Raw genomic sequence first — 56,673 nt, 5'->3', positions numbered from 1 at the left:
GTTAAGGGCGCCACGCGCTTCGGCATGGGCGATTTCCAGCGCTATCTGCGCCGCCAGGGTAACCAGAAAGGCTTCTTCGTCTTCGCTGAACCTGCGTTTGCGCTTCTGCTGGACCGTCATCACCCCCAGAACTTTGCGTTGGTGGATAATGGGCGTGCCCATAAAGGCGTGGTATTTCTCTTCCTTGACCTCAGGATAATGCTTAAACCTGGGGTGGCTCTGGGCATCCTCAATATTGATGGGTTCTTCACGCTGACCGATCAGGCCGATGAGCCCTTCTGAAAAGCCGATCGAAACGCGCCCGATGGCGTCCTTGGACAAGCCCTCGGTAGCCATCAGGGTAAAATGCTGCTGATCATAGCTGGCCAGATAAATGGAACAGCAATCCACCCGCATGGCCTCTTTTAGACGAAGGGCCAGACAGGTGAGCGCCTCATCCAGTACAGGGATCTGGTTGACTTCCTGAACGATGCGCTTGAGTTGCCTCAGCATGGGTCAGCTCCTGCGTCTGCGTCTGGGTTTGCCTGCAGCCGGGGCCGGCTTATTCTGGGTCGGCATGGCAATAGGCACAAACTCTTTCATCACCCGACGATAGACATCGCGCTTGAAAGACACCACATTACGGATAGGATACCAGTAGCTGACCCAGCGCCAATCATCAAACTCGGGATGGCCAGAATGCAACAGGTTGACGTCCTCTTCCTTGCAGGTCAGCCTCAGCAAAAACCATTTCTGCTTCTGGCCGATGCAGACGGGATCACTGCCTTGTCTGATCAAACGCTTGGGGAGTTTATATCTGACCCAGTTCTTGGTTACTCCGAGTATTTCCACATCTTGCGGGTTCAGCCCCACTTCCTCGTGGAGTTCCCGATACATTGCCTGCTCTGCAGTTTCACCTTGATCAATTCCGCCTTGTGGAAACTGCCATGAATGCTGGCCATAGCGTCTTGCCCAAAATACTTGCCCTATCCTGTTGCAAATCACTATGCCGACATTCGCGCGGAATCCTTCGGCATCAATCACTTAGACTCCCGGGCATTAGTTCTTTTCTAATCACGCATTCTTCCATAAACTAGGGAGCTTTCAAAGCACCCGGCGATATTTATCTGACATTGCAGAACCCGGCACCGACGGGAGCAAGCCGGGTTGGTCTACTTCTAACCTGGACGGCCGCCAATGAGAAGCACCCACTGGAATCTTGTTTTTGCCGGCAGCAGCCTGTTCTACCTGTTCAGCCTGAGTTTCCGTCCTTATCCGCTGGACTATCTGTTCAAGGCCCTGCCCATTGTGTGGCTGATGATACTGGTCCTGAGAAATGCCAGCAGCAACAAGTATCTGTTGCTGCTGGCGCTGGCATTCTCGGCTACCGGTGACGTGTTACTGGCCCTTCCCCTGCGGCACAGCTTCGAACTGGGCCTGGGGGCATTTCTGCTGGCACAGGCTACTTACAGCATTAATTTCTGGCGTTTCCGCCAATGGCAGTCCTGGAAGATATGGCCGCTGCTGACAGTGGCCGGCTTCGCCGTTTTCATGTTGTGGCAGTTGCTGCCCAGTCTGGATACCATGCGCGTGCCCGTACTGACCTACCTGCTGGTCATCTGTGTTATGGCAGCCACCGCAGTGCTGGCAGACCGGCGGGGGCACTGGCTGATAGCAGGTGCAGCCTGCTTTTTGCTTTCTGACGCGCTGCTGGCCTGGAACCTGTTTCTTTCCCCTTTGTCCCATGCTCCCTATACGGTAATGATTACCTACTATGCAGCACAATTCTGTCTGGTCAATGGCGCACTCATAGCCGCTCCGCTGGCCAGTGATGAAGAGCCCCTGACGGCCGATGCAACCCGCTAGACACCCGCCCCGGAGCCTGCAGGAGCTGCTTGATCGGGCAGGGAAGCTGGCCGGATTCACCCTGGGAGAGTTGGCCGCACTGGCCGGTATCGAAACCCCGTCGAACCTGCGCCGTCATAAAGGTTGGACCGGCCAGTTGCTGGAGCTTTGGCTGGGGGCGGAGGCCGGCTCCAAACCCCAGCAGGATTTCCCCTCCCTGGGCGTCGAACTCAAGACCCTGCCTATCGACAGCCAGGGCAAGCCGCTTGAAACCACTTATGTCTGCTATGCTCCTTTGATTGGCGTTGCAGGCCTGACCTGGCAAACCTCCAATGTAAGAAACAAACTGTCCTGTGTGTGCTGGGTGCCCATAGAAGCCAGCCGGCACATCCCCCCCGCCGAGCGAAGGGTGGCCAGCGCTTTTGTCTGGCAGCCCAGCGCTGCCCAGGAGCAAGCCATGCGCCAGGACTGGGAGGAAATCATGGAGAAGATCGCCCTGGGAGAAGTGGATAGCGTCACGGCCCGGCATGGAGAAGTGTTGCAGCTCAGGCCCAAAGCTGCCGACGGCAGTGCCCTGACCCAGGCCGTGGGGCCAAACGGCGGTTTCATTCAGACCCGACCCAGGGGCTTCTACCTGAAAAAAGCCTTCACCCATGCCATTCTCAGTGACGTTTTTGAGGGGCCATAATCAATTTTGTCCTGTCAGCATCTGCTAGGGCGTAGGCCTGCAGAAGCGCCGCTATTTTCTGCCGGTTTTGTTGCAGATACAGGTTAAAGGCAGCCAGCTCCTGCGGATGCCGGACGGTGGAAAGCCGGTAGCCGATGCTTGCCTGGGATGGAGTAGTCTTTGAGTAGACCAGAGATTGCGTGTCATATCCCAACTCCCTGGCCTGGTGGCGCACTGCCATCAAATCCAGATCCAAACCGTCCAGTTCCTTGGCGTACAGCAGTCGAATCAGTACGCTCAGTGAGTTGTCCTGTTCGAAGGCGATGGTGCCGGCATCAATCGCTTCCTGCCAGTACCAACTGGGCGTAAATCCGTACAGCGTGCCGACCCGCTTAAAATCTTCCAACAGTTTGTTTTCGTTGCCAGCCAATACCACCGCCGATAACGGCAGGGTGACGATATCGTCGCTGTACAGCACGTTACCCTGTTTGGAAACCCACCAACTGGGATGGTCCGGCAGGCGAAAGTCCACTTTCTCATCATCCAGCCAGTTCTGAAAGCGCTTGATGGGAACCGACACATACTCGAATTGAATGCCTCTGGAAGCGGCGAAATCATCGAGAATTCTGATCAGAAGCCCCTTGTCCTCCATCTCGGGGGAAAAATCGAAGAAGGGATAAAATCTCAGGGCCTCGACCCCTACTATAAACGTCTTTTTGACCGGTACCTCCTCAGCCTGAAGCAAAGGAGGGCAGATCAGCAGACACATCAGCAAGCAGCGGATTACAGACATTTGCATGGCAGCCAGGCGACAGTTCATCTGCTTTGAGCCTAGCCGTAAGCTGGCAGAATACCAATCTCAATCCAATGTCCTCCGGTAACGCAATATAGCCAGCAATCCTACAGCCAGGATAAACAGCACCAGGGCTAGAAACTCCAAATGCAAATGGCTGAAGGTATTGCCCTTGAGCATGATGCCCCTGACCAGGCGCAGAAAATGAGTCAGGGGTAGCAGTTCACCAAGCTGTTGTGCCCAGATCGGCATGCCCCGGAAAGGAAACATAAAACCGGACAGCAATATGGAGGGCAGGAAAAAGAAAAAGGTCATCTGCATGGCCTGCATCTGGCTGGCTGCAATGGTGGAAAAGGTAAAACCCAGACACAGGTTGGCGATGATAAAAACCATCACCGCGCTCATCAACAGCGCCAGGGAGCCGAAAAAAGGCACCTGGAATAAGTATCTGGCGGCCAGCAGGATAACGGCAGTCTGCACCAGGCCCACCAGAATATAAGGAGTGATCTTACCGATCATCATTTCATGTGGACGGGTCGGCATGGCGAGCAGGTTCTCCAGATTGCCCCGCTCACTCTCCCTGGTCATTGCCATGGAAGTGATCATCACGCAGGTCATGGTCAGGATAACCCCCAGTAAGCCTGGCACAATATTGTACTGGGTAATGCCCTGGGGGTTGTATTTCCGTTGGATGATCAGCTCCACCGGCATTTCACTGCTCTTTGGACGGCTCAGCGGACCTTTCAGCTCGGTGCGAAGGGCGCTGCTGATGATCCCTTCGGCCCTGGCAATGGCATTGGAGGCCGCTGCCGGATCGGTAGCATCCGCCTCTATCAGCCACTGCGGGCGCTCGTTGCGAACCAGTTTGGCGGTGAAACCTGCCGGCACATAGATAAAAAAGGCCACTTTGCCCTCTGCCAGCAATTTGCTGCCGTGGGCGGGACTGTCGGCCCGATGGCTGAACTCATAATAACCCGACTGTTCGAAGGCACTGACAATGCGCCTGACCACAGCGGAGTCGTCCTCCACATACAAGGCTGTGGGCAGATGGCGCGGATCCATATTGATGGCATAGCCAAACAACACCAATTGCACGATCGGCAGCGCCAGCATCATAGCGAAGGTCATACGGTCCCTGCGCATCTGCACCAATTCCTTGACCAGAATGGCATAAACTCTCAGCAGACTGGCCCCAATGCCGTTCATCCATGCTCCCGCTTGTCCACACCGGCCTGTTTCATCAGGTCGATAAAGGTGTCCTCCAGGCTGGGTGCAATCTCCTGCCAGTCGGCCTCATCCATAAACGGCCCGAGCTGGCATTTCAGCTTGTCCCTGTCCCTGCCGCTCACATGCAATGCCGTTCCGAAATAGGCCACATGTTCTATGCCGTCCCGGCCCTTCAGGGCGTCAGCCAGCCGCCGGACATTCTCGCCTTTGCCCTGGAAGGTGATCAGGCCACACTGGGCAATGACGTCATCCACAGTTCCCCTGGCCAGTACCTTGCCATGGGCCAGATAAACGATTTGATCACAACGCTCAGCCTCATCCATATAATGGGTGGATACCAGTACGGTAACGCCCTCATTGGTCAGGCGGTGGATCTCGTCCCAGAAATCCCGGCGGGCTTGTGGATCCACTCCCGCAGTGGGTTCATCCAGCAACAGAAGCTGCGGCTTGTGCATGGTGACTGCCGCCAGTGCCAGACGCTGTTTCCATCCTCCGGACAGTTTGCCGCAAAGTTGATCCTGACGGTCGCCTAACCCCAGTTCGTCGAGAGTTTTCTGCACTACCTTTTGACGCGCGCTCAGGTTGTAAAGTCTGGCCACAAATTGCAGGTTCTCCCGCACCGACAAATCCTGCCAGAAGGAAAAGTGCTGCGTCATATAACCTGATAGCTCTTTGATCTTCCTGGCTTCTTTACGTATGTCATAACCCAGGCACGTGCCCTCACCCGCCGAAGCCTCCAGCAGACCGCAGATCATACGAATGGTGGTGGTCTTGCCCGAGCCGTTGGGGCCCAGAAAGCCCCACACCTCTCCCTTGGGCATGCTGATATCCACATTGCTGACCACCTGGCGACCGGAAAAGGACTTGCAAAGGCCTTTGACGTCAATGGCACATTCAGTCACCAATCTGCACCTCGACAGGAATACCCGGCCTGACCGTGTCCCCGGACTCAAATGCGGCTTCAACCAGAAACACCAGTTTGTCGCGACTGTCCTTGGCATACAGGATGGGCGGGGTGAACTCGGCGTGAGGGGACAGATAGCGGATGCGGGCTCTCAGGGGTTGTGTTCCTTCCGGCAACCAGACCTCCACTTCCTGACCCAGTCGCAACCTGGCATGCACCTCTGCCGGTACATAAAATCTGGCCTTGAACTCCTGGCTCAGCAGTATGGACATGACCGGCGTGGCCGGACTGACAAATTCTCCCACCCGGAAGAACAGCTCCTCCACCAGCCCTCCCTGACCGGCCTGAATACTGCGTTGCTGCAATTGCCAGCGTGCAATGCCAACCTGCTCGCTGGCGGCTGCCAGCTCTTCAGTGGCGGCGTTGATCTGATCCGGCCTGGCACCGAGCCTGGCCAGTGCCAGTTGTCTGCTCAGTGCATCCAGCCGCGCCAGCGCCGCCTGATGAGCCGCTTCTGCGTTATCCAGTGCCGACTGAGAGGCAAGCTGCAGACTGGCCGTTTGACGGACCCGCGCCAGCTCTAGCCGGGTTATCTCTACCGTACTGGCGGCTTCGGTCATCTGCGCCTGGATCCGGGCCAACTCTTCCTCCCTGGCACCTTTTTGCAGATCCTCAAGTTTGGCCAGGGCCTGTTCGCGTCGGTGCTGGGCCTGTCTAAGTTCAGCTCGTTCCCGCTCCTGCTCCAGTACAAACAGCAACTCGCCTGCCGACACCTTCTGTCCTTCCCGAACAGGTTGTTCCAGCAGCCATCCGGCCTGTGGTGCCGCTACCAGCAGCTCTTCTGCCTCCACATAGCCTGTATACCTGGGCGGGGACTCAGCCTGCTGGCAGCCAGCCAGCAGCAACAGCCACAAGAACGCCGTTCTGTTCATGGCGCCTCCGGTCTCAATGCCTTCATCAGCATCTGTTGGTGGCATTGGAACAAGGCTTGTAAATCCAGTGCTTCATCATCGTGCGGTTCGAATACAACCGTCCAGATGGCGCTGAAAATCACCGGCGCTATCATTAACCTCGCCACATTCTCGGCATCCTCGGTGTGGATCTCCCCGGCTTCACATCCCTTTCTCACCATAATGGTCAGCGCCCGGTGGCCCCTCTCTATCACCTGCTGACGATATTCCCTGACCACCGCAGGAAACGCAAAGGCATCACCAATCAATACCTTGGCCACCTTGGGCACACTGGATTGGCGAACCAGAAGGGGCAACTGCTGGCTGAGCATATTCAAGGTGGAAAAAAAGCCGCTGGACTGCACCATCATGCTTTCCATCATTTCCACCCTGGGAATGGCGACCGCCTTGATAATATCCAGAAACAGGGCTTCCTTGGAGGCGAAGTACAGATACAGGGTGCCCTTGGACACCCCCGCCCGCCGGGCAATATTGTCCATCTTGGCTGAACTGAATCCCCGCTCGAAAAACTCATCGAGACCCGCATGAATAATTTGTTCGCGACGCAGATCCTTGGCCGCTTCGCTATTGGCTCGTTTCATTGGCTTCTAAATAACTGACTGTTCAGTCATTAAGAATAGCAATCTGAGTCCGACAGTACCAGTTTAATTCAGGCGGCCTATGGCAGGGCGATGTCGGCGATTAACGGCAGGTGATCCGACGCCACCCGGGTCAGATGATTACGGGGCACTTGGACCTTGAGGGTGGAAAGGGAATCATCCATCAGGATATGGTCCAGACAGGCCAGCGGCCACCTGCCCGGAAAAGTTTGCAGAAGCCGGTGTCCGGGCAGGGATAGCTGGGCATCATACAATGTTTCCCTGAGCCTGCGATGGATAAGGGAGGAAGGCCAGGCATTGAGATCCCCACAGAACAACAGCGGTCCCTGGCAGTCAGCATGCCCCAGCCATTGCTGCCCCAAAAGACACTCAATCTGGGCCCGTCTCTCGCGGGGCAGCAGGCCAAGGTGCGTATTGATAATCTGCAACTTGCTACCTTCCACCGACAGCGTTGCCCAAATCGCCCCTCTGGGCTCCAAATTTGGCTTGTCGGCCAGCCCCGGCAACAGATCCTTTTTCACCAGTTCCATGGGGAAAGGCGAAAGTATGGCGCTGCCATACTGTTCTTCCTCTAGGTGCAGGGTCGGATGGAAATGAAAAGCCATGTCCAGGTATTCGGCTATAAGATGGGCCTGATCCTTGCCGCCACTGCGCTGTCGCCTCACATCCAGTTCCTGCAGGGCGACAATATCGGGTTTATAGCGGGCGATCACCCTGGCAATCCGCTCGATACTTACCTGGCCATCCATCCCCCGGCATCCATGCACATTGTAAGTCATCAGCCTGATCCTGCGGGTTGACCGGGCTGCCTTATGACGCCTGACTGTCCTTCCGGCGTGCCCCCTGTCGAACAGTGAAAGGGCCGCCTGGCGCAAATCGGCTGCACGCAGATTACGACCGCCCGTATCCGGCATGTGGCTGTCTTCAGGAAGGAGTACAAAAGCCTGGGTCTCTGATGCTGTCAGTCCGGCATGGGAGCCATTCTCATCGGCAAATGTCAGGGGCTCGTGTCCCTGGCACCAGCCAAGCAGTGTCAGGCAACCCGCATCCTTGTGCCGACAAAGCCTGGGAAAGTCTTCCTGCAATTGTTCCTTAAACGGATGGTCCTCGCCCACCAGCTCCGATATCTGTTGAGGAATACGCAGACTGCCCTGGCGGGTCCAGGCGATCAACTGTTGCTGGTGGCGAACGATGACGGCCGGAACGCCCTTTTCCACCAGGCCTTTTGCGATGGCAGTCGCCTGCTGGTCGGACAATTCCACCGGCGGATAGATAAAACCCACAGGCCCCAGACAGGCCAGATCGAAGCGTTGTCCCTCATCTTCACCAAGGACCTCCAGCGGTGCCATCACCAGTTTCTTCAACCCGCGTCCCCCCAACAGCCCTGCCCTGGCCCGTTGTACGCTGCTTTTATCCTGAGGCTGACGTGAGGAGCTGGTGATCCCCTGCGCCTCAAGCTCTGCGGCGACCGCCTCGGTCAGGCTCAGGGTAAATTTGTCGTCATAGGCGCGGGTGGCCACCTGACCATGATCCGAATGGATCCAAACCTCATAGTCTCGCAGATGGGCCCGATGTGCAGCCCGCCAGATGCGGGCAATGGCATCATCAATACCCTTGAGCGTCCAATGGGCAAAAGCGGACCCCGGCCCCCGCCGATGGGACTGTTCGTCATAACCGATAAAATTGACGTGCAGAATGGGCAGCCCGCGACTGATGTCCATCTTGGCACCGATGACGCAAAGCTCTCGCAGCAAAATACAAATGCTGACCCGCATGGGGATAAACTTCAGTTCCTGGATAAAGTCGAAGCCTGCCAGGGTACCCTTAACAAGATCAAAGACTGCCAGCGCCAGCTCCAGCAATAACAGCAAACCCACCCGGACGAAACTGTAAATGTTAGTCAGAAAGAGTACCAACAACACCAGTGGATTGGCTGACCTCAGGGCCGGTCCCCAGCCCAGTGCCGCCGGGCAGAAATGGGCTTCTTCGGCGCCGCCGGTGAAGATATCGCAATAGGCACTGCCGCCTTTCAGCAAGGGTTGGGCCTGTTCCCTGAGGCGCTGCTCGACGTTACTGGCTGCCTCGGGCTGATACATGCGCACCACTTCACCCGAGTCGGAGCGCTGATAGCTGAAGGCCGGCACGGCAGTTTTGACCCCGTAAAAAAGCTCTGCCTGAAAGGCGGGGGTAGAGCTGGGCAGCCCTGAATACAAAGTATCAAGATGATAATGCTCTTTGTGCATCAGCCGCCGCAAAAAAGGCAGTTCCCCTCGCGCCATGGCCTTGTCCAGCTCCGCTCTGGCCAGGCCATCTATTTGAATAATCACCAGCCCCGGGCGGGTTGGGCTGCCTTTGTCGTCGGCCAGGCCCATCAGCCTGGCAAGCCAGCGGCTGCTGTCCAACCAGCGGCGAAATCTTCGCCAGCGACTCTCGATTCGGGACAACATCTGCTAGCTCTCCTGCTTGCCAAGCGCTGAGTCGGCAGCGGCAGCCAGGCCACTTAATATGTCCCATTCAGCCTTAATACGTTTTAGGGTAAGCTCCCATTGCTCTTCCATACCCCGGTGTGACGGCCTGGGGCTGAGTTCGATCAACCGCCGGTAGTGTTGCAGGGCCTGCCGGGCGGTATTCTCGATGGACAAGGCATTGGCCGTTTGCCTTGCCTTCTCGCGCATGGCCTGCCAGCTCTTGGCCGGCAGAGAAAAAAGTTGTTGCAAAGCCAGGCCAAAAGCATGGAGGTCCTGGCTGGCCAGCATGCGGCCATTCTGTCCGTCTCTCAATACTTCCCGCACTCCTGACGCATCCAGGGCGAGCACCGGCAGACCCGCTGCCATGGCTTCTGTGAGCACCATACCCTGTGTCTCACTCAGGGAGGTGAAGGTAAACAGATCCATGGCGTGCAGGCCGTCAACCAGATCCCGGCCTTTCTGCACCCCGGCCAGGCAGAGCTTGTCTTGCAGTCCCTGGTCAGTAAAAATCTGCCGGATCGCTCCCTCGCTGGGGCCCCCTCCCACCACCAGAAAGTAGATGTTGCGGCTATCCTTGGCGATAAATTCAGCCACCGCGCTGGCCAGGAAACCCAGGTTCTTCTCTGGTGCCAGACGCCCCATATGGCCTATCACCAGAGCGTCAGCCGGCAAGCCGTGACGTTGTCGGAAACCTTCACCATCCCCAGTGGAAAAGTAGGGGAAATCCACCCCGGTGGGTATCACCTCAAGGGGCTGCGTGACGCCTCGCTTGAGCAGGAGCTGCCGCACCGACTCGCTGGGTGCCAGAACCTGGTCGCACAAATTGGCATAGCGGGTGCTGAGCTCAATAACAAACTTGCGCAGGGCCGGAGAATCGCCCGGCACGTAATGGGTGTATTCCTCATACAGGGTATGATGGGTAAAGACCAACGGCAGGCCCCGTCCACGGGCAATACGAATGGCTGTCATGCCGAGCAAAAAAGGATGCTGGGAATGAACCAGATCCGGCTCGAAGTCATCCAGGGTGCGGGTCAGAAATGCCGGGATTGGCAGGGCCACGGAAAAATCACTGGCGTTGAAATTCTGCACGGCCGGCACCCTGACCACGCCGTCTTCCCTTTCCGGCATCCCTGCAAAGGTCGGTGCCACAATCAATACCCTGTGGCCCTGCTGCCGATAGGCCCCGGCAAAAGCCTGCACGGAGCGGGCCACGCCTCCTACATGGGGCAGATACGTATTGGTCAGCAGCAGTATATTCATCCACTCTCCCGCTCAAGTTCCAGGCATTCGGTTCCTGGTTTCGCCCGGCTGATCACAAAGCCGGGTAGTCGCACCTCAACCGGGGGTTCCTTGTGATGCCAGTTGGCCTGCCAACTGACTTCCACCCGATCACTGCCCCGGGGGATGATTTCCACCTTGATACTGCCGTGTTTCGTATGAACAGGGCCGAGTGAAATGGGTTCCTGATGCCCGAGCCAACGCTCCGGAATACCGCTGCACAGTACCAGTCCCTCACCTTCCTCCCGCACAAAACACTGGTGCTGCATCAGGACCCACTCGGCGGCCGCCCAGACATGATGGCCGTCGCCCATACAGCCGCCACCGGTTTGCGGATGCACGGCCTCCGGCCATTGGCCTGTGGGTGTGGCCAGATTGGCCACCGCATCCATAAGCGTCTGGAAACGTTTATCACCGGCCCTGAGCATCACCTGTGCCGCATGCAGGGTCAGATAGGCATTGAGTCCCGAATGAATCATGTCCTGGAAAAACAACGTCTGTACAAAACATTTATCGAGCAGGAACGCCACGGTGTCCAGCAGCCGCGGGTCATCTTTTTCATACAGCTCAAGGGGATAACCGCAGGCCAGCGAACCTATGGCACCGGCATCCAGCCGCCTGTAGGGAGAGGCCGGCATGGCAGGCCTGTTTAGGCGTTTTTGGCAGTGTTCAAGGCTGCGCGATACCGCCTGCTCAAACTCTTGAGCGGCCAGTCGATACTTCTCTGCGAGCTGTGGCTGTTCGTCGGCCAGCAACCCGGCCGCAGCGTTCAGGCCGGCGATGCCCCAAAAATCATCCCAGTAGTAATAGTCGTTGGGGCCCAGATGCTCGGCGCTGAATCCCGGCGGAAGCAGACCCGCATGGGGCTTCCCGCCTTTGTCCGGCAGTCGCTTGTGAATAATCCAGTCCGCTCCTTCGCGGATGGCTTTACGCCATTGGGACTTGACCGGTTTGCCCGTCAGTTGGCTGTAACGCTGCAGTATCCAGAGCACTTCGCCATTGGCATCCCACTCCCCTTCCTGGGAACGAAAATAACCGCTGCGGGTCTGGCGTTCGGGAAACTTGTCCAGGGTGCGCTCCACCCGCCGGGCCAGGCCGGCGCTTAGCATGGCATGCAGAATGAAAGCCGCGTCCCTGAACCAGAATCTTTTATAGGTGTAGGGACCCGGATACACATCTCCCGGCGAATGCAGCAATAAAGACGTCAACGCACCCTCATACAACTGACAGTATTTTTCTTCAGGACATTGCAGGCGACTTTGTTCCTGGCGCAGTGTCTGCCACTGGTTGTTAGGCGTCAGACTGTACCGGTGACGGGACAAGGGGATGCTGGCGCGTATTTTCCGGGTCTGACCGGCCTTGACGTCGAACAGGGCTGCTGCGGTGGCCATGCCCACATCACACTGAACCGACTGTTGTTCAGCCTTGTCATCCAGATGCAGGGCCACATCGCCGCCGTGATACTCAGAAGCCACATGACGCTCAGCCGGCTCACTGAAATCGACACGTTTGTCTTCGTCCACTGTCCAGCCATCCCGTTGCCGGTTCAGATCTATCTGATGGATAAAGCTCACACCTTCGGGGTTTTGGGGTCGCAGCGACAGGACCAGCTTCGCGTTCTGGGTGGCATCGGCGGTCAGCTCAAGTATGCAGACCGGGATCCCCTCCTGCCATTCCACCCAGGCCACCTGGGTCAGGCGCAGTCCCTCTTTCTCAGTGGTGGTAGCCACCCGGACATCTTCTTCCAATTGCCATTGCTGGAATGCGCTCTTGCACTGACTGGGATACAAGGGATCACCCTTATCAGGCTTGATCCAGCCGTCCAGCGACCAGCCGTCCAAAAAAGGGGTCAGCAACCCCCTTGGATCGACAATCGGCAATTCCTCACAGTCGGGCAGACCCACGGCAGTCCAGTTACGATGGGTCAGGTTGACATGGGTGATGGAGAAAGCCCGGGGAATAAAGGCCTGATCGGCGGGGTCGAACTGGCGCTGCACCCAGTAAGGCCATACCCAGTCCAGATTATGCTGTATCACCCGGCTGTTAATCAGCCCCCGGGCATGGAAGACCACCCCCGCGCGCAGCAGCTCCACCGGTTCTCCCACTTCAGAAGGCTGAGCGAAGCGGTGCAACCTGGAAAGCAGAGCAACGGGGTCGAGAAAGCCGTGGCTTCTCGCCACATAGGTCAGCACGAATCGCCAGGGTAACCATTTTGTCCAGAACATGGCTCAAGTCTCCCGTGTTTTTGTGGCATACCTGGCCAGTGCCCGGCGTGCCAGACGGTTGATGTAATACAGGCCAAACAGGGTGACCAGAAAGCCCAGTCCGTAAAGTCCCCATTGCCAGGGCTGCCAGTCGGCGCTTCGCTGCCCCAGGGTGGCCAGGTTGGCAGCCAGGGACCCCAGATAGGCGTTGTGCAGGGAGAAGGGGATAAAGCCAACAAAGGATCCCACTATGAAGCCCGTAAAAGAAACCGGCACCGCACCAAAGGCATAATTGGAGATTTTGCCGGGGAAGAAGGGGATCAGGCGGGTCAGCAGGACGATTTTCCAGCCATGGGGAACCAGTGCCTCAATGACCAGATTCAGCTTGGCGTGAGAAAGCAGCTTTTCCCGGATGGTCGTACCCAGCAGATGCCTGGACAGCAGAAAGGCAATACCTGCGCCCAGGGTGGACCCGATCACCACATAGAGGGTGCCTTCGAGTGCCCCAAACACAAAGCCGGCGCCGGTGGTCAGCAGCACACCCGGCACCAAAAAAACCACTACCAAAGCCATCAACAACACGAACAACAACGGCGCCCAGATACCCTGTTCATCGAACCAGACCAGCAGTTCCAGCAATTGCTTGTGCAGATCAAAATACAACATCAATCCCACCAGCAAAGTAACAAGCAGGATGGCAGCCACCACTATCCTGGTCAGGTTCAGCTTACTGAACCCGGACAATCCCTTGGTGCCCTGCCTGGTCTGCGATTCTACCGAGCCGCTTTTGTCCTGCCACGCCGTCAGTCTGGACTTATGGATATCCGCTCCTCCTGCCAGCGAAAAGGATTCAGGCATTGAGTACAACGGCAACCTCCCTGTGCCTTCCTCCTGTCCGTTCTGGCTCCTGCTAAATCAAACTCTTACTGCCAGTGTAGTAACTGAGGACTCAAATATACCAATTGGATTGATCTTTAGTGCAATCAGGACACCCAGCAAGGAATCTCCGAAGGTGCGATCTGGCAGACACAGGTTCTATATCGAAAAGCTGCAGGCAGAAGCCCTCCTTTGTGAGCGAAGTGGACAAAACCAGCCCCCCTGCGTTGACCACTTTCGCTTTAACCAACCTTCATGTGGGCGGAAGCCGGCATGGGGGAAATTCCCACCCTGCTACAATTGATCCCAGGCATCGGGAGGACAGGAGAGAAGATGCACCGTATTCTGATCATCGATGATCAACCGGTATTTCGCCAAGGTCTGGTCAGCCTGCTAAGCGCACAAGCCGATATGCTGGTCTGTGCACACAGCGAGGATTTTCAGCAGGCCGTGCCTTTGATAGAGGCAAACCGGCCAGATATGGTGATTCTGTCCCTCTGTGTGGATCCCAGCAACGCCATGCAGACAATTCGTTACCTGCATGCCAATCGGCCGCAGCTCCCTGTGCTGGTTATCTCGCAATTCGACGAGGCCCTGTATGCCCAACGGGTAATACGCGCCGGAGCCAGTGGTTTTGTTGGAAGGAATACCTCCATCGAGGGCCTTTTGATGGCAGTGAGCAGGCTGCTGAGCGGCAAGCTGTATCTGAGTGACGGCCTGTCTGACCATTTTTTGTCACTGCAGATGCGCGGGCATTCTGCCCTGTGTCCGCCCGAGGAAAACTGTCTGTCCAACCGGGAAATTGAAGTCTTTGCTCTGCTTGGCCAGGGCCTTTCCACCCGGCGTATCGCCAGACAGTTGCACCTGAGCAGCAAAACCATCGACACACACAAGGAGCACATCAAAACCAAGCTGGGAGTGACAGACAATACGGCGCTAATCCAGCGGGCCGTCATCTGGCTGATGGAGCAGCAACCCCAATCCACAGAGAACTGCCCTGCGCGCTAAATACGCGCCGAGGCGACAACCCCTTCATGGCCACGGTGGTTGCAAATAGCGGCCAGGGTATCGGCGACTTCCCCGGCGTTCACTTCCTTATCGCGACCATGCTTATAGGCCAGCGCGATGTCATTGAGGCAAATAATGCCCACCAGCCTCTGCTCTTCATCAAGCACCGGCAGTCGCCTCAGCTTGTGGTTCTGCATGGCATTTTCGGCACTGAACAGCTCCTCATCCTGCTGGCAGCTCACCGGGTTTTTCGCCATGATGGACGCCACCTGGATATCAGCCAGCAGCCTGTTCTGCAGATAGGCGGCCATAGCGATATCCCGGTCGGTAATCATGCCTACCAGGTTCTTTTCGTCGTCAAGCACAGGCAAGGAACCAAAGTCGTGATCCCACATAAGCCGGGCCGCTTCGCTCAGATTGTCCAGTTGGTTAAGAAAAAAAACATGGCGGGTCATCACCGCTTTGATCTTCATCCCTCCCCCTTTTTGATATTAGCTTTCTCACAGACAAGCCTAGCGGTACGGGGGCTCCTTGGACTCAGGGTTCGTCTGAACCTGTGATGGGAGAATTCCCTAATCTTTGCCGGCCTCCTCGCTCACAGCAAAGTGCTTTCATCCTTTCCTTTGCCTTCGCGGCCCATCTGCTGGATATATTTGACAAATACCCCACTGAGGAACTTCTCCGAGTCGAATCCCAGACGTCTGGCCACATCCGATACCCTGGCGTCGCTTCGCATCAGCACATTCTTGGCGTACTCCAGCCGGTAATGGTAGACAAAGGCACGGAAGTTACGGTTGAGCAGCTTACGGGTGGCAATGGCCAGGGCATTGGGGTTTACTTCGGCCACCCTGGCGAATTCGCGGATCCGCAAGCCTATATGCTTATAGGCTTTGTGCTTGATCATCGCCTTTTCCGCCTGGGACAGGACCTCTTGCAGATAGGCATCCGAAAAAGTGTGACTGGCCAGTATTTTGTAGTCCAGCGGGCAAGGTGAATAGCGCCGCTTGTCCATCAGTACCAGTGTCAGCAGGACAAACATCAGGTAATAGCAGAAACTGATAAAGCTGCGCCATTCGGTGAAGGACAGGAGGTTGAAAGCCACCAGCAAGGTGACAATCAGCGCCAGGAAGGCCAAGGTGATGAGGCCGCCGAAACTGCGGATCGCCACCGAAAAACGGTAAAAATGAGTATCCACCACCTGATCTGACAGATGATGCTGATAATCGCTTATCCTGCGTTCCACGCCAAACGCCAGCACGAGGACGAAAAAATGCAACAGGGCCATATAGGCGTACAGGGGCCAGTGTTCCTTTATCTGGCCAACCGGCGCGCTTTGCAGCAGGGTCACCTTGTACGCCAGCGGCGCCAGCGGCGCCAGCAGAAACGGCAATTCCAACCCAAGCATCAGCAAAGCCGGCGCCCAGATTATCCAGGGCTTGTAGCGGCTCTTGTCCAGCACCAGCCTGGCCACGGCCAGAGACAGCAGGGCACTCAGCACCACCGGCATACAAAAAAACAGGCCGGCAAGAAAATACCAGTCCTGGCTGACGTTGAACGCCAGCAGGTAATCATCCACCAGCAGGGTGGGGGTAAACAGCACCGCCAGGATCATCTCCCTGGCGTGGGGAAACTCATCGAAGCGCACCCAGACCAGCAGCAAGGGCAGCAGCCACAGGGCCAGCGCCATCAGCACGAGACTTTGATATTGGGTAAACAACATATTTCTTCGCTTGCCACCCGGGTCCGTTTATTTCCAGTAAGGTTCCATTTTTAATGCCGCTTTGCGGCTCTGCTCCATTACGTCCAGCAAATGGGTTACTTTGTCCTTACTCCAGGCCAGCAGCTCTTCGCTGTCCTGGACCTGGGCCACTTCCAGTTCAGATTTCAGCAGGCTCAGAGCTTTGAGCTCTTCCACACCATCGATGATATCCAGCCAGGGTGCCCGGAACTGATCCCGGTGTTCCGGCGCAAACAGGCCTGCCAGGAACAGGCCGTTAAACAGGGTTTGACGCAATAGCGGTTCGCTGGACAGGTAATGCTGAGCTCCCATCTTCTTCTTCCTGGGCATGCTCTGGCTGACATTAAACCAACCCTGGGCCAGCCAGCCTTTGGCATGTTCAACCACCGGGGCCTGCCATGCCTGGTTACCAGTCCGCCACGGCAGCCGGTAGGGCAATGCAGCCAGTTCCAGTTGCAGACGGCTGTTACACTTGCGCCGGATCAATTGCCGGGGTTCATGCCGCAGCAGCAGCCCTTCAAACCGCCCGCGCAAATAACTGAGCAATTCCTCACTCCTGGCCAGCCGCTTGCGAAACGGCCCTTTCTTTGAGCGCAGGGTCTTGATGCCCATCAGGGTATCGCACCAGAACCAATCGTTCATCTGCTCCATCAGACTGTGCTGAAGGTCCAGCAGCCTGTCACATTGCAGTATGGGTAAATACAGGCTGATGGCCTGGGAAACCAGATGGATGCCTGTGTAAATGCCGCGCAGGGCCCGGGGCTTTTCGGTGCTCAGGTAGCATTCTTCATGATATTGCCAGTAGGCAAGGCCATAACGGATGGTCCGGCAAAAGGCAGTCTCCACCGTATCTTCCCGGGCCAGATCGAGAAAATCCGGTAACTCCCTGGGTTCCAGTTCCTGGCCTTCACTGAGCAGGTAACCCCGGGCAGCCTTGCTCAGGGTACCCAGCCGTAGCGGAATGATTTCCGACAGCTTGTCTGCCACATCGAACAACCGGTTCACCTGGCCTTTTTTCAGCTCTATCTCAATCTCGCTGATGGGCAACTGGTGCGAGTCCGTGGCAATCTGGCCTTTGTCAAAGACCAGTTCCATGACCGTGCCGTCCTCGAAGCTCAGCAGATAGACCTGACGATGGAAATGGGTGGTAAAGAGCGCCCGGAGTTGTTTCTGCAACTCGTCAATCTGCACACCGTCCGGCCAGATGGCAGGATCGAAGCGGGTCAGATCCGGATGCTGATCTTCCAGCGCCACATTGTACTCGGGTCTCTGATGCAGGCCACCCGCTGACTGCCCGGCTGTCTTGACTGTCTGCACGAAACGCCCGTCCTGGCCCCTGACCCGAAAGCCTATATCCAAGGCGCGCAAGCGCTTGTCCGGGGTATCAAAATAACGATTGGACAAGGCCAGACGAGAACTTTCGCAACGGGCGTCCAGGGTTGGCAACAGTTGCTGCTCCAGCAGGGAAACAACATCCAGATTTGCGTCAACCAGTAATTTCAGTTCTATTTCAGTTTCCATTGGCTCGCCTGAGTCAGCCTTTTGGCAAGGGGTAAACATTACCCGCAAGGGCCTGGCTTGGCAATTCTCCCATTGGCACCAATCACTTGCCTTTCCCCCTGCCACGCCATACCATCGTAAAAAATTTCAACCGGCTACTGTTTTTCCATGTTCAAATCCTTTTCTCTGCCGTTGCTTGTTTGCTTATCAGCGCTACTCACGCCAGCCCTGGCCCAGGAGCCCAGTGATGGCAGTGGCAAAACTGTCTACATCAGTGACGATCTCTACACCTTTATGCACGCCGGTCCGGGCAGAAATTACCGCATCCTGGGCTCGGTGGTCGCCGGCACCAAGGTTACCTTGTTGCAGGAAGACGACCAGGAAGGTTTTGTCGAGATCATAGACGATAAGCAACGCACCGGCTGGGTGGACGGGCGCTTTATCAGCAACGAGCCCTCGGTACGTGAAAGCCTGCCACAGGTTCAACAGGATCTGGACGAAGCAAAAAGCGCCCTGCAGGAAGCCAGGCGGGCCAATGATCTGCTCAATCAACAAATCCTTGATCTGAATTCCCGCAATAAGCAAATGCAGGAATCCCTGCAGTCTGTCCAGCAGGATTATGGCAAGGTAAAGCGGGAGTTGGACAACAAGGACAACAAAGTACAGATCGAATGGATGACCCGTGGCGGCATCATCGCCCTGGTCGGCCTGGTACTGGGTGTGATCCTGATGCTGATCCCCAAGAAGCGTCGCCGCAACGACGGCTGGATGTAGCCAGGCTGCAGCCGGCTTTGTAAAGCTGTCTTAACAGACCTCACTTGCAAGTTCCCCGGCCCGGTCTTTACCGGGCCAGTTTGTTTACCCATCCTAAGCCTTGGAGCCCTTTATTTTACCGGGTTCCAGGCCTTTATCCTGCAGGGGTCCAAGCCCCCCCGTTGGCCTTGCGTTAAACGGGGAAAAAAATGCTTTGTATTTTGTATACAATCGACAATGCGGTCGATATACTCCGCGAAAATTTGGTGGGTGACATGGCAGGACAGCAGTCCGTCAATGCACCTGGTTGATAGGGCTGGTGCGCCTTGTTGGCGTGGCCGGTGCCCGGTTCATTGATACTGGAGTGGGTTTCTTATGTTTAAAGCCAGTGAGCTCTTCAATGGCAGCTACGAGCTGCCACCACTCGCCGCCCTGCCGGCAATCATCAGCGACAACTATATAGTTGACGAGAACGCCTACCTCAAAGAGCTGCTCAGTCTGATTCCACAGGATCAGAAGACCCTCAACGAGATCAAGCTGGACGCCACCAGGCTGATTGAGCAAGTACGTAAGGAAGCCGGCGGCGGCGACGGTATCGACGCCTTTTTGCAGGAATACAGCCTGGACACCCATGAAGGGGTGATCCTCATGTGCCTGGCCGAAGCCCTGCTGCGTATACCCGATGCCGGTACCGCAGATGCCCTGATCAAAGACAAGCTCTCAGGCGCCGACTGGCGCAGCCACCTCAAGCAGAGTGAATCCCTGCTGGTGAATGCCTCCACCTGGGGTTTGATGCTGACCGGTAAATTGTTCCATCTGGATAACCGTGGCGCCGCCAACAGCGACAAAGTGCTGGACCGATTGGTTTCCCGCCTTGGCGAGCCTGTGGTACGCAAAGCCATGTACGCTGCCATGAAGATCATGGGCAAGCAGTTCGTGCTGGGCCGCACCATTGATGAAGCCCTCAAGTCCAGCCGCAAGCAGCGCAAGGAAGGCTATACCCATTCCTATGACATGCTTGGCGAAGCCGCCCTGACCATGGATGATGCGCAGAAGTACTGGGACGCCTATGCCCAGGCCATCAATGCCATCGGCAATGAAAAGTTCGAGGGGGATTATCCGGCGCCGCCGACCATTTCCATTAAACTCTCGGCCCTGCACCCACGATACGAATCTTCCCACGAAGACAGGGTGCTGACGGAAATGGCCGGGTCGGTGCTTAAGCTGGTGGAGCTGGCGCGCAGCAAGAATGTCGGCGTGAATATCGACGCCGAAGAAGCCGATCGCCTGGAGTTATCTCTGCGCCTGATCGAAAAAGTCTATCGCAGCCCCAGTCTTAAAGGATGGGGTCATCTGGGCATAGTGGTGCAGGCGTATTCCAAACGGGCCCTGCCGGTACTGATGTGGATTACGCAACTGGCCAGAGAACAGGGGGATCCGATTCCGGTGCGCCTGGTAAAGGGTGCTTACTGGGATTCGGAAATTAAATGGTGCCAGCAGATGGGCCTGGAGAGTTATCCGGTGTTTACCCGTAAAGCGAGCACGGACGCCAGCTACCTGGCTTGTGCCCGTTACCTGCTCAGTGACTTTACCCGGGACGCCATCTACCCCATGTTCGCCACCCACAATGCCCATACTGTGACAGCCATTCGCCGTATGGCCGGCAACCGGGATTTCGAATTCCAGCGCCTGCACGGCATGGGAGACGAGCTGTATGACTGCCTGCTAAAGGAAAAGCTCAAAACCAATGTGCGAATTTACGCCCCAGTGGGTGCCCACAAGGATCTGCTGCCCTACCTGGTCAGACGCCTGCTGGAGAACGGTGCCAACAGCTCATTCGTGCACAAACTGGTAGATCCCAATACACCGGTGGAGTCCCTTGTCAATCATCCGCTGGAAAGTTTGCAACATCTGCCGACGCTGGCCAATGACAAGATCCCGGCACCCACCAACATTTTTATCAACCGGAAGAACTCCGAAGGCACCAATCTGCATATCGACTCCATGTACCAGCCTTTTATGGACAAGGTTAAGCGTCATGTGGGCAAGCAGTGGCAGGGTGGCCCCGTTATTAACGGCAAGACTCAAACCACGGGCGAAGCGGTGAAGGTCACGTCTCCGCAGAATCTGGATGAGCAGGTAGGCAGCATGTATTTTGCCGATGCCGAATTGACGGTAAAAGCTATCGAAGCCGCCCATAAAGGCTATCCGAACTGGAGCCGTACCGCAGTTGAAATGCGCGCCACAGCCATAGAAAAGTTCGCCGATCTGCTCGAAGCCCATAAGCACGAACTGATAGCCTTGTGCACCCTGGAAGCGGGCAAACTGCTGCAGGACGGGATCGACGAAGTGCGCGAGGCGGTCGACTTCTGTCGCTACTATGCCCAGGAAGCCCGCAAACTTTATGTATACCCGGGACCACTGGCCGGCCCTACCGGCGAGCTCAACGAACTCTTCGTACAGCCCAAAGGCGTCTTTGCCTGCATCAGCCCCTGGAACTTCCCCCTGGCCATTTTTACCGGCCAGATAGTGGCAGCACTGGTAACGGGCAATACCGTTATTGCCAAGCCCGCCGAGCAGACCAGTCTGGTGGCTTACCGGGCCGTGGAACTGATGCTTGAGGCCGGCATTCCCGGCGAAGCCATCCAGTTTTTGCCCGGACGTGGCCGGGATGTGGGTAGCGTCTTGTCGCGCGACGAGCGGGTGGTCGGTATTTGCTTTACCGGCAGCACCGATACGGCTAAAGCCATCAACCGCTCCCTGGCAGACCGGGAGGGGGCCATCGCCACTCTGATCGCCGAGACAGGTGGCCAGAATGCCATGATAGTGGACAGCACTGCCCTGCCCGAGCAGGTGGTCAAGGATGCGGTGCAGTCAGCCTTTATGAGCGCCGGCCAGCGCTGTTCGGCCCTGCGGGTCATGTATGTGCAAGAAGATGTGGCCGAGCGGGTACTGGAGCTTCTCAAAGGCGCCATGCAGGAGTTGTCGGTGGGCGATTCTATCCATTACAAAACCGATGTGGGCCCGGTCATCGACAAGACCGCCCAGGCCAACCTGAATGATCATATCGCCACCATCAGCGAGAAAGGTAAATTGCTGGCTACCGCTCCCATGCCGGAGGAAACTGCCAAGGGGAGCTTCGTCTGCCCCACTGCGGTTGAAATCGGCAGCATCAAAGAGCTCAAGAAAGAGCACTTCGGTCCCATCCTGCACGTGATTAAGTTCAAGGCTAAAGAACTGAACAACATCATTGACGATATCAACGGTACCGGCTACGGACTGACCCTGGGGATCCATACCCGCAACGAGTCCACGGCGGCCTATATCGCCGATGTAGTCAATGTGGGCAACGTCTATATCAACCGAAACCAGATTGGTGCGGTGGTCGGGGTGCAGCCATTCGGTGGCCAGGGTCTGTCCGGAACCGGCCCCAAGGCCGGTGGTCCTCACTATCTGGCTCGCTTTGTTACTGAAAAGACTCGTACCAACAACATCACTGCCATCGGCGGTAACGCCACCCTTCTGAGCCTGGGTGACTGATCCCTGCCACTGACCGGGGCGCCCTGGCGCCCCTTTTATTCCTGAACATCTACCCTCGTTGAAAGCAATTCACTAGCTTGACGGTCTTCGGCTTCAGGCATTTTGAGCCGACCAAAAAAGGATAGGGTTATGCAATACCAGGGTTGGGAAAGCTATTGGCAGTCGGGGAATCGTGATCAGGCCCTGATTGCGGACGCCAACGTACAGTCATTTATCGATCAGTACTGGGTCTTACAGCTCCAGGCTGCGATTCATGGCCACACCATAGGAACTGCTCTCGAGCTGGGCTGTGGGGCGGGAAGCCTTGCCCCGACCATTAAACACTATCTGCATGGCTCGGTTGTGGGACCCCTGACTGTCTATCTGGATATCAGCCACAGCGCCCTGGCCCGACTTAACACCGTCCATGCCAGCGCCGCCCTTGTCCAGGCTGATATGGCCAGACTGCCATTTCGTAATGACAGCATTGATCTGATCCTCAGCCAATTTGGTATTGAGTATGCCGGCACTCAGGCGTTTTGCGATAGCGCCGGACTGTTGACTTCAAACGGAATTCTGATTGCGCTATGTCACCATCAGGATGGCTGCCTGGTCGACAGAGCCAAACAGGCGCAACGTCTGCTAACTGAAATTGTATCCTGTGGAATGCTGCCGGCCGCTCATTTCGCCCTGACTACTCTGTTTGATTGTATTGAAGGCCGTCAGGCCCATGCGAGATTTGTCGAGGCGGATACTCTGCTCTCACCAAAGGTTCAGGCTGTCGGTTTGCTGGTCCGGCAGCACAGCCATGAGAGACTGGTTATTCCCTGGCTGAGCAAGTTTTGTAGGGATTTTGCCGCGATCTACCATCATCCGCAGAACTACCCAAGGTCGGCCAGCATGGTCTGGTTGGATAATATGATCAGAGAACTGCCAGCCTATCTGGACAGGATGCAGCAACTCATCACAGCCTCCCTTAGCAATACCTGTATTGAATTGATCCAATCACGCTTGGGACAAGCAGGCTTCGCCTTTCAGGCCGAACCGCTCAGTGTAAAAGGGCAACTGTTTGCCTGGTCACTAAGGATTCTGCGTCTTTAGGTTAATGAAACCTGACTGGCAATACTGATCCGGGCCTGGTTACAATAGCAGCCGATAAGCCAGTCTCACGAAACAGGGATTTTTTATGCCTTCCATTGAGCTGTTAACGACTTTCGCCCTGGCCTCCCTGCTGCTCAGCCTGTCGCCGGGACCTTCCAATCTGTATATCATGGCTCGCAGCCTGTCCCAGGGGCGCAACGCCGGGATGGCGGCGGCAGGCGGCCTGGCTATAGGTTCGTTGATCTATGTGTTGGCCACCGCATTGGGTCTGGCTGCCATATTCAAATACTCACCTGTGGCCTATACGGCTCTGAAGCTGGCTGGAGCCGCTTACCTGGTGTATCTGGGCATCCAGACTCTGCGCAACAAATCGCCTGATACCAATGCCCGGGTTCAGGTGGAGCCCTGGTCCGCGGCGAAGATCTTCCGCCAGAGTGTGGTAGTGGAGCTCACTAATCCCAAGACGGCCTTGTTCTTTCTGGCGTTTCTGCCGCAATTTGTCAGACCGGATGCAGGCGCCGTCACCAGTCAGTTACTGGTGCTTGGGCTGGTCTACGCACTCATTGCACTATGCTGTGACCTGTTAGTAGCCTGCCTCTCCGATAAACTCGGGGACTGGCTGGCGCATCACGCCAGTTTCCCGTACTGGCAGGATAGGATATCCGGTACGTTGTTATTGGGATTGGGTATTTTTATTGCCGCCGATGAACTGAAAAACGACTAGATTGCTATTACCTGGTAAATGGCATGGGTTATTCCCTGCACCGGTGAAGGAGAACACAAGTGCGACTACTGGCAAAATTTCTTAAAGCCTTGAATTCAGAGGCCAGTCCCTGGCAGATTGCGCTTGGCATCACCCTGGGATTGATCGTTGGCCTTACGCCGCTGATGCGGCTGCATAACCTGGTTATCCTGTTCCTGTTGTTGTTTTTCCGCATCAATATCGCCAGTTTCCTGGTGGCATTCGGCTTCTTTTCCGGACTGGCCTACCTGCTCGATCCCGTGATGATAAGTCTTGGTGAGTCAGTGCTCACTGCAGGATCGCTGCAGGATTTATGGACGGCCTGGTACAACAGCTCTGTGGGGCGCCTCAGTCAGTTTAATCATACCCTGACCATGGGCAGTCTGGTGCTGTCGCTGCTCGCCAGCCCACTGGTCCTTCTGGCAAGCCGCTATCTGGTACTGCAATACCGGCAGAGGCTGATGGTATGGGTCAGCAAACTCAAGCTGGTCCAGGCCCTGAAGGCGAGCCGCCTCTACCAGATTTACGAAAGCCTGGGGAACTGATATGGGCAGGTTTATCAGATTTTCCGGTCTGGCCACATTCCTGTTAATCCTGGCCGGACTGGCGGCGATTTTTCTGCTATTTCTCAATACCTGGATAAAATTGGCAGTGGAAATCGGTGCAGGTAGTGCCAATGGTGCCGAAGTCAACGTAGGCCAGGTCAGCCATACCTTGTCACCATTGAGCGTGACCCTGGAGCAGATCCAGTTGACCGACCCGACCAACCCGGACCAGAACCGCCTGTTCATTGCCCGGCTCAGCGGCGGCATCGACCTGCTGCCGCTGCTGATGGATAAACTGATTATTCCCGAACTTTCTGCATCCGGCATCCGTTTCGATGCACCAAGGGACAGCGCCGGTGATGTGTACGCAAAGCCCACTGAAAGGATGAAAAATCTGTTTCAGATGCCAGAGGACAGCGAATTACCCGGCGTCGAGGAAATACTGGCCAAATCCCCCCTGAAAACCGACAAGGCGGTTGAACAGGCCCGGGAAACCTACGCCCGCTACCAGCAGCAGATTTCAGAACAATACCAGTCGCTGCCAGGAGAAGAAACGCTCAACGACTATAAGCAACGACTCGACTCCCTGCAGAATACGGAGTTCAAGGATGCCGCCGCTCTGGCCAAGGCCAGGGAAGAGTTTGAACAGCTACAAGCCCAGCTTCGGGAAGACAAAGGGGCGTTGAAGCAGTTCAAAGGCTCAGTGGAAGAGGCCAGGGCAGCACTGGAGCAACAAATAATCCAGCTAAAAGCTGCACCACAAAGGGACTATGACCTGCTCAAAGGGCTGCTGGTGGGCGATGCAGCGGCCCTGGGAGAGGTTACCCAGGCCCTGTTTGGTGAGAAGGTGCGCATCTGGAGCGAGCGACTGTTTGCAGCCTACCATGTAATGGCCCCTATGCTGGCACGAACGCAGCAGAATCAGACCGAACAGCGCCGCTCAGAAGGCCGTTTTGTGCCCTTTGCCGAGACACGCCCCCTGCCGAGCCTGTTGATCGGCAAAGCCGAGTTGTCACTTGACTGGCAAGGGCAGACCCTCAGCAGCCAGTGGCAGGACATTACCACCGAGCATGACAAACTTGGGCGCGCCACCCGTTTCAGCTTATCGAGCCAGAGCAGTCCTTTGTGGCAGAGCCTCAGTACGACCGGGGACTTCTGGCTGGGCAAAGAAGGGCTCAAAGCTAACCAGGACTGGGAACTAACCGGCATCCAGCTGGCTCAGCAGACGCTGCTGGGGGAAGGCAAACTCACCAGCAGTCTCGAGCGCGGCCAACTGGATAGCGCAGGTACACTGAGTATCGAAAGGAATCAGTTATCCGGCCAGGGGCGAATCAACCTGTCACAGTTAGAATTGAGCGCAAAAGGCAGCAATAGGCTGACCAATCTGCTGGCTGACACGCTGAGAAAACTGCAGGAACTGAAAATTGAAGCAGACGTGGACGGTCTGCTGGATGCCCCCAATGTCTCCCTGCGCTCGGATCTGGATCGCAAGCTGGGCAAGGTGCTGGCAGAAAATGTCAGTGGCGAGGCCAAGGCCAGGCTGGAGGAACTGAGTCAAAAGCTCAACGCCAGAGCCGACAAGGCGTTGGGCACGCAAAACAGTAACCTGCAGCAGCTCATTAATTGGCAGAAGGTCGCAGAAGGCAACCTGGACAGCATAGAGCAGATGCTGAACAGCCAGTTCAAAAATGTACTAGACAGACAAAAGGATAAGTTGAAGGACAAGCTCAAGGATAAAGTGTTCGGTAACTGAGCTTCGAATTCACTATCTGCCGCGAGCCCCTGCTTTTTTAATTTACCTCGATGCGCTGATGCGATACAACAGCGCCCGCAACCACCACAGGAGAGATTGATGACGATGGCGATACTGGCAATACTGGCCGGATTGGCTTTACTGGTCTGGAGTGCAGACAAATTTGTCGAAGGGGCGGCCGCCACTGCCAAGCATGCCGGCATGCCCTCCCTGCTCATTGGTATCGTAATCATAGGTTTTGGCACGTCTGCCCCGGAAATGGTGGTCTCCGCGCTGGCGGCCTCAGACGGCAATCCTGGCCTGGCCCTGGGCAATGCCTACGGATCGAACATTACCAATATCGCACTGATACTTGGGATCACCGCCATGCTGGCGCCTATCGCCGTGCAATCACAGATTATCCGCAAGGAATTACCGCTGTTGCTGGGCGTCACCCTCATTGCCGGTTGGCAGCTCTACGACGGCGAGCTATCGCGCTGGGACGCGGCAATACTGATACTGCTATTGCTGATACTGATGGGATGGTCCATCAAACAAGGTATGAGCCAGCGCCAGGATATCCTCTCCTCCGAAGTGGATGATGAACTGGCCAGTCATCCGATGCCGCTTAAACGGGCGATTATCTGGCTGGTGGTGGGCCTTGTCCTGTTGGTGATCAGTTCACGTATTCTGGTCTGGGGTGCAGTCACTATCGCCCAGTCACTGGGGGTCAGCGATCTGATCATCGGCCTGACTATCGTCGCCATCGGCACTTCTTTGCCGGAACTGGCCTCGGCCGTGATGGCAGCCAGAAAGGGTGAACATGACCTGGCCCTGGGCAATGTGCTGGGTTCAAACCTCTTTAATACCCTGGCGGTGGTGGGGATCGCAGCGGGAATTCATCCTCTTGAGGTGTCCCCCGAGGTGCTAACCCGGGACTGGGCACTGATGCTGGCGCTGACCATCGGTCTGCTGCTGATGGGCCTGGGCCTGAAGGGTCAGGGACGGATCACCCGCCTCGAAGGCCTGGTTCTGGTGCTGGTCTACTGTGGTTATACGGGCTATCTGGGCTACCAGGTGATCAGTCAATAGGAGGTACAATGCTGAAACTATTCAGATTCGAGCAGGGGTTTATCGGAGAAATCAGCACCGACGAACAGGATCTTAGTCATCTGGTGAGTCAGGCCCAATGGCTGGACGCTCAGGAGCCGGAGGAAATTGAACGCCAGGCTCTGCAGAATCTGATCCGCCTTGATCTGCCTGAACTCGATGAGATGGAGGAGATTGAAGCCTCTGCCCGTTACTTTGTCGATCAGGCCGGTATTCACGTGCATTCGCTGTTCCTGACCCAAAGCGAAGGCCGCCATGTGACCAGTTCGGTGGCGTGCATACTCCAGCCAGCCCGTTTGATCACCATCCGCGATACCGAATTGCCAGACTTTCGTCTGCTGAGAATGCGGGCGCGCAGGGGCCAGGTGGAAAGCCATTCCCCGGCAGAATTGCTGGTTACCCTGCTGGAACAAAAAGTGGAAAACCTTGCGGATAATCTGGAGGACATTCACCGCAACCTGGAAAAAACCAGCTATCTGGTGCTCGAAGAAGAGGGTTCAGATCTGGAAGAGGCCATTGCTCAGTTGGCCAAGTCCGAGGACAGCAATGGTAAAATTCGCCTTTGTCTGATGGACACACAGCGGGCCATTTCCTTTTTGCTTCGTCATCTGCGTGACTACCCGGATTTGCAGGAGTCCTGCCGTGAAATCATGCGGGATATTGAGACCCTGATGTCACATACCACTTTCCTGTTCGACAAAATCAACTTCCTGATGGACTCCACTCAGGGCTTTATCAATATCGAGCAAAACCAGATCATCAAGATCTTTTCCATTGCTGCGGTGGTCTTTCTGCCGCCCACGCTCGTCGCCAGCATGTATGGCATGAACTTCCAGCATATGCCGGAGCTGCAATGGCTGCTGGGCTATCCCTGGGCCCTGGGGCTGATGATATTGTCAGGTATTACCCCCTACCTGTTCTTCAAATATAAAGGTTGGCTGTAGAGGCAGCCATTTGACTATCCAGGCTGCAGGTTTCACCGATAGACTTGCCCGGATCAGCCCGGCATAATAGCCCCATGTCTGGTTGTGGGGGTATTGCATGAAATGGATAAGCCTGGTGCTGTTTACCTTGCTTTGCCTGTTGCAATACCGTCTGTGGTTTGGCAAACACAGTGTTCCCGATTACTGGAAGATGAAACAGGAAGTGGAGTTGCAGGCCCGGCAGAATGCTAATCTGACCCAGCGCAACGGCCTGCTCAAGGCCGATATCGAAGATCTCAAGATCGGCCTGGAGGCCATTGAGGAAAGGGCCCGTAACGAATTGGGTCTGATCAAGGAAGGGGAAACCTTCTACCGTATCCTGCCACCCGAACAATAGGCCAGCCAGAAATTTCATGCCGCCATCTACGAAACAATACAGCGTCGTGGTTCCCGCCGCAGGGGTGGGTGCCAGAATGCAAAACCGGGTACCCAAGCAGTACTTGAAAATTGCCGGCAAGACATTGTTGGAACATTGTCTGGAAAATCTGATCCGCCATCCTGCCATCAAACAGGTCATTCTTGCCCTGCATCCGCAGGACCCCTACTTCGAACAGTTACCGCTGGCCGGTGAACCCTGGCTGCAGCGGGTAGAGGGGGGCGCCGAGCGGGCCGATTCAGTTCTGGCGGGACTGGAGGCACTCGATAACGACGACTGGGTACTGGTACATGATGCCGCCAGACCCTGCCTGCCCCATCAGGATCTGGACACTTTGCTGGCCCTGGCCAGGGGAGCAACAGGAGGGATACTGGCCATTCCCGTCAGGGACACCATGAAGCGGGGCGATGGACACAACCTGGTCCTCAGGACAGAATCACGGGAGGGTTTGTGGCATGCACTGACACCGCAATTTTTTCCGCTACCCCAGCTTAAAGACGCGCTGCGAAGGGCCTTACAAGCCAGTGTCAGGATTACCGACGAGGCTTCGGCCATAGAGTGGGCTGGCGGCAAGGTCAATCTGGTGCCAGGCAGTCCCTGTAATATCAAGGTCACACAGCCGGACGATCTTATCCTGGCAGAGTTTTATCTGACCCGTATGCATGATGCATAACCTTTGGAGGCGCAAATGAATATCCGTATTGGTCACGGCTACGATGTGCATAAGTTCGGTGGGGTCGGTCCCATTATTATCGGCGGGGTGGAAATCGATTATGTCCAGGGCCTGCTGGCCCATTCTGACGGCGACGTGGCGTTACACGCCATCTGTGACGCCCTGCTCGGCGCGCTTGCCATGGGTGACATAGGCAAGCATTTTCCAGATACCGACAGCCAGTTCGAAGGCGTCGACAGCCGCCAGCTACTTCGCCATGTCTTCGCGCTGGTCAGCAGTAAGGGCTACCGCCTTGGGAACCTGGATGTCACCGTCGTGGCGGAATCACCGCGGATGGCCCCCCATATCGACGCCATGCGTAAGAACATTGCCGCCGACCTGTCGGCCGCTATCGAACAGATCAATGTCAAAGCCACCACCACGGAAAAGCTCGGTTTCACCGGCCGCAAGGAAGGCATAGGCTGCCATGCGGTGGTCCTGCTGGAAGCCTGCCCATGAGGCTGGAAACCGGCCACTGGGCCTATCTTCTCGGCAAACCGGTCAGTCAGGGCGTAATGAAGCAGCAACCCGAGGACTTCATCGTCCGGGAAAAGCTGGGTTTCGAACCCTGCGGCGAGGGAGAACACCTGTTTTTGTGGATCCGCAAAACCGGCCTTAATACAGCCTGGCTGGCTGAACAGCTGGCCCGCTTTGCCGGCGTGCATCCGAGGAATGTCAGCTTTTCGGGACGCAAAGACAAGCATGCGGTCACCGAACAATGGATAGGCCTGCACCTGCCCGGCAAACAGGATCCGGATTGGTCGGCCTTCCAGGTGCCTGGTGCAGAAATACTCAGGGCTGTGCGGCATAATAAAAAACTCCGCACCGGCACCCACAAGGCCAATCAGTTTGAATTGACGCTGAAGGGCCTGTCAGCACCGGACTCGGTGGTGGAGAGACTGAATCACCTCAGCGATGGCGTTCCCAACTACTTTGGCGAGCAACGCTTTGGTATGAACGACGGCAACCTGCGCCTGGGTGAACGGATGCTGGGTGGCGAAATCATCCGGGACAGGCAAAAGCGTTCAATGTGCATATCGGCGCTGCGCAGCTGGTTGTTTAACGAAGTGATCAACCGGCGGCTGCGAGGGAGTTGTTTCAGCCAGCCCCTGGCTGGGGACATTATGATCCTTAGGGGCAGCCAGAGCTATTTTTGTGCCGATGAGCCCGACAGCACCCTTATCTCGCGACTGGCAGAGCGGGACATCATGATCAGCGCGCCGCTGTGGGGCAAGGGCGACCTTGCCACCAAAGGCCAGGCACTGGCACTGGAACAATCGGTCGCGTTAGAATTTCCAGAGCTGATCCAGGGCCTGGAGCAGTTGGGGCTTGAACAGGACAGGCGATCCTTGGTGCAATATCCTTGTGAGTTGGAATGGCAGCTTAATGGCGATACCCTGAAGCTGAGCTTCGAGTTACCGTCAGGGGGATTCGCCACCTCGGTAACCCGAGAATTGATTCAGACTGAAAACCACCCGGCAGAGGGAAACTAAATGCGGATCTTGTTGAGTAATGATGACGGTGTGCACGCCGAAGGACTGGCCAGCCTTTATGAGGCGTTAAGCCAAGACCACGAGGTCACGGTCATTGCCCCGGATCGTAACTGCAGCGGTTCCAGCAATGCCCTGTCACTGCAACAGCCGCTGCGCATCCAGAAAATGAAAAACGGCTTTTATGCGGTCAACGGCACGCCCTCTGATTGTGTGCATCTGGGCATCAACAGCTTTCTCGATGATGACCCGCAACTGGTGGTATCGGGGATTAATCATGGAGCTAATCTGGGCGATGATGTGATTTATTCCGGCACCGTGGCGGCAGCGACTGAAGGGCGCTATATGGGCCTGCCCGCGATTGCCGTATCCCTGTGCAACTATCAGGGCGGCCATTTCGATACCGCCGGCCAGGTGGTCAGGGATATCATCCGCCGACTGGGAGAGCATCCGCTGCCAGCCGATCAGATTCTCAACGTTAATGTCCCGGATCTGCCCCATGACCGGCTCAAAGGCCTGCAGGTAACCCGCCAGGGGCGCAGGCACCGAGCCGAAGCCATGGTACGGGGCCAGGACCCCTGGGGTCGGGAAATTTTCTGGTACGGCAAAGTCGGCCAGGAGCAGGACGCCGGGGAAGGCACGGATTTTCACGCCATCGCCAACGGCTATTGTTCGGTGACGCCGCTGAGCGTGGATATGACCGCCTATCAGAGCCTGGAAGACATGCAGACCTGGATAGAAGCACTCTAATAACAACGATAACAGAGCACAGATGATACAAGCACTCAGACCCACGACCCGCAAGGGCGATACCTTAGCCCAACTGCTGCAGAGGGAAGGCATAGCCAACCCGGACGTACTCAGGGCCATTGCCGCCACCCCAAGGGAGCAGTTTCTGCCCGATGCACTGAAACATCAGGCATATCAGAACACCGCATTGCCCATCGGCCAGGGTCAGACTATCTCTCAGCCCTATATCGTCGCCCGGATGACAGAACTCTTGCTGGACGCCCCCAATCCGGCCCGTCACATACTCGAAATTGGTACAGGATCCGGCTATCAGACCGCTATCCTGGCGCAATTGTTCGGCAAGGTGTACAGCGTGGAACGGATCAAGGCCCTCCAATACCAGGCTAAACGCCGCATGCAGTCCCTGGATCTTCACAATATCGCCATGAAGCACGGAGACGGCTGGGAAGGTTGGGCCAGCAAGGGGCCCTTTGATGCCATCATCGTCACTGCCGCTGCCAGTCGCATGCCTCAGAAGCTGCTTGAACAGTTGAATGACGGCGGCCGCTTGATCATCCCCATCGGGGAGGCCAGCCAGCAGCTATTGGCCGTGACCCGCAACGGCGAAGAATACGAACAACAAGTGGTCGAAGCCGTGCGTTTTGTGCCGCTGGTGCCTGGGGCCGTCATTTGAAGCTGTTTCAGTACTGTTATGACAAAGCCATGGTCTGGGCGAGGCACAGGCATGCCCCCTGGTACCTGGGCGGGATGACGTTTGCAGAGTCGGTGTTCTTCCCCATTCCCCCCGATGTGATGCTGGCCCCCATGTCCCTTGCCCGACCTGACAAAGCCTGGTCCTATGCCCTGCTGACGACTTGCGCTTCGGTGCTCGGCGGTATCGCCGGTTATCTGCTGGGTCTGCTGGCATTTGAATCCCTGTTACAGCCCTGGATCCAGGAGATGGGCTACCAGGCCAGAATGGACAAGGCGGTATCCTGGTTTGAAGCCTACGGCGTGTGGGTGGTATTCCTGGCCGGATTCTCGCCCATCCCTTATAAAGTCTTTACTATCAGTGCCGGTTTCCTGCAGATGGCTTTTCTGCCCTTTCTGCTGGCCTCGGCCTTGGGCCGGGCAATGCGCTTCTATCTGGTGGCAGGCCTGATGCGATGGGGAGGAGCCAGAATGGAAGCACGGCTCAGGGACTATGTTGAATTTCTGGGCTGGGCCATGGTCGTGCTGGCCATTGTCCTGTACCTGATATTGAGGTAATCAGGATGCTGGGCTGGCGAGGAAGCTGGATCCCCCTGATTGTGTCTGCATGGATGCTCAATGGCTGCGGTAGTCGTTCCGCCCCCGCCCCTGTGATGGAATTGAGTGAAGCGAAATCCTTCCGCCAGTTTGAGCAGATGGGTACCGGTGAAACTTACCGGGTAAAAAAAGGCGATACGCTGTTTTCCATCGCCTGGTATTCGGGCAATGACTACCAGGATCTGGCCCGGTTCAATGGCCTCACAGCCCCTTATAACATCTACCCCGGACAGGAAATACGCTTGTCAGAATCACGCCAGGCAAGCACAAAATCCGCAGCAAAACCATCTGGTCGGACCTCAAAAATAAAAGCAAATCAGCCAGTTGACCCTCCGAAAAAGCAGGCGTATGGTGGTTTTAAAGATGCTCAAAAGTCCACCGCAAAAACAGAGCCGGACGACTTTCCCAGGCAGGTCAGTGATTGGACTTGGCCAGCCAAAGGAAAATTGATTGGGCGCTTTTCCCTGACAGAACAGGGTAACAAAGGAATAGATATCGCCAATGCTGCTGGTACGCCGATTCTGGCCGCCGCAGCTGGCAAAGTTGTTTACACAGGGAATGCCTTACGGGGCTTTGGTAATCTGATTATTGTGAAACATTCAGATGCCTACCTGACGGCTTACGCTCACAACAGCCGCATCCTGGTAAAGGAGCAGCAATGGGTGGAAGCAGGACAACAATTAGCTGAAATGGGAGACAGTGGTACGTCTAGGGTCATGTTGCACTTTGAAATACGTTACAAAGGCAAATCGGTTGACCCACTGCGTTTTCTTCCGGATCAATAAAAACAATAAACAATAAGAAGTTACGTTAGAAAGAGGGGAACTTTACCAACCAACAGATAAATTGATGGAGATGCTGTTATGGGTCAGAAAAAAACTGCCATCGCCGATGCCGAATTGCATGACGAAGTTGACGACGTTGTCGAATCCGAAATAGAGGATGTAGAAGACGAAGTTGACCCCATGGAAGAGATTCTTGCCAACCAGGAAGAAGTGCATCGCAATCTCGACGCGACACAATTGTACCTCGGAGAAATCGGTTATTCTCCACTCCTGTCTGCCGAAGAAGAAGTTTACTTCGCGCGCCGCGCCCTGAAGGGCGACGAGTCATCCCGAAAACGCATGATTGTCAGTAACCTCAGACTGGTGGTAAAAATTGCCCGCCGGTATAACAACCGGGGACTGGCACTGCTGGATTTGATAGAAGAAGGTAACCTGGGACTGATTCGGGCGGTGGAAAAATTCGATCCCGAACGGGGATTCCGCTTTTCGACCTATGCCACCTGGTGGATCCGCCAGACCATAGAGCGCGCCATTATGAACCAGACCCGCACTATTCGCCTGCCTATTCATGTGGTCAAGGAACTGAATGTTTATCTGCGTGCCGCCCGCGAACTGGCACAGAAACTGGACCACGAGCCCACCGCCGATGAAATTGCCGAGGCGCTGGACAAGCCGGTAGAGGATGTCACCAGAATGCTGCGTCTGAACGAACGCATCAGTTCGGTGGATACCCCCATAGGGAATGACAATGACAAGGCGCTGCTGGACATTATCGCCGATGAGAAAGGTCATGGACCGGAAGATGAGCTGCAGGATAAGGACATGCGCTCGAGTATCGTCCACTGGCTGAATGAACTGAACGCCAAACAGCGCGAAGTATTGGCCAGGCGATTCGGCCTGATGGGTTACGAGCCCTCCACTTTGGAAGATGTGGGCGCGGAAATCGGCCTGACCCGGGAGCGGGTCAGACAGATTCAGGTCGAAGCCCTGCGACGCCTGCGTGACATGCTTGGCCATCAGGGACTGAATCTTGAGTCGGTGTTCAGCCGCGAACTCTAGGCTGTAATACTGTTGCAATGGTAAAAAGCCGGACTGATTCAGACCGGCTTTTTTGCTTTCTTGTCAGCGGAATTACTTCAACGCATTCAGAGCAGCATCATAGTCAGGCTCGTCCGCTATCTCTGCCACCTGTTGGGTGTATAAAACCTTGCCTGAACCGTCGATCACCACCACAGCACGAGAGAGCAGGCCGGACAAGGGACCTGAGGTCATGCGGACCTGATAGTCATCGCCAAAACCGGAACGGAAACTCGACGCTGCCACCACATTAGTGATCCCTTCCGCGCCGCAGAACCGACCGATCGCAAAAGGCAGGTCTTCGGAAACGCACAACACATGCGTATTTTCCAGATCGGTGGCCTTTTGGTTAAAATTGCGAACCGACATGGCGCAGGTCTCGGTATCCAGGGAAGGAAAGATATTCAGAATCAGCCGCTTGCCCCGGAACTCATCGGAACTGACTTCAGAAAGATCCGCCTTAACCAAGTGCTTAAAAGCAGGAGCCTGGCTACCGACCTCTGGAAGCTGGCCTTTGGTTCTGACGGTGTTTCCTTTTAATGTAATTTCTGCCATTTGCATCTCCTCTGCAGTTTTTAATGATTGGCGTGACCTATCCCTAGGGCGTGTTTATCTTTCATATTGGCCTCTGTTGAGAGCGAAAAACTCCTCAATCAAGGCGCGAGTAACGACGTTTAGCCATCTAAACAAGTTGGGAGCAACGCAGAGTGAGGGGTTTTTAGCCTCAACCCTTCGGGCTGGGGCCATTTTTCCGTCCAGCGGCGTCATCAGTCGCTTATTTAGGCCCACTAAACCGCACTCCTTCTTCCTTGCTGGGCAAAAAAATGGCCTCCAGCAGAGTGTCAATATGAAAGATAAACACGCCCTAGTTAGGATAGCGCCCAATCCACTGCCTTGCAGGCATGAATGGCACAAGTATCAAAAAGCGGCATCGACGTGTCATCCTGATTAACCAGCAAGCCTATCTCGGTACAGCCCAGAATGACCCCTTCAGCGCCGGCTCTGTGCAGCGCGTCAATGATCTCCAGGTACCTCTGTCTGGAAGCGTCCAGGCACTGGCCCTGACATAGCTCCTCATAGATAACCCTGTGCACTTCCTGGCGCTGTGCCTGCGGCGGAATGATGACCTCTATCTGCCGCCTGGCCAGTCTGTCGCGGTAGAACGCCTGTTCCATGGTAAATGCTGTGCCCAACAGGCCAACCTTGCTGATGCCCCTTCTGTTCAGCTCTTCGGCTGTGGCATCGGCAATATGCAGCAGCGGAACCCTCAACGCACCTTCCACCTCGTCCGCGACTCTATGCATAGTGTTTGTGCCGATCAGGATAAAGTCTGCCCCAGCTCTTTGCAGCGCCTGAGCGGCCTCGGCCAGTTGCACCCCTGCCGATTGCCAGTCTCCTTTACGCTGCAGAATCTCTATGCCGGCAAAATCCAGGCTGTTAATCAATATTCTGGCGCTGTGCAGACCACCCAGCCGACGTTTGACTTCCTGATTGATGGCCCGGTAGTAGACCAGCGTGCTTTCCCAGCTCATCCCTCCCAACAGACCGATAGTTTTCACCTGTGACTCTCCCCTTTCTTATCGTCTGGTCTTCACTTAAGCAACTTCCTCAGTTTCTCCCTGACCAGGCGGTCCCCCTTACGCCTGACCATCAGGCTCGGGTGTCCGGCGTTGAAAGCCAGGCTGATACGTTCACCATCATAACTATGCGGCTCTACCAGATGCCCCAGCCAACTGGGAAAAATCAGATACTGCCCGTCTCTGGGCGATATTGCAAAGGACTGCTGGCGGGGTCTCATCGCGGATTCAGTAAAGTCCGGCAGGCTTAGTTGGTTCAGAAAGATAATGCGACCTTCATCCATCCGGTCATTGGTCTGCAGATAGTAGCAACCGCTGGCAACTATGCCGGAGCGGAAATGATCATGCGCCTTGTTGAAGTGCCCTTTGCCGTTAATGTTGGCCCAGAGCTCAATGTCCCATTTTTCTGCCTCGGGCCGCTCCTCCAGAACGAAGGTGGCCATGGCCCACTCTGACAACGATTGGCGGATGTGCTGCACCAATGTTTGCACGCTGGGATCGGTTTTCCTGTGCAAAGACTTGTCAGAATGCCATCCCCCCTTGTTGGTTTTGCTCAGGCCCGGTCCTTCCAGTTGCTCCTTCTTAACGACCTGCTTGAGTTGCGGATTCCAACTCTGGTGTTCCTCCAACCAGAATTCCATTACTGTAGTGGAGAAGATTTCATGTTTTCTCACTGTTTGACTTTCACTCATAGATACTGCAACCCCAACTGCTGAACGTTTCCCATAGATTGTGGCAGGTGCTGATAATGGCCCCAGTCCTTACTGTCTGAGAGTGTCTATTTGTTCAGCTCTTCTGCCAACAATAAGATGCTGCTAAGTCCATCATTTATACGTAAAGTCAGGGAAAGTTGGTACGGGTCAGGCTGAAAAATCTGGTAATCCAGGGTCTTCCTGTAGGGTAAGAAATCATGCACCTTAGCGGGCACTCCCAGTTGGTCCACTACCTGTTGCTCAGTCATGCCAGGTCTGAGGGCAAGATCCAGGCGGGCGAGAAGCGCCCGTATCTGGTTTGCCGGCATCTCCTGCAAATCCAGATTCACCAGATGTGTCTGCTCAGGCTTCTCTCTGGGACGGAGGAATTCGGTCGCACCAAAGGCTTCCCCGCACCAATCGCGACCCATAAAGCGCCAACTGTCAAATATCTCCACCGATTCAGGAGCGAGATAATCGACAAGACGCAAGCTAAACAATTGCTGATGGGCTAACACAAGCGACTCCGAATCCTTCTCCGCGCAGGTAGTGGGGATCCTTTAGTACGGCTCCCCGGGGCGTTGCAGTTCAGAACCCCTATTCAGACTGGACAACAAAGGGACTCAATAGAAACCATAGCTGCCCAGGCCTCTTAAGACAACTATTTGATTAGTCGGTACTTTGTGTAGATTTAACGGGCGGACTCAATGTCCGGGCAAAATTGGGTGGTCCAGAACTCATTTGTCTCACGCAGTCTGGAGACAGATGTCTCAGGCATGTTTAATCTGCTGCCAGACCCGCTCCATTTGCTCCAGACTGGCTTCTTCCAGGCTCATGCCAGATGCGCAAATCTGCATCTCTACCTGCCGGAAGCGTTTCTCAAATTTGCTGTTGGCTTTTCTGAGCAGGGTTTCCGGATCCTTTTTCAGTTTGCGGGCGAGATTTACGGTAGCGAACAGCAAATCACCCAGCTCTTCTTCGAGGGCCTGCTCATCCCGTTGGGGTCTTTGCAGCTCTTCCTGAACCTCAAGGATTTCTTCCTGAATTTTGGCAAAGACGCCATCCGTATCGGGCCAGTCAAAACCCACGGTGGCGCAACGCTTCTGAATTTTGGCAGCCCGGCTGAGGGCCGGCAGCACAGGGGGTATATTGTCAAGGACACTGCTTTCCCCGTCTCTGTGCTTTTGTGCCCGTTCCCTGGCTTTTTCCGCTTCCCAGTTGGCCTTTACCTCGGTTTCTGTCAATACCCTGTCACCAAATACATGGGGATGGCGGCGTATGAGTTTGTCGGCAACGGCGGCGGCAACGGCTTCGAAATCGAACTGATTCTGCTCCTTGCCCAGCCGGGCATAAAACACCACCTGAAACAGCAAGTCGCCCAATTCTTCCTTGATCTCTTCCATGCTGCCCTTCTCAATAGCATCGGCCACTTCATAAGCTTCTTCCAGGGTATAGGGCACAATGGTCTGGAAACTTTGCTTGAGATCCCAGGGACAGCCCGTCTGGGGGTCGCGCAATTTATCCATTACCCATAGCAGTTTGTCCAGGTGGGGATAGTTCTGATCGTTGATAATGGTCAAATCGCTTTCCTTCCAATCGGATTAGACATTAAGTCTGAGGAACGTGGCACTGACCAACGATTCCTCTACGTATGGATCTATCAATGCTCGGTGCGCCGCACCTCGGCCACACCGTTGACGGTTTTCAGCCGGGCGATGATCTTTGACAGGCTGTTGAGATCTTTCACTTCCAGAGTCAGGGTAATACGTGCCGTATGCTCTTTGCTGTTACTCTGGCTGTTGACGCCTAACAGGCCAATCTTGTCATTGGCCAGTACGGTGGTGATGTCCCGTAGTATGCCGTCACGGTCAGCACAGTGGATCTCCACCCTGGATTCGAAAGAAGGGGCGCGGGAACTGGCCCAATTGACCTCAATACCTCGCTCTGGATGCTCCTGCATCAGATGAGCGAGCTGTTCACAGTCTTCCCGGTGCACGCTGACTCCCCGTCCCTGGGTGATAAAGCCCTGGATGGGATCTCCAGGCAGGGGCTGACAACACCCGGCCAGTTGGCTCATCAGGTTACCCACGCCTTCCACGACCACCGCATCTTTGCCGGCTGCTATGCCGGTCCTTTTCTTGATGCGCGGATCCCTCTCCGGCGGCGGGGCATGTCGCTGCTGCAGATAATTCACCACCTGGTAAAGACGTACATCGCCTCCACCTATAGCCACGAACAAGTCATCCAGGCTACTCAGGTTAAACTTCTCGCAGGCGGCGACGGCGTCCTTGAGTGGAATATTGCTGCGCTGCAGTTCTTTTTCCAGCGTTTCCCTGCCGGCCTGCAGGTTCTTGTCCCTGTCCAGCTTCTTGAACCAGGTATGGATCTTGGCCCTGGCCCGCGAAGAATGCACATAGCCCAGATGGGGGTTCATCCAGTCCCGGCTTGGGTTAGGCTGCTTGCCGGTCAGGATCTCCACCTGATCCCCGGTCTGCAGGGGATAGGTAAAAGGCACGATACGGCCAAAGACTTTGGCCCCAATGCAACGGTGCCCTACATTGCTGTGGATATAGTAAGCAAAATCCAGCGGCGTGGAGCCAAGCGGCAGATCCACCACATCACCTTTGGGGGTAAATACATAGACCCTGTCATCAAATACCTGGCTGCGCAGTTCTTCCACCAGATCACCAGACTCGGCCATCTCTTCCTGCCACTGCAGTATTTTCCGCAGCCAGTTAATCTTGTCTTCATAACCGCTCCGGCCACCCGGGCTGCCTTCCTTGTATTTCCAGTGAGCGGCAACCCCCAGTTCGGCATCCTGATGCATCTGCTGGGTACGGATCTGTATCTCCACCGCTTTGCCCTTTGGTCCCACGACGACCGTATGGATAGACTGATAGCCATTGGGTTTGGGGGTGGCAATGTAATCGTCGAATTCGCGGGGAATATGTTTCCAGTTGGCATGTACGATGCCGAGCGCGCCATAGCAATCCTGTAAGCGCTCGGCAATGATACGCACTGCCCGGATGTCGAACAGTTCCTCGAAACCAAGGTGTTTTTTCTGCATCTTCTTCCAGATGCTGTAGATATGTTTGGGCCGGCCGTAGACCTCGGCGCGAATTTGTTGTTCCTTAAGCTGCTTCTGCAGGTTAGCGACAAAATCCTGGATGTACAGCTCCCTGTCCTCCCGTCTTTCATCCAGCAAACCGGCTATCTGCCTGTAGGTCTCAGGATGCAGGTAGCGAAAGGACATGTCCTCCAGTTCCCACTTGAGCTGGCCTATGCCCAACCTGTTTGCCAGCGGCGCGTAGATACTGGCGCATTCCCTGGCCACCAGCACCCGGGTTTCTTCATCGGCATTTTTTACTTCACGCAGGGTGCAAATCCGTTCAGCCAGCTTGATCACCACTGCGCGAACATCTTCCACCATGGCCAGCAACATTCGGCGCAGGTTGTCGATCTGGGCTTCATCCGTACGGGCCTGCTTGTTGTTGTGCAGGGTGCGAATGGCGTCCATGCGTCTGACCCCTTCCACCAGATGCCAAATAGCCTCGCCAAACTGTTCCTTAATCTTCTCTTCATCCCAACCCTGTTGTTCCAAAACAGGCAGCATCAGGGCCGTCTGCAGTGTCTCATCATCCATGTGCAGCTCGTGCAGAATTTCGACCATTTCCCGTCCCACCAGGGAACAGCCATGACGTTGATTCAGCACACTGAGCTTGGCTGCAGTGTCGGAAGGCAGATTCAGAGACGCCAGCCAGTCTGGAAACGCCACTGTCTGTTTGTGCACCTTGCGAATGGAAACCATGAGCTGAGGGTCCTCCTAGCGGTTCATCGGACTTGAGAGGGATTGCAGAAAAGCGCCATCAATTCCGTATGGGCCGTATTGGGGAACATATCCATCAGGGCTATTCTATCCAGTTGCCAGCCTTTCTCAACCAGGGGCGCCGCGTCCCTTGCAAAGGTTGCCGGGTTGCAGGACACATAGAGGATCTTCTGTGGCTGGAGTTTATGCAGAAACGGCATCAGTTCCTGTGCTCCGGCCCTGGCCGGATCCAGCAATACCTTATTGGCTTGCGTGGCCTCCGTCCCCTCTGAAAGACAGGACTTCAGGGCATGCTCATCGCTCAGATCGGCCGCCATAAAATGTACGTTGCCCAACCCATTGGAACGGGCATTCTCGGTGGCCCTTTGCACCATCTCTGGCATGCCTTCAAATCCCAGCACCCTGGCACCCTGCCTAGCCATGGGCAGACTGAAATTGCCCACTCCGCAGAAAAAATCCAGCACCTGATCGCCTGCTTCAATCCCCAGCCATTCGATAGCCTGGGCGATCATCGACTGGTTCATGGGACCGTTAACCTGGATAAAGTCGTTCGGCGCCACCTCAACACTGATATCCCCGGGTAACTGATACCGGGCCTGCTGTTCCGTTCCATGCAGCAGCTCAAACTGTCCCCTGCTCGTTTCCAACAACAGGTTGCATCGATGCAGAACGGCAAAAGCCGAAAGTTGCGTTCGATCCTGTGGGTGCAGGCCGGCGGTGATCCGCAGGCACACCTGAGTCTGATTGTCAGCATCCAGCAGGCCGATATGACCAATGTGCTTTACGGTTCGCAGACCCTTGATCAGGGCCAGAAAATCCGGCAACAGGGCTTGCAATGGAGCGGTCAGGATCTGGCATTCGCGGATAGTGATCACCTGATCCGAACCCTTACCGCGAAATCCCACCCGCACCTGTCCCTTCTTCTGGGCGTCCACTGCCAGCCTGGCCTTGCGCCGGTAGCGACGATCCTCTCCATGCAGTGCCGGTTGCCAGTTGATATTCTCCAGTCCCGCCAGACGCCTTAGCAGGGCATCCACCGCCCGTTGTTTGTACCTGAGCAGATCAGACTGGCCAATATGCTGATTCTGACAGCCTCCGCAGGTCTGAATGTGCGGACAAAAGGGCACAGTACGTTCCGGACTCGGCTGCAGCACCTGTGTCGCGACGGCCTGCCAGGCCCGGCTTTTCTGATCGGTCACCCGTACCTTTACTGTTTCCCCCGGCAAGGCACCTTCCACAAACACGACGGGCTGATGGCTACGGCAAACCCCAAGGCCGCCATGCTCCATATCATCAATAGTCAATGTCAGGTTCTGGCCGGCGTGTGTCTTTTTGGGTTTACGGGATGAACGGTAGATCTGCACCATACTCAGCCCCTCTCCAGGACCACAGTAGCCACAGCATAACGCTGTTCATCGGCAATACTGATGTAGCTGGAGGTCATGCCCATTGACTGACAATGCGTCAGCAGATTGCCACTGAGGAACAGGTAAGGCTGACCGCTGTCGAAATGCCGGATCTCCATCTGCGTAAAGCCGATGCCCTGGCCGATGCCGCACCCGGCAGCCTTGACCATGGCTTCCTTGGCGGCAAAACGCTTAGCCAGGAAACGGGCTTTGAATTTCTGCTTTTCAAACTCCATCAGCTCATTTTCTGTCAGCACCCGCTCTGCCAGACGCAATGACTTGTCCAGTTGCACCTGAATGCGGGCAATTTCCACAATATCCGTACCTATACCAATTATCGCCATGCTTAACCTCGCAAGTGAGGCGTGACGAGAAAGGTGTAAGGCGTTGATCTTTCCACTCCTGACGCCTTAGTCTTCACCCTCTTGCTTCCAGCATCAGACGCTTCATATCCGCCACCGCTTTGGCCAGCCCGTCAAATACGGCCCGCCCCACTATGGCGTGGCCGATGTTCAGCTCGACAATCTCAGCAATGGCGGCCACAGGTTTGACGTTATGGTAAGTGAGACCGTGACCGGCATTGACCTTCAGCCCCAGTCCATGGGCATACTTCACCCCTTCAATGATCCTGGCCAGTTCGGCCTGCTGTTCTGACTCATTGTGTGCCTCGGCGTACTGGCCCGTGTGGATTTCTATGTAGCCGGCGCCGGACTCGGCGGCCGCTTCTATCTGGCGTTTATCTGCGTCGATAAACAGCGAGACTTCAATGCCTTCGGCGGCCAGCCGCCCGCAAGCGAGCCGGATTTTATGCTGCTGTCCGGCCACATCCAGGCCGCCTTCAGTGGTCAGCTCTTCGCGCTTTTCCGGTACCAGGCAGCAGAATTGGGGTTTGATTCGTGATGCAATGACCAGCATTTCTTCGGTAACGGCCATTTCCAGATTCATGCGGGTCTGAATGGTCTGGCGCAGGATCTCCACGTCGCGGTCGATAATATGTCGCCTGTCTTCCCGCAGATGAATGGTGATACCGTCGGCGCCGGCCCGCTCGGCAATTTCAGCGGCATGGACAGGATCGGGGTAAGCGGTGCCCCGGGCATTCCTGAGCGTGGCCACATGGTCGATGTTGACCCCCAGAAAAATGTCTCTCATCAAAACTCCTTATACCAGTTTCAGTATTCCAACCGGCATTATGAACGCAAAAACAGCTCACGGCTTTTCAGTGGTCTGTCACCCAGCAAAGGCTTCAGGGCCTGCCGGTTGATCAGTTTGGCCGCCCGCAATGACCCCTTGTGCCAGGCACCGCCCTGAATATCCAGCAAATCCTGGCCACGAAAACAATTCTGACTCGCCACCTCCCTGGCCAGAGCAAAGAACCCCTGCTCCGCGGCCAGCGCATAAAACGCCTCTGGCGCGATGGGCTGACCGCTGTGGCAATCATGACAAAAATCCAGCTCATAGCCCAACTCGCTCAGCAGCAGCAGTTCGTAAGTCCGCAGCAGAGGCTCCAGCGCCGCGCCTGCGGCCAGGGCTCTCAGCGCAGCCAGGTAAGCATCGAACAGACTTTCGAATGGCATCTCCGCAGGCAGCAAACGCAGCAACAACTCGTTGAGATATAGAGCAGAGAAAAGCCCGTTTCCGGCCAGCGGCATGGCAGAGCCCAGGGCTTCCACCTGACTGAGATTCTTCAGCTCATGGCGGCCGCTCAAACTGAGCTGGAGTGGCGTAAAAGGTTGCAGCAGGCTGCGGTTGGCACTCTTACTGTTTCTGACCCCCCTGGCAACAAAACTCTGACGTCCCTTCTCGCGACCGAATACCTCCACCAGGAAGCTGGTCTCCCGGTAAGGGCGACGGTGCAGCACAAAAGCGGACTGATCTGGGTTTGGCATGGGCCCCAACGGGCAGTTAAACAGGCTGGCTATGATAACAGTTGTTGGCCGGATCCCCATAGTCTGGCTAACGTGTGGTAAGGGGCCGGCCAGAGACCGGCTGAGCCCCTCATGCCTGGCGGATACGGACAATTTTCATATATTCGAATTCCATCCCCGCCACCACTTCGGTGTCCGGATAATAGGTGACATTGACCCGGGCTCCCTGCAGGCTTTTATAGCGCCGCTTGCGTTTAAACTTGAACGGCACGTCCACGTCCTCCAGCATCAGGCTGTTGACCAACCAGTCGCCTTCCTCACGCTGTACATGGGAAACGACTTTAATATTCTCCGAATGCACCAGATTGGGGTGTTTCTCCAGCCATTTCCTGGTCTGCGCTTTCATGCCTACCTCTGTTTTCTGTCCGCTTGTATTAAAAAAGAATCCACCTTATGCTCAAGCCAGGAAACGGTGCAGTCCAAGGCTGGAACAAATTGAAACCTCTCACTCTCATCTTCCTTCTGGCTTTGCTGGCCGGCTGCGAAAGCGAACCGGAACAGACAGAATCCATGCTCCGACTCCAGCGTGCCCATGACGAAGCGGGCGTGTGGCTGGACAAAGCCAGTCTTCAACTGACTGAAGAGGCATTCAGGGCTCCCAAACAACATATCGGCAGCATCCTGTACGGGCACGAATTGCTGCAGGAAGCCAGGCAAGTCTATCGCAGGGCCGATATCCGGGGACTGGAACTGCCGCAACTTTCACAACTGGAGCTGCGCCTGCAGGAGGTTAACCCCGTGCTGGCCGACCATGCCCTGACGCTGATGCAAGATGTGAAGGATAGAACCCTGCTGCTCAGAGGTAAAATTTCCGACCTTAAAGCCACAGAATACGGCAGCGCCAAGACCTCCAGCGCCGAATCCATCAAATATCTGTCCCGTCTGTACAATCAGGATATCAATGACTGCTGCCTGAAAGATATCTACAAGATCGCACAGATTCTTGCCAGCCGGTCCGGTCAGGAATATGAACAGGTCATCCGGTTGAGCGCCCGGCTCACGAATGAAATGGTCAGGATCCTCAAGCGCCCTGAATACGCCAGTCCCTTTGAACAGCAACTGGTCGCCCTGCGCCAGTCTCTGCCTTCAGAGCGGCGCAATGCCCTCCACCAATAGCTGCAAAGAAATCTTGCCCCGAAACTGGTTGATATCCAGACGATACGCCATGCGCACCTGACGGACCTGGCGATTCGGCCATTGCTTGAGATCCACGTTGAAGGCAATGGCATCCACCAGTTTTTCACCTGGCCCCCGCAGCATCATCTTCAGATGTTTCTCGCCGACCAGGCGCTGCTCCAGCAGTTCAAATTCGCCATCGAACAAGGGTTCCTCAAACCCTTGTCCCCAGGGGCCGGCCTGCTTAAGCAGGTGGGCAAAGTCCAGGCTCAACTCCGTCTCGCTCAGCATGCCGTCTGACCAGATCTCCCCTTGCAGGGGCCTGTCCTTCAACCATTCTTCGGCAATCTGGGCAAACACAGTCTCGAAGGCCGGTAATTTGTCCACCCTCAGCGACAGGCCCGCCGCCATGGCATGGCCGCCGAACTTGTCGATAATGCCGGGGTACCGGCTGTTGATTTCTTCCAGTAAATCACGGATATGCAGGCCGGGGATAGAGCGGGCCGAACCTTTGACAATTTGTTCGTCCTGGTGGGCAAAGGCTATAGTCGGACGGAAATACCGCTCTTTAATGCGTCCGGCAAGTATGCCGATGACGCCCTGATGCCAGTCCGGTTGATACAGCACCAAGCCAGGGGGCAACGCGCTTTCATCCAGGCTCAGTTGTTCCAGGGTTCGCATTGCCTCTGCCTGCATACCGCTTTCTATTTCGCGCCGCTCCCGGTTGAGGCTGTCCAGTTGCACGGCTATTTGCCTGGCCCGGGTCTCCTCCCCGGCCAGCAGGCATTCTATGCCCATAGCCATGTCATCGAGCCGACCTGCCGCATTGAGCCTGGGGCCGAGGACAAAACCCAGGTCAGAGGCAACCATTTGTGCACAGTCTCTGCCTGCCACCTCAATCAACGCCCGTATACCTGGCCGGCATTGTCCGCTGCGGATCCGTTGCAGTCCCTGATGAACCAGCACACGGTTGTTCTGATCCAGCCTGACCACATCGGCCACTGTTCCCAGGGCCACCAGATCCAGCAATTCGGTCAGATTGGGCACCGGCAGGTCCCGACTGGTAAACCAACCGTTCTTTTGCAGATGCCGGCACAGTGCCAGCATCAGGTAAAAGGCGACGCCCACCCCAGCCAGGTTTTTGGACGGGAAGGGGCAGTCATTAAGATTGGGATTGACGATAGCATCGGCTGGCGGCAATGAGCTGGCGGGCAGGTGATGATCTGTAATCAACAGTTGCATGCCCAGTTCTTTAGTCCTCGCTGCCCCCGCCAGACAGGCAATGCCATTATCCACCGTAATCAGCAACTCGGCCCCTTGCTGATGGGCGAGTTCGACAATCTCCGGACTCAGTCCATAGCCGAAATCGAAACGGTTGGGCACCAGATAGTCCAGTGCTTCGGCGCCCATACTCCTCAGGGCCAGCATGCACAAGGCTGTGCTGGTGGCGCCATCGGCGTCAAAGTCGCCGATAATCATCAACTTGCGTCCATCCTTGAGTGCCCCGGCCAGCAATTGCACGGCCTCGGGCATCCCCTTCAGCTTCTGGTAATGCAGGAGAGCGTGGGTACTGCGCTCCAGCTCTTCCTCACTGCGAATGCCACGCGCCGAATAGATCTGCTGCAACCTGGGGTGCAGATCAAGGCTGGGGATTTGCCATGGCTGAGTGGTACGTTGCCTGATATTGAGCATCTGTCATCTTTCTGCAAAAAATAAGGCCAGCGTTCTGGCTGGCCTGTTGATTATACTGACTCGAAGCCGGATCAGGAATGGATATCATCCAGCAGGTTTTTAAGATCCTGGGGCGGCTGGTAGCCCGGGATCAGGGAGCCGTCATCCAGAATGATGGCCGGGGTGCCCTGGATCCCAATCTGCTGGCCAAAATTGTACTGCTGGCTGACCTTGGTCTGGCAGGTGCGGCTGGGTAGATTCATGCCTGCCTTGGCATCGGTCAAGGCCTTCTGCGGATTATTGGCACACCAGACCGACATCAGCTCGGAAAATCCTTCGCTACCCACCCCTCCCCGGGGAAACGCCAAGTAACGCACGGTAATACCCAGATCGTTATACTCATCAATTTGCGAATGCAGTTTGCGACAGTAACCGCAGGTGGTATCGGTAAAAACAGTCACCTTGTACTTTTCCTTGTCAGCCTTAAACTCGATGGCCGAATCGGTAAAGTCCTTCAGGCCTTCCAACCGCACTTTGGCCAGAGTTTCCTCTGTTTCATTGCGCATTTGTGCATCCAGGTTGAAGACCCTGCCGTGTAACAGATACTTGCCGTCCTCTGTCACATAGAACAGGCCCCGGTTGGTCAGCGCCTGCAGCAGGCCAGGGACCGGCGCCGGTTCAATGGTGGTAACCGTCAGCCCCAGGGTACCCACCAGTTTGTCGCGGACCTCCTTGTACTGATCGTCTGCCTGAGCACTGACAGAGGCGACTGCGGCCAGGGCCACCAGGCATAAATATTTCATTCTTTGGATCATAAGACTCCCGATACTTCATATGGATACCCTTTAGACCCGCGTACCGGGTCAAAGGTTACATCTAATTTAACAGTCATAATCATATACCTGTAAGGATATCATGAAGCAGGCATTCATGAAGTTTTGCCTCAGCAAATAGTATGATGGCCAATACTGTTCTATTCTCATCCAAAGGGAGTATACCCATTGCCATGATGCATTGGGTATCAGAAGGATGAACGATTCACATGCCAGACAAATCTTCAGCACCAGTCAGTTTATCTCAGACTGACCAGCAAAAAATCGCAGCCGACTTCAAGCACCTGCTGCACATCCTGCGACGCCATCTGGAAATGGATGTCGCCTTTGTGGGTGAGTTCGACAGGAACCGCCGGCACATTTCCGTACTTGACACCACAGAGAACGAAACACAAGTCCGCGAGGGCATGAGTGATGAGCTGGTGGCCACCTACTGTAAAAAAATTGCCGATGGCACCCTGGAAGGGATCATTCCCGACGCCCGCCGGCATCCCGTTACAGGTCGGATGCCCATTACCCGCCAACTCGATATTGGTGCCTACCTGGGTGTGCCCATCGTCCTGGAGGATCAGACAGTTTACGGTACCCTTTGTTGTTACAGCCACCAGGCCCATCATGAGTTGCTGTCCAGGGATCTGAAAACCCTGAAGGTATTTGCAGAGGTCATGGGCAAACAGCTTGAAAGCAGAATGACCTCGGCCAGGGCCCTGGCCGCCATGACCAAACGCGTGAATGAAGTCTTGCAACCGGCCCGGATTAACATCCTGTTCCAGCCCATCTATGCGCTCAGGGAAAATCGTATTGTCGGGTACGAAGCGCTCTCCAGGTTCCGGAGTACACCCTATCGCACTCCTGATGTATGGTTCGGCGAGGCGGCACAGATTGGTCTGGGCACTCAGCTTGAAGCGGCCGCCATTGAAGAGGCCATGCAAGCATTTGAACGGGCCCCCAGGGATTGTTATCTGGCCCTGAATATCTCGCCGGCCAATCTGAACTGCGAATTCTTCAAGCCTCTGCTGAACCAGCACAAACAGCACAATATTGTGCTGGAGGTCACAGAGCATGAGCAGATTCAGGACTACAGCAAGTTGTCGGACGCCATCAAACCCTTACGCAATAGAGGATTACACGTGGCGTTGGACGATGCTGGGGCAGGCTATGCCAGTTTTCAGCATATACTGGAGTTGCAGGCCGACGTCATCAAGCTGGACATCAGCCTGATCCGCAACATCCACCAGGACAAGAGGCGTCAGGCGCTCACATCGGCGCTCTTGTCATTTGCCCGGAGCACGGATTGCGATGTGATCGCCGAAGGGGTGGAGTCCCGGGAGGAACTGGCTATGTTGCAACGTCTTGGCATCAATAAAGTACAGGGCTACTACATCGGCCGCCCACAACCCTTGCCTGAAAGCCTGTTTCAGGTGCCCAATCCCCTGGGCTGAACCGACTCAGTATCGCGGACAGATGATTCCGCTTTGCAGTAGGGCTGGTCGAGCTTCGCGCTATATTTGTTCCTTCAAGTGAGACTTGCGCACATCCATGATGTAGCTCCTCCAACTCGTACTTCCTGCGTTACTTCGAACTATCCCTGTTCTGCGCCCTTTGGGCCAGCTGAAGCTGTTCAAATTTTTTCCTGAAAAATTTGTCGCGTTCATCGCTTGCCGAGTGATGTTAAATCACTCGGCATAGTCTGCGACTACCACTCTTCACCCCCTGGGGTGGTGCTGTTCAATCAGGTTTTGCAGCCGTTCGGTGGCCACATGGGTGTAAATTTGCGTGGTGGACAAATCAGAGTGACCCAGCAGCATCTGTACAACCCGCAAATCGGCGCCGTGATTGAGCAAATGGGTGGCGAAGGCATGCCGCAGGGTATGGGGAGACAGGGACGCGCGGTTGATATCGGCCATGGTGGCGTAATGTTTGATCCGATGCCAGAAAGTCTGCCGGGTCATCTGCTGCCCGCGACTGGATGGGAACAGCACATCGGTGGGCCGGTTAAGTAACATGGCGCGGCCCTGGCGAAGATAAGTCTGCAGCCACTCCAGCGCCACTTCACCCAGCGGCACCAGCCGCTCCTTATTGCCCTTCCCCGTCACCCGCACTACTCCCTGGACCTGGCTGAGCTGGCCCATTCTCAGGCTGACCAGCTCGCTGACCCGAAGACCGGTAGCATAAAGCACTTCCAGCATGGCCTTGTCCCGCAGTTGCACAGGGTCGTCCAGGTTAGGGGCCTCCAGCAAGGCTTCGACTTGGCTTTCGCTGAGGGTTTTAGGCAGGGGGCGGCCCAGCTTGGGATTTTGCAACAGGATCACCGGATCATCGTCACGGACCTGATTGCGGATCAGAAAGCCACAGTATGCCCGCAAGCTGGACAGGAAGCGGGCGGTGCTGCGCTCAGACAGCCCCCCGTCATAACGGTGAGCAAGATAAGCCTGGATATCCTGCAAACCTATGCTATCCAGCACGGTGCCATCGGGTAGCAGAAACTCACAGAACTTGCTCAGATCGGAACGATAAGCCGACAGGGTATTATCACTTAAGCCCTTTTCCAGCCACAGGTTGTCGATAAAGGCATCCAGGTGCCCGCTGTTGGGCAGTCCCTGCCTTGACTTCCCGTCTGCTTGCCTGTGTTTGCCCACTCTGTATTTATCCATTGCTGCTCAGATAAGTGCATAGTATCACCGGCGGCTGCAATTGCCGAAAGGCAAACCTTGGACCATACGGTCCTTAGTGATTGTTAATAAACAACCTGAAGTCTGTTGTTACGTACCAGGAATCGATTGTTGATGGTGAGCCACACCGGCTCGCCAGATAAGGGGGCGTCCAGCGGCAGACCTTTTTGAGCATGCAGATGCAGGTGCGGTTGTGAGCTGTTTCCCGAGTTGCCCATCTGTCCGAGCAGGTCACCGGTTTTTACCTTGTCTGCGGTCTCTACGACAATACTTCCTTGCCGTAAATGGGCGAGAATGACGAAGAAATCCCCGCAATCGATAGCGACATAGTTGCCGGCCATATGGTCGCGGTCCATTTGAGGAACCGTCATATCTCTTATCCCATCGGCCAGCAAGGCCACTTCGCCATTACATGGAGAGAGGACGGGCACGCCAAAGGTCCTGTATCTGGCCGGATTGCTCGGCTGCCAGCCAGTTTTATGAAACCCAAACGGGGTGATTTTGAAAATGTCCAAAGCCTTGCTCTGACCCCGCCAGGGGCGAAAGCGTTCCACTGCCTGATCCAGGGTTTTGAGATGCGCATTGACCACTGGTGAGCTTCCTCCGTGGGCAATCAGATAATGCCCGGAGGGCAAGGGACTGGCGATGTCCACCACCGTCTCGTCGGGTAATATCCGTCCTGTCACTGCCTGCCCTATCAGGTAACCGCCGGGCAATCCGAGCACCGCTACCACCAGAATCACGGCTGAGTTTACCGTCGAAGTCCGCCATAGCCCTGGCCCGGGGAAACCTTTACGGATGAGCCGGGTAACCACAATGATTAACAGTATCAAGCCGTAGGCCCAGGGCATCCAAAACGGCGGTACAACCCACAAAAACACCAGACCGATGGCCAGCAGTACCACCGATACTGAAAGCAGTTGAAGGGCCCGGGCCAGCCATCCGCCCGCAGGACAAAGTGCCACCCAGGCCAGCAGCACCAGCGGTAAAATAACCTGTGTGAGTATTACCATCCAGGACATAGATCAGACCTTCTTGTTATTCCACCAAATAAGCAAAAGTGCGGCAGCCAGCACGTTGCCGGACAACATAAAAGGGTACATGTCTGATGAGATTCGAAGCCATTCGCCGGTAAAATTCATCATGCCGTGAAAGATCAACACCGCCAGGATGCTCCGATTTGTCTGGTTATAGACCTGGACGAGCAACAGGGTCTGGCAGAGGATCATCGGTAGCCACCAGTAAAGCTCAGGGTTGAATGAGATATCGGCATAGTAGCCGGGGAAACAGACAAATGGCGCGTGCCAGGCAGCCCATACCGCCCCGTTGATCAGGCCCGCCGTTGCCGGACCGAAATGCTGTTGCAACCTGTCCAGATAGACGCCACGCAAGCCTATCTCCTCGATAGCCGGAAACACGAACGAGAGCAGGAGAAGAAACAACAAGGGGCCCGGGTTTTGAAGCAAAGTCCAGTGAACATCCAGGGGCGAGTCAGTGATTCCCAGCACAACGGCCAGGCCAGCCATGATCAGGTCAAAACAAAGCCAGAAAAGCAGGATCGTCAACCACCAGCGGCCGGGAATACGCCGCCAGTCCAGCAACCGACGGACCAGGTCGAGGACCTGCGTCTTACCGCCTGTCAGTGCCGCCAGTCCCAGGCCCGCCAGTAACGGGCTGGCACCGCCGATCAGGAACCATAACAGATTTGGCAACGACCATACCGACGTTTGGGACCACAACATGGGCGCCCAGAAGAGATAGGCCCAACCCAGGTAGACCATGGGAAATGCGAGCAAGGGGTGCGAGTCATCCCAACCTTTCAGTGTGGTCAACCCGTGCCTGGCTTCAGTCATGGGGATACTCGACTGCAGTCACGTCCGCTACAAAAAACGCAAAGTACTGCTCTGTGCCAAAATGATTCCCGGCTTCCACATGAGTCGGCAGGCGAAATCCGCCGAAAGTTTGGAATTCGCTGAGATAGCCGCCAAAAGGTTGTAGCCTGTGGCGCTTCTGAGGATTGGCATTGCTCCATCGTTCAAACCGGACTTCTGTGGGCTGGCCATCAGATGCCAGCTTAAGATCAACGGCTTGCGACAACCCCCGATAATCAATGGTGACCCGCGCATGATCCGGGTCCCTGCTTTCCCAGCTAATTCCCGGACCGGGCAATAACGCCCCTGGCGTCCAGAATACCGACTCTGCAACATAACGGCCAAAGGCTGAACGGGTATGGTCCGGGTCTCCCCCCTGGCGGGCCACCGGCAATATTCCCATCAGCCAGAACCTTGTCCAGCTATGGCTGTCAGAGCCGGACAGTCTCATCAGCCCCCCTTTAGCCCGCATTTGCCAGACGAATCCTGCGGGCATGGCCAGTACCTGCGTGGCCGTAAAGTCCAGATAGCCAGGTTTATCTCTGTCACCCATCCCAAAGCGCCCCTTCATCCTGATGCGGGCGACGGTATACAGGGGGGTACCCAGTCTGATTGTGTACAAAAAGTAGCGGCGAACCGGCTCCGGCAGATGGGCCACCATCTCTGCGCTGAACGATACCGGCTGCGCCGGCTGACTCAGCGCCAGTTCATGCATGGCTTGGCGATCAGCCCGGCGATCCAACAGCCGCCAGAATGAAAGCGTCAGTCCGGCCAAGATAATCAATACCAGGGCCAGGGTATTCATCCAATCACCTCCTCAACCGGCCGGCGGATAGAACGGGGCATTGCCGGGCCGTGGCCGATCCTCACGACCAGATCCGGCCGATGCCCACCAATACCCATTGCGCGGGCAAATTCAGGTCGCAGTGTGGCCACCTCCACCGGCTGATTAATAAAGGCTGTGCACAGATTCAGGGCGGCGGCCTGCAGAGCAAGGCGCTGATAACAGCGGCCCGCTTCAATCCAATGGGGTATGTCATCCACCTCTGAGTGAACAATGGCAATCGCCGAGGAACTTCGGATATGTCGGCGATCTCTGTGGTTCTGCTTGTTAGCGGAGAATATGGCCTTCATCGCCAGCCATCCCAGCCAGCGCGGCACATCGGGTGACCCCATTACAGGGCCGTAAAGGCCATCGCCCGAGCGCACCGCTTCTTTGGCGTTAAATCTAATCCAGGATAGCAGTTCCTCAGACCATGCCGGGTCGCCAAACTGGGCGTCGTTGCCTTTAACGACGTACTCTGTCACCCGCTCTTTTTGTTCAGCCTTGGTGAGCAACAGCACGGATACCCCCGTTCCCTGTGCTGCATCCCGGAGCTTTTGTGTTTGCGCAGCCGATAGCGGCACCCCGTCATATTCTGCGCGAGTGCATTGGCGCAAGGGAATCGCTTTAAAAAGATCAGATTCCACGGCAGTGGCCTTTTCAAAGTCAATCACCACCCCTGATGTTGCCGCATCGAAGTGACAGCGCCCTGCCAGCCCCGCGGCCTGGGCCGCAAGCAACAGATTCTCGGTGGCGCACCCCAGGCTGGCAAAAAGATGGTGATTGTCCGGGTCCACAGCCGGACAGCGCCTGGAAAAGTCGGGCAGGATGCCAATGCGATCAGGTTCAAGCCTGAATATCCAGGGCTGAGTATTATGGCTGGAGGCCGCCAGGGTGGCGTAGCGCACCAGTTCTTTATAATCCGGGGGGCAGCTAAGCTCATGGTGCTGCCAAGTTTTACTGACCCTTTGGAAATAGTCCATCCTCTACCTCCCTGCCTTTGCTGACAAGCCGGAAGTTACCGGTACGACGTCGGTTACCGCTCCTTCGCGACTGAACATTGTCTGCCTGTGCCACCACACGACGAGGATAGTCACGACAACGAGAATAACCGTATCCCAGGGCTGCGCATCGGGCCAGAGCGGATTAATTAACTGCCAGTGAAACAACATGGTCAGGAGCAGACTGCCACGGGCACTATTGAAAATCGGCGGGGTTTGCATTGACTGTGCTCCAGTGACCGGAGTGGTTCAGGGCAAATATTCGCCTAAGCGGAGCAGGCCGACACTGATTTGGATCATATAAAGAATGTTAAGAACTCTGCCTTTCCCGGAGCGCTCCCAAGCTTAATTGGCAACCAACAAGGAGAGCCGGTCCTGTCAGATGTCAGGGTTCACCCTTTTTTTGTTTCAGGGCTTTAACTTCTTTGACCATTTTCGCGAACTCCCGCCCTTGGGCGCGCTTCTCAGCCAGGCTTGCCGTCGCCAGAGCATTTTCACGCAGCAATTTTTTATAATTGGACAGTCGGCGACTATCGAGCGCGCCTGTTTCTATTGCCCGTAGCACCGCGCAACCCGGCTCCGTTTCGTGGCGACAGTCAGCAAACTTGCACTGTGCCGCAAGCGTATCGATATCATCGAAAACGGCACCAATGGCGCCATCGATATCTGCGACTCTCAGTTCCCGCATACCCGGGACATCAATCAGAAGGCCGCCGGACGGCAGGAGGTGCAATTCACGGTGTGTGGTCGTGTGGCGCCCCTTCTTGTCATCGTCGCGAATCTCCCCCGTAGAAGCCAAGACACGTCCTGCCAATGTATTGAGAATTGTCGACTTTCCCACACCGGATGAACCGACAAGGGCAACGGTTGAGGTCTTGTCAATCCAGGCAAGAAGCCGATGGATTGAAGCCGGGTCAAGCGCATTAATTGCCTCAACAGGAACTCCTGCTTTGGTTTTTCGGGCTCGACGGACATAAGTCTCCGCATCCTCAACGAGGTCAGCCTTGGTGAGAATAATGACTGGCATTGCCCCGGCCTCCGCGCACAGTGCAAGGTACCGCTCCAGCCGTGATTCTTTAAACTCTTCATTGCACGAAGTCACGATAAAAAGGGTATCGATATTCGCAGCGATGGGCTGAAGCTCGTTGCTTTCGCCCGCCCCCAGGCGCTTAAACAGGCTTTTGCGCTCAAGGACAGTTTCAATTCTCGAAAGTGATTCATCCAGTATGACCCAGTCACCGACCGTCGGTCGAGCAATGGCCACCTTCCGGCGTAAAGCGGACGAGAGCTCCACAACCCGATCGCCCGAATTGCAGGCAACTGTGCTTCCCGACCTGTGTACTGCCATTACGCGCCCGACACGCTCCTGCAATACGGCGGCGTCTGCCAGTTGCTGAGTAAAAAAGGGAACTAAACCTAACGTTCGAAGCAAGGCATTCATACTATGTGCCTATTGTCGTAGCGCAGAATCTTTTCAGGGCTGCCAGCCCAGCGCAGTCACTGCATAGGTCTCTTCCAGACAGGACTCACCTTTGAACTCGCGCTCATCGGTCCGCGTCCACTGCATGCCGAGGGCTTGCAACAACTTGCGGGATGGCATATTGCGACTATCGGTGATCCCGACAATCGTCGTGATCGCCGTGTGCTGAAACGTACGAGTAATCCATGCCTGTACCGCTTCGCGCCCGTAACCTTGCCCTTGGGCGGGTAAAGCGAGCGTAAAACCAAGTTCCATGTGTGTTGGCCTCTGGGCATCCACACACATTCCAATATCTCCCAGCAACCGATTCGTACGCCGCTCCGCAATAGCAATTTGGAACCATTCGCCCGGCTCTCCTATACGGGCGCGCTTCATCTCACGAATGAAGTGTTGCGCGTCAGTAGGCGCGAACATCGACCAACTTTGATACCGCGCTACCTCCGGATCATTGCGATATGCTAAAAAAGGCTGCAAATCCGTATCATCGAAGCGCCGCAACACCAAACGAGGCGTATAGTGCGGCAATAGTTCTGGGGGAAAACTCATACCTCATTCTCAAATTGTTGCCTATCTGCCGCCGCTGGCTAACGTTGCCAGCAGAGGCGCGAGCTTGCGAGCGTCCTTCTGGCTGGCCTTGTGTACGCCCAGCATGGGCATGAACTAATGAGGTGAAAGTCCTCTGTAGGAAGATCACCGTTGATTAACTGTCTGTTATTCAACGCTAACTACTAGCGAATGGCAAGGGCCAACCTGCGAGGGAC

General features: G+C 55.7%; 57 protein-coding genes (1 of these 57 only partly in view). 22 read left to right on the top strand and 35 right to left on the bottom strand.

Annotated features, from left to right (window positions below; genetic code table 11):
• Together ptsP and rppH are read right to left on the bottom strand one after the other, a co-directional pair.
• On the bottom strand, positions 1–492 hold the 5' portion of the coding sequence (gene ptsP, locus J0A66_RS15170) for a phosphoenolpyruvate--protein phosphotransferase (protein ID WP_206574688.1). It extends 1,788 nt beyond the left edge of the window; 492 of the gene's 2,280 nt are visible here — the first part of the coding sequence; the start codon lies at positions 490–492; its stop codon lies beyond the left edge, outside the window.
• A gap of 3 nt (positions 493–495) precedes the next feature.
• Positions 496–1,023, bottom strand: coding sequence for an RNA pyrophosphohydrolase (gene rppH, locus J0A66_RS15165; protein ID WP_206574687.1), 528 nt, complete (start codon positions 1,021–1,023; stop codon positions 496–498).
• A gap of 153 nt (positions 1,024–1,176) precedes the next feature.
• On the opposite strand from rppH, the gene J0A66_RS15160 reads away from it, so the two are divergent.
• Positions 1,177–1,845 (top strand): lysoplasmalogenase, encoded by a 669-nt coding sequence (locus tag J0A66_RS15160; protein WP_206574686.1) that lies wholly within the window; start codon positions 1,177–1,179, stop codon positions 1,843–1,845.
• Entirely contained in the window at positions 1,832–2,512 is a 681-nt protein-coding gene (gene mutH, locus J0A66_RS15155; RefSeq protein ID WP_206574685.1) for a DNA mismatch repair endonuclease MutH, read from the top strand. The genes J0A66_RS15160 and mutH overlap by 14 nt, the downstream gene beginning before the upstream one ends.
• Here mutH and J0A66_RS15150 read toward each other — a convergent pair.
• From J0A66_RS15150 to J0A66_RS15110, 9 genes are all read right to left on the bottom strand, one after another.
• The gene (locus J0A66_RS15150; RefSeq protein ID WP_206574684.1) at positions 2,487–3,311 is read right to left on the bottom strand and encodes a transporter substrate-binding domain-containing protein; all 825 of its coding nucleotides are present in this window, start codon (positions 3,309–3,311) and stop codon (positions 2,487–2,489) included. The genes mutH and J0A66_RS15150 overlap by 26 nt on opposite strands.
• 39 nt (positions 3,312–3,350) lie before the next feature.
• The gene (locus J0A66_RS15145; RefSeq protein WP_206574683.1) at positions 3,351–4,490 is read right to left on the bottom strand and encodes an ABC transporter permease; all 1,140 of its coding nucleotides are present in this window, start codon (positions 4,488–4,490) and stop codon (positions 3,351–3,353) included.
• Positions 4,487–5,413 carry an ATP-binding cassette domain-containing protein gene (locus J0A66_RS15140; protein WP_206574682.1) on the bottom strand — a complete coding sequence of 309 codons (927 nt, stop codon included), beginning with the start codon at positions 5,411–5,413 and terminating at the stop codon, positions 4,487–4,489. Before J0A66_RS15140 ends, J0A66_RS15145 begins: the two co-directional genes overlap by 4 nt.
• The gene (locus tag J0A66_RS15135; RefSeq protein ID WP_206574681.1) at positions 5,406–6,347 is read right to left on the bottom strand and encodes an HlyD family secretion protein; all 942 of its coding nucleotides are present in this window, start codon (positions 6,345–6,347) and stop codon (positions 5,406–5,408) included. Before J0A66_RS15135 ends, J0A66_RS15140 begins: the two co-directional genes overlap by 8 nt.
• Entirely contained in the window at positions 6,344–6,967 is a 624-nt protein-coding gene (locus J0A66_RS15130; RefSeq protein ID WP_206574680.1) for a TetR/AcrR family transcriptional regulator, read from the bottom strand. Before J0A66_RS15130 ends, J0A66_RS15135 begins: the two co-directional genes overlap by 4 nt.
• A gap of 77 nt (positions 6,968–7,044) precedes the next feature.
• Entirely contained in the window at positions 7,045–9,432 is a 2,388-nt protein-coding gene (locus J0A66_RS15125) for an endonuclease/exonuclease/phosphatase family protein (RefSeq protein WP_206574679.1), read from the bottom strand.
• A gap of 3 nt (positions 9,433–9,435) precedes the next feature.
• Positions 9,436–10,713, bottom strand: a complete 1,278-nt coding sequence (locus J0A66_RS15120; protein WP_241264231.1) for a glycosyltransferase — start codon at positions 10,711–10,713, stop codon at positions 9,436–9,438.
• Positions 10,710–12,956, bottom strand: a complete 2,247-nt coding sequence (locus tag J0A66_RS15115) for a hypothetical protein (RefSeq protein ID WP_241264230.1) — start codon at positions 12,954–12,956, stop codon at positions 10,710–10,712. The genes J0A66_RS15120 and J0A66_RS15115 overlap by 4 nt, the downstream gene beginning before the upstream one ends.
• 3 nt (positions 12,957–12,959) lie before the next feature.
• On the bottom strand, positions 12,960–13,793 hold the full coding sequence (locus J0A66_RS15110) for a TVP38/TMEM64 family protein (RefSeq protein WP_206574678.1): 834 nt from the start codon (positions 13,791–13,793) through the stop codon (positions 12,960–12,962).
• 351 nt (positions 13,794–14,144) lie between these two features.
• Here J0A66_RS15110 and J0A66_RS15105 point away from each other — a divergent pair, with 351 nt between their 5' ends.
• Positions 14,145–14,819: a response regulator transcription factor gene (locus J0A66_RS15105; protein WP_206574677.1), complete on the top strand. Its 675-nt coding sequence runs from the start codon at positions 14,145–14,147 to the stop codon at positions 14,817–14,819.
• Here J0A66_RS15105 and J0A66_RS15100 read toward each other — a convergent pair.
• The 3 genes from J0A66_RS15100 to J0A66_RS15090 all read right to left on the bottom strand — a co-directional run bounded on the left by J0A66_RS15100 (position 14,816) and on the right by J0A66_RS15090 (position 18,078).
• Positions 14,816–15,292: a CBS domain-containing protein gene (locus J0A66_RS15100; protein ID WP_206574676.1), complete on the bottom strand. Its 477-nt coding sequence runs from the start codon at positions 15,290–15,292 to the stop codon at positions 14,816–14,818. The genes J0A66_RS15105 and J0A66_RS15100 overlap by 4 nt on opposite strands.
• Before the next feature lie 122 nt (positions 15,293–15,414).
• Entirely contained in the window at positions 15,415–16,539 is a 1,125-nt protein-coding gene (locus J0A66_RS15095; RefSeq protein ID WP_206574675.1) for a helix-turn-helix transcriptional regulator, read from the bottom strand.
• Positions 16,540–16,566: 27 nt separating this feature from the next.
• Positions 16,567–18,078 (bottom strand): CYTH domain-containing protein, encoded by a 1,512-nt coding sequence (locus J0A66_RS15090; protein WP_206574674.1) that lies wholly within the window; start codon positions 18,076–18,078, stop codon positions 16,567–16,569.
• Positions 18,079–18,225: 147 nt separating this feature from the next.
• Here J0A66_RS15090 and J0A66_RS15085 point away from each other — a divergent pair, with 147 nt between their 5' ends.
• From J0A66_RS15085 to rpoS, 17 genes are all read left to right on the top strand, one after another.
• The gene (locus tag J0A66_RS15085) at positions 18,226–18,831 is read left to right on the top strand and encodes a TIGR04211 family SH3 domain-containing protein (RefSeq protein WP_206574673.1); all 606 of its coding nucleotides are present in this window, start codon (positions 18,226–18,228) and stop codon (positions 18,829–18,831) included.
• Between the two features lie 354 nt (positions 18,832–19,185).
• Positions 19,186–22,350, top strand: coding sequence for a bifunctional proline dehydrogenase/L-glutamate gamma-semialdehyde dehydrogenase PutA (putA, locus tag J0A66_RS15080; protein WP_206574672.1), 3,165 nt, complete (start codon positions 19,186–19,188; stop codon positions 22,348–22,350).
• Positions 22,351–22,479: 129 nt separating this feature from the next.
• Positions 22,480–23,430, top strand: a complete 951-nt coding sequence (locus tag J0A66_RS15075) for a class I SAM-dependent methyltransferase (protein WP_206574671.1) — start codon at positions 22,480–22,482, stop codon at positions 23,428–23,430.
• Positions 23,431–23,515: 85 nt separating this feature from the next.
• The gene (locus tag J0A66_RS15070; RefSeq protein WP_206574670.1) at positions 23,516–24,154 is read left to right on the top strand and encodes a LysE family translocator; all 639 of its coding nucleotides are present in this window, start codon (positions 23,516–23,518) and stop codon (positions 24,152–24,154) included.
• A 59-nt stretch (positions 24,155–24,213) separates the two neighbouring features.
• Entirely contained in the window at positions 24,214–24,717 is a 504-nt protein-coding gene (locus J0A66_RS15065) for a TIGR03546 family protein (RefSeq protein WP_206574669.1), read from the top strand.
• Position 24,718: 1 nt separating this feature from the next.
• Positions 24,719–26,470 (top strand): TIGR03545 family protein, encoded by a 1,752-nt coding sequence (locus J0A66_RS15060; RefSeq protein WP_206574668.1) that lies wholly within the window; start codon positions 24,719–24,721, stop codon positions 26,468–26,470.
• Between the two features lie 99 nt (positions 26,471–26,569).
• Positions 26,570–27,541 (top strand): calcium/sodium antiporter, encoded by a 972-nt coding sequence (locus tag J0A66_RS15055; RefSeq protein WP_206574667.1) that lies wholly within the window; start codon positions 26,570–26,572, stop codon positions 27,539–27,541.
• 8 nt (positions 27,542–27,549) lie between these two features.
• The gene (gene corA, locus J0A66_RS15050) at positions 27,550–28,503 is read left to right on the top strand and encodes a magnesium/cobalt transporter CorA (protein WP_206574666.1); all 954 of its coding nucleotides are present in this window, start codon (positions 27,550–27,552) and stop codon (positions 28,501–28,503) included.
• A gap of 97 nt (positions 28,504–28,600) precedes the next feature.
• A complete protein-coding gene (ftsB, locus tag J0A66_RS15045) occupies positions 28,601–28,879 on the top strand; it encodes a cell division protein FtsB (protein ID WP_206574665.1) in 279 nt (92 codons plus the stop codon).
• A gap of 16 nt (positions 28,880–28,895) precedes the next feature.
• Positions 28,896–29,591, top strand: coding sequence for a 2-C-methyl-D-erythritol 4-phosphate cytidylyltransferase (gene ispD / locus J0A66_RS15040; RefSeq protein WP_206574664.1), 696 nt, complete (start codon positions 28,896–28,898; stop codon positions 29,589–29,591).
• Between the two features lie 15 nt (positions 29,592–29,606).
• On the top strand, positions 29,607–30,089 hold the full coding sequence (gene ispF, locus J0A66_RS15035) for a 2-C-methyl-D-erythritol 2,4-cyclodiphosphate synthase (protein WP_206574663.1): 483 nt from the start codon (positions 29,607–29,609) through the stop codon (positions 30,087–30,089).
• Between the two features lie 2 nt (positions 30,090–30,091).
• A complete protein-coding gene (gene truD / locus J0A66_RS15030; RefSeq protein WP_439098874.1) occupies positions 30,092–31,123 on the top strand; it encodes a tRNA pseudouridine(13) synthase TruD in 1,032 nt (343 codons plus the stop codon).
• On the top strand, positions 31,124–31,870 hold the full coding sequence (gene surE, locus J0A66_RS15025; protein ID WP_206574661.1) for a 5'/3'-nucleotidase SurE: 747 nt from the start codon (positions 31,124–31,126) through the stop codon (positions 31,868–31,870).
• 22 nt (positions 31,871–31,892) lie between these two features.
• Positions 31,893–32,543 (top strand): protein-L-isoaspartate(D-aspartate) O-methyltransferase, encoded by a 651-nt coding sequence (locus tag J0A66_RS15020; RefSeq protein ID WP_206574660.1) that lies wholly within the window; start codon positions 31,893–31,895, stop codon positions 32,541–32,543.
• Positions 32,540–33,118 (top strand): YqaA family protein, encoded by a 579-nt coding sequence (locus tag J0A66_RS15015; protein ID WP_206574659.1) that lies wholly within the window; start codon positions 32,540–32,542, stop codon positions 33,116–33,118. Before J0A66_RS15020 ends, J0A66_RS15015 begins: the two co-directional genes overlap by 4 nt.
• A gap of 41 nt (positions 33,119–33,159) precedes the next feature.
• Positions 33,160–33,942: a peptidoglycan DD-metalloendopeptidase family protein gene (locus J0A66_RS15010; protein ID WP_338143901.1), complete on the top strand. Its 783-nt coding sequence runs from the start codon at positions 33,160–33,162 to the stop codon at positions 33,940–33,942.
• 78 nt (positions 33,943–34,020) lie between these two features.
• Positions 34,021–35,001 (top strand): RNA polymerase sigma factor RpoS, encoded by a 981-nt coding sequence (gene rpoS / locus J0A66_RS15005; RefSeq protein ID WP_206574657.1) that lies wholly within the window; start codon positions 34,021–34,023, stop codon positions 34,999–35,001.
• Positions 35,002–35,073: 72 nt separating this feature from the next.
• Here the strand turns inward: rpoS and tpx are convergent, their stop codons facing one another.
• The 11 genes from tpx to J0A66_RS14950 all read right to left on the bottom strand — a co-directional run bounded on the left by tpx (position 35,074) and on the right by J0A66_RS14950 (position 44,791).
• Complete coding sequence (gene tpx, locus J0A66_RS15000; RefSeq protein ID WP_206574656.1) at positions 35,074–35,574, bottom strand: thiol peroxidase; 501 nt, start codon at positions 35,572–35,574, stop codon at positions 35,074–35,076.
• A 314-nt stretch (positions 35,575–35,888) separates the two neighbouring features.
• The gene (locus J0A66_RS14995; protein WP_206574655.1) at positions 35,889–36,578 is read right to left on the bottom strand and encodes an amino acid racemase; all 690 of its coding nucleotides are present in this window, start codon (positions 36,576–36,578) and stop codon (positions 35,889–35,891) included.
• Between the two features lie 32 nt (positions 36,579–36,610).
• Complete coding sequence (locus tag J0A66_RS14990; RefSeq protein ID WP_206574654.1) at positions 36,611–37,288, bottom strand: TIGR02466 family protein; 678 nt, start codon at positions 37,286–37,288, stop codon at positions 36,611–36,613.
• Positions 37,289–37,374: 86 nt separating this feature from the next.
• Positions 37,375–37,806: a hypothetical protein gene (locus J0A66_RS14985; RefSeq protein ID WP_206574653.1), complete on the bottom strand. Its 432-nt coding sequence runs from the start codon at positions 37,804–37,806 to the stop codon at positions 37,375–37,377.
• 252 nt (positions 37,807–38,058) lie between these two features.
• Positions 38,059–38,868, bottom strand: a complete 810-nt coding sequence (gene mazG / locus J0A66_RS14980) for a nucleoside triphosphate pyrophosphohydrolase (RefSeq protein WP_241264229.1) — start codon at positions 38,866–38,868, stop codon at positions 38,059–38,061.
• 80 nt (positions 38,869–38,948) lie between these two features.
• A complete protein-coding gene (relA, locus tag J0A66_RS14975; protein ID WP_206574652.1) occupies positions 38,949–41,096 on the bottom strand; it encodes a GTP diphosphokinase in 2,148 nt (715 codons plus the stop codon).
• Between the two features lie 23 nt (positions 41,097–41,119).
• The gene (rlmD, locus tag J0A66_RS14970) at positions 41,120–42,481 is read right to left on the bottom strand and encodes a 23S rRNA (uracil(1939)-C(5))-methyltransferase RlmD (RefSeq protein WP_206574651.1); all 1,362 of its coding nucleotides are present in this window, start codon (positions 42,479–42,481) and stop codon (positions 41,120–41,122) included.
• Between the two features lie 2 nt (positions 42,482–42,483).
• Complete coding sequence (gene acpS / locus J0A66_RS14965; protein WP_206574650.1) at positions 42,484–42,864, bottom strand: holo-ACP synthase; 381 nt, start codon at positions 42,862–42,864, stop codon at positions 42,484–42,486.
• 73 nt (positions 42,865–42,937) lie between these two features.
• Complete coding sequence (gene pdxJ / locus J0A66_RS14960; protein ID WP_206574649.1) at positions 42,938–43,669, bottom strand: pyridoxine 5'-phosphate synthase; 732 nt, start codon at positions 43,667–43,669, stop codon at positions 42,938–42,940.
• Positions 43,670–43,707: 38 nt separating this feature from the next.
• Positions 43,708–44,406 carry a DNA repair protein RecO gene (gene recO / locus J0A66_RS14955; protein WP_206574648.1) on the bottom strand — a complete coding sequence of 233 codons (699 nt, stop codon included), beginning with the start codon at positions 44,404–44,406 and terminating at the stop codon, positions 43,708–43,710.
• 109 nt (positions 44,407–44,515) lie between these two features.
• Positions 44,516–44,791, bottom strand: coding sequence for a hypothetical protein (locus tag J0A66_RS14950; protein ID WP_206574647.1), 276 nt, complete (start codon positions 44,789–44,791; stop codon positions 44,516–44,518).
• 89 nt (positions 44,792–44,880) lie between these two features.
• On the opposite strand from J0A66_RS14950, the gene J0A66_RS14945 reads away from it, so the two are divergent.
• Complete coding sequence (locus J0A66_RS14945) at positions 44,881–45,561, top strand: hypothetical protein (protein WP_206574646.1); 681 nt, start codon at positions 44,881–44,883, stop codon at positions 45,559–45,561.
• Here J0A66_RS14945 and recJ read toward each other — a convergent pair.
• Positions 45,532–47,253, bottom strand: coding sequence for a single-stranded-DNA-specific exonuclease RecJ (gene recJ, locus J0A66_RS14940; RefSeq protein WP_206574645.1), 1,722 nt, complete (start codon positions 47,251–47,253; stop codon positions 45,532–45,534). The genes J0A66_RS14945 and recJ overlap by 30 nt on opposite strands.
• A 71-nt stretch (positions 47,254–47,324) precedes the next feature.
• Positions 47,325–48,035: a bifunctional protein-disulfide isomerase/oxidoreductase DsbC gene (gene dsbC / locus J0A66_RS14935; protein WP_206574644.1), complete on the bottom strand. Its 711-nt coding sequence runs from the start codon at positions 48,033–48,035 to the stop codon at positions 47,325–47,327.
• Between the two features lie 239 nt (positions 48,036–48,274).
• On the opposite strand from dsbC, the gene J0A66_RS14930 reads away from it, so the two are divergent.
• Positions 48,275–49,507: a sensor domain-containing phosphodiesterase gene (locus J0A66_RS14930; protein WP_206574643.1), complete on the top strand. Its 1,233-nt coding sequence runs from the start codon at positions 48,275–48,277 to the stop codon at positions 49,505–49,507.
• Between the two features lie 264 nt (positions 49,508–49,771).
• Here the strand turns inward: J0A66_RS14930 and xerD are convergent, their stop codons facing one another.
• From xerD to J0A66_RS14890, 8 genes are all read right to left on the bottom strand, one after another.
• Entirely contained in the window at positions 49,772–50,719 is a 948-nt protein-coding gene (gene xerD, locus J0A66_RS14925) for a site-specific tyrosine recombinase XerD (protein ID WP_206574642.1), read from the bottom strand.
• Positions 50,720–50,802: 83 nt separating this feature from the next.
• A complete protein-coding gene (locus J0A66_RS14920) occupies positions 50,803–51,759 on the bottom strand; it encodes a M23 family metallopeptidase (protein WP_206574641.1) in 957 nt (318 codons plus the stop codon).
• A gap of 3 nt (positions 51,760–51,762) precedes the next feature.
• Positions 51,763–52,590, bottom strand: a complete 828-nt coding sequence (locus J0A66_RS14915) for a CPBP family intramembrane glutamic endopeptidase (protein WP_206574640.1) — start codon at positions 52,588–52,590, stop codon at positions 51,763–51,765.
• Entirely contained in the window at positions 52,583–53,413 is an 831-nt protein-coding gene (locus tag J0A66_RS14910; RefSeq protein ID WP_206574639.1) for a DUF6544 family protein, read from the bottom strand. The genes J0A66_RS14915 and J0A66_RS14910 overlap by 8 nt, the downstream gene beginning before the upstream one ends.
• Positions 53,410–54,414 (bottom strand): Acg family FMN-binding oxidoreductase, encoded by a 1,005-nt coding sequence (locus tag J0A66_RS14905; RefSeq protein WP_206574638.1) that lies wholly within the window; start codon positions 54,412–54,414, stop codon positions 53,410–53,412. The genes J0A66_RS14910 and J0A66_RS14905 overlap by 4 nt, the downstream gene beginning before the upstream one ends.
• Positions 54,415–54,417: 3 nt before the next feature.
• On the bottom strand, positions 54,418–54,654 hold the full coding sequence (locus tag J0A66_RS14900) for a hypothetical protein (protein ID WP_206574637.1): 237 nt from the start codon (positions 54,652–54,654) through the stop codon (positions 54,418–54,420).
• A gap of 163 nt (positions 54,655–54,817) precedes the next feature.
• A complete protein-coding gene (gene rsgA / locus J0A66_RS14895) occupies positions 54,818–55,873 on the bottom strand; it encodes a ribosome small subunit-dependent GTPase A (protein WP_206574636.1) in 1,056 nt (351 codons plus the stop codon).
• Positions 55,874–55,906: 33 nt separating this feature from the next.
• A complete protein-coding gene (locus J0A66_RS14890; RefSeq protein ID WP_206574635.1) occupies positions 55,907–56,458 on the bottom strand; it encodes a GNAT family N-acetyltransferase in 552 nt (183 codons plus the stop codon).
• Positions 56,459–56,673 lie beyond the last annotated feature (215 nt).

The sequence above is a fragment of the Bowmanella dokdonensis genome, assembly GCF_017254865.1.
Taxonomy (GTDB): Bacteria; Pseudomonadota; Gammaproteobacteria; order Enterobacterales; family Alteromonadaceae; genus Bowmanella; species Bowmanella dokdonensis.
Note: the sequence above shows the minus strand (reverse complement) of the source record. Positions and strands in the feature narration are given on the sequence as shown.

What these genes read in the sequence shown, in the direction of transcription:
- putA (WP_206574672.1), top strand. Translation starts at nt 19,186, where the DNA reads ATGTTTAAAGCCAGTGAGCTCTTCAATGGCAGCTACGAGCTGCCACCA.
- pdxJ (WP_206574649.1), bottom strand. Translation starts at nt 43,669, where the DNA reads ATGAGAGACATTTTTCTGGGGGTCAACATCGACCATGTGGCCACGCTC.
- J0A66_RS15095 (WP_206574675.1), bottom strand. Translation starts at nt 16,539, where the DNA reads ATGTTGTTTACCCAATATCAAAGTCTCGTGCTGATGGCGCTGGCCCTG.
- ispF (WP_206574663.1), top strand. Translation starts at nt 29,607, where the DNA reads ATGAATATCCGTATTGGTCACGGCTACGATGTGCATAAGTTCGGTGGG.
- tpx (WP_206574656.1), bottom strand. Translation starts at nt 35,574, where the DNA reads ATGGCAGAAATTACATTAAAAGGAAACACCGTCAGAACCAAAGGCCAG.
- J0A66_RS15145 (WP_206574683.1), bottom strand. Translation starts at nt 4,490, where the DNA reads ATGAACGGCATTGGGGCCAGTCTGCTGAGAGTTTATGCCATTCTGGTC.
- recJ (WP_206574645.1), bottom strand. Translation starts at nt 47,253, where the DNA reads ATGCTCAATATCAGGCAACGTACCACTCAGCCATGGCAAATCCCCAGC.
- J0A66_RS14890 (WP_206574635.1), bottom strand. Translation starts at nt 56,458, where the DNA reads ATGAGTTTTCCCCCAGAACTATTGCCGCACTATACGCCTCGTTTGGTG.
- J0A66_RS15060 (WP_206574668.1), top strand. Translation starts at nt 24,719, where the DNA reads ATGGGCAGGTTTATCAGATTTTCCGGTCTGGCCACATTCCTGTTAATC.
- surE (WP_206574661.1), top strand. Translation starts at nt 31,124, where the DNA reads ATGCGGATCTTGTTGAGTAATGATGACGGTGTGCACGCCGAAGGACTG.
- J0A66_RS14990 (WP_206574654.1), bottom strand. Translation starts at nt 37,288, where the DNA reads ATGAGTGAAAGTCAAACAGTGAGAAAACATGAAATCTTCTCCACTACA.
- recO (WP_206574648.1), bottom strand. Translation starts at nt 44,406, where the DNA reads ATGCCAAACCCAGATCAGTCCGCTTTTGTGCTGCACCGTCGCCCTTAC.
- J0A66_RS15115 (WP_241264230.1), bottom strand. Translation starts at nt 12,956, where the DNA reads ATGTTCTGGACAAAATGGTTACCCTGGCGATTCGTGCTGACCTATGTG.
- J0A66_RS15150 (WP_206574684.1), bottom strand. Translation starts at nt 3,311, where the DNA reads ATGAACTGTCGCCTGGCTGCCATGCAAATGTCTGTAATCCGCTGCTTG.
- J0A66_RS14930 (WP_206574643.1), top strand. Translation starts at nt 48,275, where the DNA reads ATGCCAGACAAATCTTCAGCACCAGTCAGTTTATCTCAGACTGACCAG.
- J0A66_RS14910 (WP_206574639.1), bottom strand. Translation starts at nt 53,413, where the DNA reads ATGAATACCCTGGCCCTGGTATTGATTATCTTGGCCGGACTGACGCTT.
- rpoS (WP_206574657.1), top strand. Translation starts at nt 34,021, where the DNA reads ATGGGTCAGAAAAAAACTGCCATCGCCGATGCCGAATTGCATGACGAA.
- J0A66_RS15110 (WP_206574678.1), bottom strand. Translation starts at nt 13,793, where the DNA reads ATGCCTGAATCCTTTTCGCTGGCAGGAGGAGCGGATATCCATAAGTCC.
- J0A66_RS14905 (WP_206574638.1), bottom strand. Translation starts at nt 54,414, where the DNA reads ATGGACTATTTCCAAAGGGTCAGTAAAACTTGGCAGCACCATGAGCTT.
- J0A66_RS14950 (WP_206574647.1), bottom strand. Translation starts at nt 44,791, where the DNA reads ATGAAAGCGCAGACCAGGAAATGGCTGGAGAAACACCCCAATCTGGTG.
- J0A66_RS15100 (WP_206574676.1), bottom strand. Translation starts at nt 15,292, where the DNA reads ATGAAGATCAAAGCGGTGATGACCCGCCATGTTTTTTTTCTTAACCAA.
- J0A66_RS15070 (WP_206574670.1), top strand. Translation starts at nt 23,516, where the DNA reads ATGCCTTCCATTGAGCTGTTAACGACTTTCGCCCTGGCCTCCCTGCTG.
- J0A66_RS15135 (WP_206574681.1), bottom strand. Translation starts at nt 6,347, where the DNA reads ATGAACAGAACGGCGTTCTTGTGGCTGTTGCTGCTGGCTGGCTGCCAG.
- corA (WP_206574666.1), top strand. Translation starts at nt 27,550, where the DNA reads ATGCTGAAACTATTCAGATTCGAGCAGGGGTTTATCGGAGAAATCAGC.
- mutH (WP_206574685.1), top strand. Translation starts at nt 1,832, where the DNA reads ATGCAACCCGCTAGACACCCGCCCCGGAGCCTGCAGGAGCTGCTTGAT.
- J0A66_RS15055 (WP_206574667.1), top strand. Translation starts at nt 26,570, where the DNA reads ATGACGATGGCGATACTGGCAATACTGGCCGGATTGGCTTTACTGGTC.
- J0A66_RS15125 (WP_206574679.1), bottom strand. Translation starts at nt 9,432, where the DNA reads ATGTTGTCCCGAATCGAGAGTCGCTGGCGAAGATTTCGCCGCTGGTTG.
- J0A66_RS15090 (WP_206574674.1), bottom strand. Translation starts at nt 18,078, where the DNA reads ATGGAAACTGAAATAGAACTGAAATTACTGGTTGACGCAAATCTGGAT.
- rsgA (WP_206574636.1), bottom strand. Translation starts at nt 55,873, where the DNA reads ATGAATGCCTTGCTTCGAACGTTAGGTTTAGTTCCCTTTTTTACTCAG.
- ispD (WP_206574664.1), top strand. Translation starts at nt 28,896, where the DNA reads ATGCCGCCATCTACGAAACAATACAGCGTCGTGGTTCCCGCCGCAGGG.
- J0A66_RS15120 (WP_241264231.1), bottom strand. Translation starts at nt 10,713, where the DNA reads ATGAATATACTGCTGCTGACCAATACGTATCTGCCCCATGTAGGAGGC.
- dsbC (WP_206574644.1), bottom strand. Translation starts at nt 48,035, where the DNA reads ATGAAATATTTATGCCTGGTGGCCCTGGCCGCAGTCGCCTCTGTCAGT.
- J0A66_RS15020 (WP_206574660.1), top strand. Translation starts at nt 31,893, where the DNA reads ATGATACAAGCACTCAGACCCACGACCCGCAAGGGCGATACCTTAGCC.
- J0A66_RS15105 (WP_206574677.1), top strand. Translation starts at nt 14,145, where the DNA reads ATGCACCGTATTCTGATCATCGATGATCAACCGGTATTTCGCCAAGGT.
- relA (WP_206574652.1), bottom strand. Translation starts at nt 41,096, where the DNA reads ATGGTTTCCATTCGCAAGGTGCACAAACAGACAGTGGCGTTTCCAGAC.
- xerD (WP_206574642.1), bottom strand. Translation starts at nt 50,719, where the DNA reads ATGGATAAATACAGAGTGGGCAAACACAGGCAAGCAGACGGGAAGTCA.
- J0A66_RS14920 (WP_206574641.1), bottom strand. Translation starts at nt 51,759, where the DNA reads ATGTCCTGGATGGTAATACTCACACAGGTTATTTTACCGCTGGTGCTG.
- acpS (WP_206574650.1), bottom strand. Translation starts at nt 42,864, where the DNA reads ATGGCGATAATTGGTATAGGTACGGATATTGTGGAAATTGCCCGCATT.
- J0A66_RS15160 (WP_206574686.1), top strand. Translation starts at nt 1,177, where the DNA reads ATGAGAAGCACCCACTGGAATCTTGTTTTTGCCGGCAGCAGCCTGTTC.
- rlmD (WP_206574651.1), bottom strand. Translation starts at nt 42,481, where the DNA reads ATGGTGCAGATCTACCGTTCATCCCGTAAACCCAAAAAGACACACGCC.
- J0A66_RS15130 (WP_206574680.1), bottom strand. Translation starts at nt 6,967, where the DNA reads ATGAAACGAGCCAATAGCGAAGCGGCCAAGGATCTGCGTCGCGAACAA.
- J0A66_RS15085 (WP_206574673.1), top strand. Translation starts at nt 18,226, where the DNA reads ATGTTCAAATCCTTTTCTCTGCCGTTGCTTGTTTGCTTATCAGCGCTA.
- J0A66_RS14915 (WP_206574640.1), bottom strand. Translation starts at nt 52,590, where the DNA reads ATGACTGAAGCCAGGCACGGGTTGACCACACTGAAAGGTTGGGATGAC.
- ftsB (WP_206574665.1), top strand. Translation starts at nt 28,601, where the DNA reads ATGAAATGGATAAGCCTGGTGCTGTTTACCTTGCTTTGCCTGTTGCAA.
- J0A66_RS14900 (WP_206574637.1), bottom strand. Translation starts at nt 54,654, where the DNA reads ATGCAAACCCCGCCGATTTTCAATAGTGCCCGTGGCAGTCTGCTCCTG.
- J0A66_RS15075 (WP_206574671.1), top strand. Translation starts at nt 22,480, where the DNA reads ATGCAATACCAGGGTTGGGAAAGCTATTGGCAGTCGGGGAATCGTGAT.